The sequence below is a fragment of the Rahnella sp. PD4 genome (assembly GCF_049199325.1).
Lineage (GTDB): Bacteria > Pseudomonadota > Gammaproteobacteria > Enterobacterales > Enterobacteriaceae > Rahnella > Rahnella perminowiae.
Window position 1 is genome coordinate 1 of record NZ_JBLZQF010000004.1, and the last position, 57,671, is coordinate 57,671.

Annotated in this window: 48 protein-coding genes and 4 pseudogenes; 28 read left to right on the forward strand and 24 right to left on the reverse strand. The window is 51.7% G+C overall.

The window, feature by feature from the left end; translation table 11 throughout:
• From ACOZIO_RS11800 to tssG, 10 genes are all read left to right on the forward strand, one after another.
• Positions 1-1,676, forward strand: a 1,676-nt coding sequence (locus ACOZIO_RS11800; protein WP_421595298.1) for a DUF2345 domain-containing protein, incomplete at its 5' end; no start/stop codon positions are given.
• 18 nt (positions 1,677-1,694) lie between these two features.
• Positions 1,695-2,648: a T6SS immunity protein Tli3 family protein gene (locus tag ACOZIO_RS11805; protein WP_421595299.1), complete on the forward strand. Its 954-nt coding sequence runs from the start codon at positions 1,695-1,697 to the stop codon at positions 2,646-2,648.
• A 2-nt stretch (positions 2,649-2,650) separates the two neighbouring features.
• Positions 2,651-3,517, forward strand: coding sequence for a T6SS immunity protein Tli3 family protein (locus ACOZIO_RS11810; protein ID WP_421595300.1), 867 nt, complete (start codon positions 2,651-2,653; stop codon positions 3,515-3,517).
• Between the two features lie 2 nt (positions 3,518-3,519).
• Positions 3,520-4,386: a T6SS immunity protein Tli3 family protein gene (locus ACOZIO_RS11815; protein WP_421595301.1), complete on the forward strand. Its 867-nt coding sequence runs from the start codon at positions 3,520-3,522 to the stop codon at positions 4,384-4,386.
• A 3-nt stretch (positions 4,387-4,389) separates the two neighbouring features.
• Entirely contained in the window at positions 4,390-6,417 is a 2,028-nt protein-coding gene (locus ACOZIO_RS11820) for a T6SS effector phospholipase Tle3 domain-containing protein (RefSeq protein WP_421595302.1), read from the forward strand.
• Positions 6,414-6,671: a PAAR domain-containing protein gene (locus tag ACOZIO_RS11825; RefSeq protein ID WP_377427757.1), complete on the forward strand. Its 258-nt coding sequence runs from the start codon at positions 6,414-6,416 to the stop codon at positions 6,669-6,671. The genes ACOZIO_RS11820 and ACOZIO_RS11825 overlap by 4 nt, the downstream gene beginning before the upstream one ends.
• A complete protein-coding gene (locus ACOZIO_RS11830; protein WP_421595303.1) occupies positions 6,671-8,110 on the forward strand; it encodes a hypothetical protein in 1,440 nt (479 codons plus the stop codon). The genes ACOZIO_RS11825 and ACOZIO_RS11830 overlap by 1 nt, the downstream gene beginning before the upstream one ends.
• Before the next feature lie 2 nt (positions 8,111-8,112).
• On the forward strand, positions 8,113-11,211 hold the full coding sequence (locus tag ACOZIO_RS11835; RefSeq protein ID WP_421595304.1) for an ImcF-related family protein: 3,099 nt from the start codon (positions 8,113-8,115) through the stop codon (positions 11,209-11,211).
• A 13-nt stretch (positions 11,212-11,224) separates the two neighbouring features.
• A complete protein-coding gene (gene tssF / locus ACOZIO_RS11840) occupies positions 11,225-13,000 on the forward strand; it encodes a type VI secretion system baseplate subunit TssF (RefSeq protein ID WP_421595305.1) in 1,776 nt (591 codons plus the stop codon).
• Positions 13,000-14,034 (forward strand): type VI secretion system baseplate subunit TssG, encoded by a 1,035-nt coding sequence (gene tssG / locus ACOZIO_RS11845; protein WP_129953343.1) that lies wholly within the window; start codon positions 13,000-13,002, stop codon positions 14,032-14,034. Before tssF ends, tssG begins: the two co-directional genes overlap by 1 nt.
• A 105-nt stretch (positions 14,035-14,139) precedes the next feature.
• Here the strand turns inward: tssG and ACOZIO_RS11850 are convergent, their stop codons facing one another.
• From ACOZIO_RS11850 to ACOZIO_RS11880, 7 genes are all read right to left on the reverse strand, one after another.
• The gene (locus tag ACOZIO_RS11850; protein ID WP_129953344.1) at positions 14,140-14,391 is read right to left on the reverse strand and encodes a hypothetical protein; all 252 of its coding nucleotides are present in this window, start codon (positions 14,389-14,391) and stop codon (positions 14,140-14,142) included.
• A gap of 444 nt (positions 14,392-14,835) precedes the next feature.
• On the reverse strand, positions 14,836-15,606 hold the full coding sequence (locus tag ACOZIO_RS11855; protein ID WP_421595417.1) for an ABC transporter ATP-binding protein: 771 nt from the start codon (positions 15,604-15,606) through the stop codon (positions 14,836-14,838).
• Between the two features lie 24 nt (positions 15,607-15,630).
• Entirely contained in the window at positions 15,631-16,497 is an 867-nt protein-coding gene (locus tag ACOZIO_RS11860) for an ABC transporter ATP-binding protein (RefSeq protein ID WP_129991132.1), read from the reverse strand.
• Positions 16,469-17,374 carry an ABC transporter permease gene (locus tag ACOZIO_RS11865; RefSeq protein ID WP_129953345.1) on the reverse strand — a complete coding sequence of 302 codons (906 nt, stop codon included), beginning with the start codon at positions 17,372-17,374 and terminating at the stop codon, positions 16,469-16,471. The genes ACOZIO_RS11860 and ACOZIO_RS11865 overlap by 29 nt, the downstream gene beginning before the upstream one ends.
• Positions 17,371-18,387, reverse strand: a complete 1,017-nt coding sequence (locus ACOZIO_RS11870) for an ABC transporter permease (protein ID WP_129953729.1) — start codon at positions 18,385-18,387, stop codon at positions 17,371-17,373. The genes ACOZIO_RS11865 and ACOZIO_RS11870 overlap by 4 nt, the downstream gene beginning before the upstream one ends.
• A gap of 41 nt (positions 18,388-18,428) precedes the next feature.
• Entirely contained in the window at positions 18,429-20,024 is a 1,596-nt protein-coding gene (locus ACOZIO_RS11875) for an ABC transporter substrate-binding protein (protein ID WP_421595418.1), read from the reverse strand.
• A 98-nt stretch (positions 20,025-20,122) separates the two neighbouring features.
• Positions 20,123-21,277 (reverse strand): mandelate racemase family protein, encoded by a 1,155-nt coding sequence (locus ACOZIO_RS11880; RefSeq protein WP_037033211.1) that lies wholly within the window; start codon positions 21,275-21,277, stop codon positions 20,123-20,125.
• Positions 21,278-21,665: 388 nt separating this feature from the next.
• Between ACOZIO_RS11880 and exoX the strand changes: the two genes are divergently transcribed.
• On the forward strand, positions 21,666-22,328 hold the full coding sequence (exoX, locus tag ACOZIO_RS11885; RefSeq protein ID WP_129953347.1) for an exodeoxyribonuclease X: 663 nt from the start codon (positions 21,666-21,668) through the stop codon (positions 22,326-22,328).
• Positions 22,329-22,490: 162 nt separating this feature from the next.
• A complete protein-coding gene (locus ACOZIO_RS11890) occupies positions 22,491-23,564 on the forward strand; it encodes a hypothetical protein (RefSeq protein ID WP_129991109.1) in 1,074 nt (357 codons plus the stop codon).
• 78 nt (positions 23,565-23,642) lie between these two features.
• Here the strand turns inward: ACOZIO_RS11890 and ACOZIO_RS11895 are convergent, their stop codons facing one another.
• Positions 23,643-24,551: a LysR family transcriptional regulator gene (locus tag ACOZIO_RS11895; protein ID WP_421595306.1), complete on the reverse strand. Its 909-nt coding sequence runs from the start codon at positions 24,549-24,551 to the stop codon at positions 23,643-23,645.
• Between the two features lie 134 nt (positions 24,552-24,685).
• Here ACOZIO_RS11895 and ACOZIO_RS11900 point away from each other — a divergent pair, with 134 nt between their 5' ends.
• Together ACOZIO_RS11900 and ACOZIO_RS11905 are read left to right on the forward strand one after the other, a co-directional pair.
• Entirely contained in the window at positions 24,686-26,104 is a 1,419-nt protein-coding gene (locus ACOZIO_RS11900) for an MFS transporter (protein WP_421595307.1), read from the forward strand.
• A 30-nt stretch (positions 26,105-26,134) separates the two neighbouring features.
• Positions 26,135-26,374, forward strand: coding sequence for a DUF1272 domain-containing protein (locus ACOZIO_RS11905; RefSeq protein ID WP_129953351.1), 240 nt, complete (start codon positions 26,135-26,137; stop codon positions 26,372-26,374).
• Between the two features lie 6 nt (positions 26,375-26,380).
• Here the strand turns inward: ACOZIO_RS11905 and ACOZIO_RS11910 are convergent, their stop codons facing one another.
• On the reverse strand, positions 26,381-26,761 hold the full coding sequence (locus ACOZIO_RS11910; RefSeq protein WP_129953352.1) for a DUF4440 domain-containing protein: 381 nt from the start codon (positions 26,759-26,761) through the stop codon (positions 26,381-26,383).
• Between the two features lie 137 nt (positions 26,762-26,898).
• Between ACOZIO_RS11910 and ACOZIO_RS11915 the strand changes: the two genes are divergently transcribed.
• Entirely contained in the window at positions 26,899-27,543 is a 645-nt protein-coding gene (locus ACOZIO_RS11915) for a hypothetical protein (protein WP_129953353.1), read from the forward strand.
• Positions 27,544-27,549: 6 nt separating this feature from the next.
• Here the strand turns inward: ACOZIO_RS11915 and ACOZIO_RS11920 are convergent, their stop codons facing one another.
• The gene (locus ACOZIO_RS11920; protein ID WP_421595308.1) at positions 27,550-27,912 is read right to left on the reverse strand and encodes a DUF596 domain-containing protein; all 363 of its coding nucleotides are present in this window, start codon (positions 27,910-27,912) and stop codon (positions 27,550-27,552) included.
• A gap of 214 nt (positions 27,913-28,126) precedes the next feature.
• Here ACOZIO_RS11920 and ACOZIO_RS11925 point away from each other — a divergent pair, with 214 nt between their 5' ends.
• The gene (locus ACOZIO_RS11925) at positions 28,127-28,585 is read left to right on the forward strand and encodes an acyltransferase (RefSeq protein ID WP_266059351.1); all 459 of its coding nucleotides are present in this window, start codon (positions 28,127-28,129) and stop codon (positions 28,583-28,585) included.
• An 8-nt stretch (positions 28,586-28,593) separates the two neighbouring features.
• The gene (locus ACOZIO_RS11930) at positions 28,594-28,755 is read left to right on the forward strand and encodes an SH3 domain-containing protein (protein WP_240783454.1); all 162 of its coding nucleotides are present in this window, start codon (positions 28,594-28,596) and stop codon (positions 28,753-28,755) included.
• A gap of 79 nt (positions 28,756-28,834) precedes the next feature.
• On the opposite strand, the gene ACOZIO_RS11935 is transcribed toward ACOZIO_RS11930, so the two are convergent.
• Together ACOZIO_RS11935 and pqqU are read right to left on the reverse strand one after the other, a co-directional pair.
• Positions 28,835-31,234, reverse strand: a complete 2,400-nt coding sequence (locus tag ACOZIO_RS11935) for a glucose/quinate/shikimate family membrane-bound PQQ-dependent dehydrogenase (protein WP_421595309.1) — start codon at positions 31,232-31,234, stop codon at positions 28,835-28,837.
• Positions 31,235-31,433: 199 nt separating this feature from the next.
• On the reverse strand, positions 31,434-33,587 hold the full coding sequence (pqqU, locus tag ACOZIO_RS11940) for a TonB-dependent receptor PqqU (RefSeq protein ID WP_129991105.1): 2,154 nt from the start codon (positions 33,585-33,587) through the stop codon (positions 31,434-31,436).
• A gap of 798 nt (positions 33,588-34,385) precedes the next feature.
• Between pqqU and ACOZIO_RS11945 the strand changes: the two genes are divergently transcribed.
• On the forward strand, positions 34,386-35,144 hold the full coding sequence (locus ACOZIO_RS11945) for an alpha/beta hydrolase (protein ID WP_421595310.1): 759 nt from the start codon (positions 34,386-34,388) through the stop codon (positions 35,142-35,144).
• Between the two features lie 19 nt (positions 35,145-35,163).
• Here ACOZIO_RS11945 and ACOZIO_RS11950 read toward each other — a convergent pair whose 3' ends face one another.
• The 4 genes from ACOZIO_RS11950 to rhaS (ACOZIO_RS11965) form a co-directional block, all read right to left on the reverse strand.
• Positions 35,164-36,240, reverse strand: a complete 1,077-nt coding sequence (locus ACOZIO_RS11950) for a hypothetical protein (protein ID WP_421595311.1) — start codon at positions 36,238-36,240, stop codon at positions 35,164-35,166.
• 140 nt (positions 36,241-36,380) lie between these two features.
• On the reverse strand, positions 36,381-36,962 hold the full coding sequence (locus ACOZIO_RS11955; protein ID WP_421595312.1) for an LUD domain-containing protein: 582 nt from the start codon (positions 36,960-36,962) through the stop codon (positions 36,381-36,383).
• A gap of 68 nt (positions 36,963-37,030) precedes the next feature.
• Entirely contained in the window at positions 37,031-38,470 is a 1,440-nt protein-coding gene (gene aldA / locus ACOZIO_RS11960; protein WP_129953361.1) for an aldehyde dehydrogenase, read from the reverse strand.
• 187 nt (positions 38,471-38,657) lie between these two features.
• A complete protein-coding gene (gene rhaS / locus ACOZIO_RS11965; protein ID WP_129953362.1) occupies positions 38,658-39,476 on the reverse strand; it encodes an HTH-type transcriptional activator RhaS in 819 nt (272 codons plus the stop codon).
• Between the two features lie 391 nt (positions 39,477-39,867).
• On the opposite strand from rhaS (ACOZIO_RS11965), the gene rhaS (ACOZIO_RS11970) reads away from it, so the two are divergent.
• The 4 genes from rhaS (ACOZIO_RS11970) to ACOZIO_RS11985 all read left to right on the forward strand — a co-directional run bounded on the left by rhaS (ACOZIO_RS11970) (position 39,868) and on the right by ACOZIO_RS11985 (position 44,472).
• Positions 39,868-40,860: a rhamnose ABC transporter substrate-binding protein gene (gene rhaS, locus ACOZIO_RS11970; protein WP_129953363.1), complete on the forward strand. Its 993-nt coding sequence runs from the start codon at positions 39,868-39,870 to the stop codon at positions 40,858-40,860.
• Between the two features lie 68 nt (positions 40,861-40,928).
• Positions 40,929-42,443 (forward strand): sugar ABC transporter ATP-binding protein, encoded by a 1,515-nt coding sequence (locus ACOZIO_RS11975; RefSeq protein WP_421595313.1) that lies wholly within the window; start codon positions 40,929-40,931, stop codon positions 42,441-42,443.
• Positions 42,440-43,453, forward strand: a complete 1,014-nt coding sequence (locus ACOZIO_RS11980; RefSeq protein ID WP_129953365.1) for an ABC transporter permease — start codon at positions 42,440-42,442, stop codon at positions 43,451-43,453. Before ACOZIO_RS11975 ends, ACOZIO_RS11980 begins: the two co-directional genes overlap by 4 nt.
• A gap of 56 nt (positions 43,454-43,509) precedes the next feature.
• Positions 43,510-44,472, forward strand: a complete 963-nt coding sequence (locus ACOZIO_RS11985) for an ABC transporter permease (protein ID WP_129953731.1) — start codon at positions 43,510-43,512, stop codon at positions 44,470-44,472.
• A 192-nt stretch (positions 44,473-44,664) separates the two neighbouring features.
• Here ACOZIO_RS11985 and ACOZIO_RS11990 read toward each other — a convergent pair.
• Positions 44,665-44,772, reverse strand: a pseudogene (locus tag ACOZIO_RS11990) (Fic family protein); the annotation flags it as partial.
• A gap of 82 nt (positions 44,773-44,854) precedes the next feature.
• Between ACOZIO_RS11990 and panE the strand changes: the two are divergent.
• Together panE and ACOZIO_RS12000 are read left to right on the forward strand one after the other, a co-directional pair.
• Complete coding sequence (gene panE, locus ACOZIO_RS11995; RefSeq protein ID WP_421595314.1) at positions 44,855-45,778, forward strand: 2-dehydropantoate 2-reductase; 924 nt, start codon at positions 44,855-44,857, stop codon at positions 45,776-45,778.
• A 301-nt stretch (positions 45,779-46,079) separates the two neighbouring features.
• Positions 46,080-46,250, forward strand: a pseudogene (locus ACOZIO_RS12000) (type VI secretion system tube protein Hcp); the annotation flags it as partial.
• A 21-nt stretch (positions 46,251-46,271) separates the two neighbouring features.
• On the opposite strand, the gene ACOZIO_RS12005 reads toward ACOZIO_RS12000, so the two are convergent.
• The 5 genes and pseudogenes from ACOZIO_RS12005 to ACOZIO_RS12025 form a co-directional block, all read right to left on the reverse strand.
• Complete coding sequence (locus tag ACOZIO_RS12005; protein WP_129953367.1) at positions 46,272-46,616, reverse strand: DUF1493 family protein; 345 nt, start codon at positions 46,614-46,616, stop codon at positions 46,272-46,274.
• Positions 46,601-47,061: pseudogene (locus ACOZIO_RS12010) on the reverse strand (STM2901 family protein). Before ACOZIO_RS12010 ends, ACOZIO_RS12005 begins: the two are co-directional and overlap by 16 nt.
• Positions 47,062-47,222: 161 nt before the next feature.
• Positions 47,223-47,756, reverse strand: a complete 534-nt coding sequence (cybB, locus tag ACOZIO_RS12015; RefSeq protein ID WP_129953368.1) for a cytochrome b561 — start codon at positions 47,754-47,756, stop codon at positions 47,223-47,225.
• A 209-nt stretch (positions 47,757-47,965) separates the two neighbouring features.
• Positions 47,966-48,373: an H-NS family nucleoid-associated regulatory protein gene (locus tag ACOZIO_RS12020; protein WP_129991103.1), complete on the reverse strand. Its 408-nt coding sequence runs from the start codon at positions 48,371-48,373 to the stop codon at positions 47,966-47,968.
• 558 nt (positions 48,374-48,931) lie between these two features.
• Positions 48,932-49,306, reverse strand: a pseudogene (locus ACOZIO_RS12025) (LysR substrate-binding domain-containing protein); the annotation flags it as partial.
• Positions 49,307-49,600: 294 nt separating this feature from the next.
• Between ACOZIO_RS12025 and ACOZIO_RS12030 the strand changes: the two are divergent.
• The 3 genes from ACOZIO_RS12030 (at position 49,601) to ACOZIO_RS12040 (ending at position 51,367) form a co-directional block, all read left to right on the forward strand.
• On the forward strand, positions 49,601-49,906 hold the full coding sequence (locus ACOZIO_RS12030; RefSeq protein WP_129953370.1) for a DUF1471 domain-containing protein: 306 nt from the start codon (positions 49,601-49,603) through the stop codon (positions 49,904-49,906).
• Between the two features lie 574 nt (positions 49,907-50,480).
• Positions 50,481-50,741 carry a helix-turn-helix domain-containing protein gene (locus ACOZIO_RS12035; RefSeq protein ID WP_129953371.1) on the forward strand — a complete coding sequence of 87 codons (261 nt, stop codon included), beginning with the start codon at positions 50,481-50,483 and terminating at the stop codon, positions 50,739-50,741.
• 323 nt (positions 50,742-51,064) lie between these two features.
• Positions 51,065-51,367: a TM2 domain-containing protein gene (locus ACOZIO_RS12040; protein ID WP_129953372.1), complete on the forward strand. Its 303-nt coding sequence runs from the start codon at positions 51,065-51,067 to the stop codon at positions 51,365-51,367.
• Positions 51,368-51,507: 140 nt separating this feature from the next.
• Here the strand turns inward: ACOZIO_RS12040 and fabV are convergent, their stop codons facing one another.
• On the reverse strand, positions 51,508-52,704 hold the full coding sequence (fabV, locus tag ACOZIO_RS12045; protein WP_129953373.1) for an enoyl-ACP reductase FabV: 1,197 nt from the start codon (positions 52,702-52,704) through the stop codon (positions 51,508-51,510).
• 352 nt (positions 52,705-53,056) lie between these two features.
• Here fabV and ACOZIO_RS12050 point away from each other — a divergent pair, with 352 nt between their 5' ends.
• Positions 53,057-54,514, forward strand: a complete 1,458-nt coding sequence (locus tag ACOZIO_RS12050) for a sugar porter family MFS transporter (protein WP_129953374.1) — start codon at positions 53,057-53,059, stop codon at positions 54,512-54,514.
• A 240-nt stretch (positions 54,515-54,754) separates the two neighbouring features.
• On the opposite strand, the gene ACOZIO_RS12055 is transcribed toward ACOZIO_RS12050, so the two are convergent.
• The gene (locus ACOZIO_RS12055) at positions 54,755-56,023 is read right to left on the reverse strand and encodes a 4-aminobutyrate--2-oxoglutarate transaminase (RefSeq protein WP_129953375.1); all 1,269 of its coding nucleotides are present in this window, start codon (positions 56,021-56,023) and stop codon (positions 54,755-54,757) included.
• Positions 56,024-57,671 lie beyond the last annotated feature (1,648 nt).

Below are 57,671 nucleotides of genomic sequence, written 5' to 3' on the forward strand. Positions count from 1 at the left end.
TTGCCGAAGATTACCGCTGGGGTGAGTCCTATCCTGAGCCGGGCAAGGAATACAGCAACGAGCCCGGTCAGGGGATGTGGTACGCCAGACGCCGTCAGGAGCGTTATCTGAGCGAACAAATCACCTTCGGGGGCAAGTCCAACTGCATGACGCTGCGTCCGGGAATGGTCATTACCACGCCCGGTAAAGACTGGCCGGAAGCGCCGGACGGCCTGCTGATAGTTTCCACGAACTCTACCAACGTCGCCCGCGACACGGCGTACTTCGTCACCTTCACCGCCGTGCCGCGCAATACCCGGCATCCGTATCGCCCCGCTCTGCTGCCGTGGCCGACCGTCACCGGCACGCTGCCTGCCCGCATCTCCAGCGCACATCCGGATGAACCTTATGGCCATATCAGCGCCGACGGTTTGTACCGTGCGAAGTTTGGCTTCGACCGCACCGAATGGCAGAAAGGCTTTGAGAGCTGCTGGCTGCGTCTGGCAAAACCCTATTCCGGGGATACCTGCGGCTTCCATATGCCGCTGCTGGACTCCACCGGCGTGGCGATTGCCTTCGAGAACGGCGACGTTGACCGGCCGTACATTGCTTATGCGCTGCACGATTCACGGCATCCGGACCCTGTGGCGCTGCCGAACTACAAGCGGAACGTTATCCGCACGCCTTCTGGAAATAAGTTAAGACTTGATGATTCACGAGGCAAAGAACACATCAAGCTTTCCACACCGGCCAGCGGCAAAAGCCAGCTGAACCTGGGTGCGCTGGTCGATGATAAACGTAAAGACCGCGGTCACGGCGCCGAGCTGCGCACCGACGACTGGGTGGCCGTTCGTGGCGGCAAGGGTGTGTTTATTTCCGCCGATGTGCAGGCTTGTGCCGGAGGTCAGCAACTGGACATGCAACAGGCCAAAGCACTTCTTTCCAGTGCGATGGTAGAAATGCAGAGCCTGTCGGCCAGTGCTCAACAGGCCCAGGCATTAGCCGCAGACATCGACCGGCAACAGACGCTGTTACAGCAGAAACTCGACAAACTTCAGCGAGCCGTTTTGCTTTTAAGCGCACCAAAAGGCGTCGGTATTGTCAGCGGGGACAGTATGCAATTGTACGCGCAAGACAGCCTGACGCTGACCGCCGGTAAGCAGGTGGATATCGGCGCGACGAAGAAATTCACCGTCGCCGCCGGTGATCAAATCAGCCTCTACAGCCGACAGGGCACCAAAATGTTTGCCGCCAAAGGCGACATCGACGTTCAGGCGCAGGGCGGGAAATTCACCACCTGGTCAACGGACGATACGCATATTGCCAGTGGCAAAAAAATGACGGTGACAGCACAGGACGAGCTGGTTCTGGTCTGCGGCGGAGCCTACATCAAGCTGAAAGGCGGTAACGTTGAAGTTGGCGGGCCGGGGAAACTGCTGGTGAAAAATGGCGGCATCGTCAAGCAGGGCTCGGCCAGCATGCAGAGCGCGATGAAATCGTTCGAGCCGGAACAGTTCAATGAAGGGTTTGTCGTTACTCATCCGCTCAACGGCAAACCACTGGCTTCCCAGAAATATAAAATCACGCTGGATGACGGACAGATCATTGAAGGGCTGACTGATGAAAAAGGCATGACCTCTCTCACTCAATCACAAGCCGCGCAGGATATGGTCATTTCGTTACTGGATGGCGAATAAGGACTTCAAGGACCGAATATGAAAAAAATAACTAAATTAATCGTCAGCGCGCTCAGTCTTTCTGCGGTGATAAGTATGACAGGTTGTGCTGTTGGCCCCTGGGGAGGGCTGGCTATAGGTAACCCTTTTTCCGGAATAGCGGAAGCTCGTCAGGCTCGAGAATATAATGAAAGGCAAGAAGCTTTAAAAATTGAGGCTACTAAGAAGCAACAATTGGCTGCAACAATCTATAACCCGCCGCAGGTGATTTATCATATCGATAAAAATCGGTATCTCACGCTGGAGGATTATTCGAACTGCGATGACGGGTCTATTTATTATCACAATGATAACAAGAAGATAAAAACGAAGCTTTGGTTCCTCTCTAAGGGAACAATGAACTATAAGGGCAAGTTTATCTGGGCAGCGAAAAACGACGACATGCTGGCGATTCCGTTAGTGAGTGGTGATAACGATGCTTGTGGAGACTCTCTAAGAGGTTGTGCTTACAGTATCTTGTCAGCCAGTAATGATGGTGGGAAAAAATTTAGTGATGTTAAATTTGGTGCAATAAATAGCTCAAGCTCTAAAAATTACACAATCGTTTTGACTGATGATGCAATTTACTTCAAAAGCAACCTATATCCCTCTACTGATAAGTATGCAATTAATAGCAATGGCGAGTTTTATAACGTAAGGCAAGCCTGGATCCAGGATGAATTTTACAAAGGAATGTTGAAGTTAGGTGTACCTGAAGATGTATTAGTTAAAGAAAACCCAATGGGATATTACGATCGCAAGCTAACTAATAAATATCATTACTCTGATGCCCAAGTGGATGCGCTGGGTATAAAAGCCGGCATTCTGTTTGATAAATACAATGATTCCCCGCATACAGAAAAACTCCCCGATATAAAGAAAAATAATGAAGCCAGCAATCAATTTACCTGCAATGCCGCACTGATCCCTTCTCAGCTAACAAATCAAGGATGACCATGAAAAAGCTAACTTTACTCGCAGGTGCATTAGTATTCTCGCTGACCAGCCTGAATGGCTGTGCGGTGACACCGCCTCCGGTGCAAACATCCACGCAGCCAAAAAAGCTGGCAGTACAACCCATCCATAACCCACCACAGGTGATTTATCGTATCGATAAAAATCGCTATCTCACGCTGGAGGATTATTCGAACTGCGATGATGGTTCTATTTATTATCACAATGATAACAAGAAAATAAAAACGAAGCTCTGGTTCCTTTCCAGGGGAACAATGAACTACAAGGGCAAGTTTATCTGGGCAGCCAAAAATGACGACATGCTGGCGATTCCATTTGTTCGTGGTGATAACGATGCATGCGGGGACTCGCTAAGAGGTTGTGCTTACAGTATCTTGTCAGCCAGTAATGATGGTGGGAAAAAATTTAGTGATATTACATTTGATGCAAGTAATAGCTCCGGCTCGAAAGAATACACAATCGTTTTAACCGATGATGCCATCTACATCAAAAGTGACCGATATCCCGCAGATAAATATTCAATAAATAGCGCTGGTGAGTTCTATAACGTGAGGCAAGCCTGGATACGGGATGAATTTTACAAAGGAATGATCAAGTTAGGTGTGCCTGAAGATGTTTTAGTAAAGAAGAATCCTTTAGGTTACTCCGACCTCAGGTTAACTAATAAATATCATTACTCTGAAGCACAAAGCGCGGCATTGATTGTGAAAGCTGCTGCTCTATTCGATAAATATAATGATTCCCCAATTACAGAGAAACTACCTGACTTAAAGCAGGACAGTTCAGCTAGCAACAGATTTAGCTGCAAGACCACTCTTCATCCTTCTCAGCCAAAAAATCAAGGATGACCATGAAAAAGCTAAATTTACTCGCAGGTGCATTAGTATTCTCGCTGACCAGCCTGAATGGCTGTGCGGTGACACCGCCTCCGGTGCAAACATCCACGCAGCCAGGAAAGGTGGCAGTACAACCCATCCATAACCCGCCACAGGTGATTTATCGTATCGATAAAAATCGCTATCTCACGCTGGAGGATTATTCGAACTGCGATGATGGGTCGATTTATTATCACAATGATAACAAGAAGATAAAAACGAAGCTCTGGTTCCTTTCTAAGGGAACAATGAACTATAAGGGCAAGTTTATCTGGGCAGCGAAAAACGACGACATGCTGGCGCTACCGTTAGTGAGTGGAGATAACGATGCATGCGGGGACCCGCTCCGGGGTTGTGCTTACAGTATCTTGTCAGCCAGTAATAATGGCGGAAAAAATTTTAGTGATATTAAGTTTGGGGCAATTAATAGCTCAAGCTCTAAAAATTATACCATCGTTGTGACTGATGACGCTATCTATATCAAAAATGAAGGATATACCGCTGATAAATACATGGTCAATAGAACAGATGCATTCATACAGCCACGAGAGATTTTAATAAACGATATTTTTTACAAAAAAATGCTGACGATAGGTATCCCTCAAGATGTATTAGATAAGGAAAACCCTTTAGGAATAAGTGGTAGATTGTTATCAACAAAATATTCTTATACGGCCGAACAACTTTCTGAACTTGGTAGTAAAATAAGCATAATATATTATGACATAAGAAATAAAACACCCGAGGATGTAATTCCTAGCTTGGAGTTATCTTCTCAGATTACAACTCACTTTAGTTGTAATCTCGATTTACTTCCCCGCCAATCTGAAAATCAAGGATGATTTATGTCTGAAGCCTATCAACACGATCAACCTACTCGCTTACTGAACAGTGAAACGACACCTAATGGTATTCAACAAGCCAGAAGTACTATGAGTCCGCAAAATGTTTGTGTTCGGGGGGAGATCAGAAAAGGGATCCAACTTCCCGGCTTGGTTATCTTTGTTCACGGCGTAAACTCAGAAGGTGAATGGTACAAAACAGCCGAACAATATCTTTGTGAAGGCCTTAATCGACGTCTTGGTCTGAAAGACACTGAATTTGCTTTAACACCGATCACATACAATGAAGACAGTACATTTCCAGTAAAAATCATTACTAAAGGACGTTCACCTGTTATACGTTTTTACTGGGGATACTCAGCAAAACCAGGTAATGAAAAGGATTTTGTCATCCCGCTGAGAACAGCTTTAGGCTATAGCTATACAGATCTTACAGATGAACAAATTAAGAATAGTGACGACCGCTTTTTTTGGGGCGGTGGCCCTTTTCAAAACGGTTGTACTTCACTGTATTCGTTGTGGAGTAAATACGGTTTTAGTAAATGGGTGAATAAAATACCGATCCCTTTCAGTACGCAGTTTATCAATGAGGAAACAGACCGCCTTTTGGCAAACGCACCGCCGCGCGAATACTACGCCCATGCAGCCGAACGACTGGCTAATTTGGTGAGAAAGATCCGCGAACTCAGCCCGACGGATACCGTCACCGTTATATCTCACAGTCAGGGCACCATGATTGCCACCGCAGCGGCGGCAATGGAGGGCGCCGCACCTGATGCGCTCTTTTTGATGAATTCTCCGCTCTGTCTGGAAAGTAAGGGGATGGACTATCTCTCCTATCCATTAGCGGAATGTATTTCTGAAGCCGCGAGACGCGTCACCTTTGCTGATATTGTCGGAAAAGTGGCTGAAAATAAGGACCGGCTTAAGAACGCCAACCCGAAGAAACTCGTCTGTGGTCTTGATGGTGCGTGCGAGAACTGGCAACCGGATGGGAAAACTTCCAATCCGGATGTTCCTGAGCGGGACAATCACGGACGCACGTATATTTATTGCAGCCCACATGACCGGGTAATGGGGTCGTCACCCTTATTGAGTATTGGCTGGCAAGGGCTTCCCAATACGAAAGCCAGCAACTATACCCAGCCGCACCCTGTTTTTGCGATGGTGTCGAAAAACTCACTTTTTGTGCGCATGCTCGCCCGAAATATGGCCTGTGGCGAAGCCCCCAACCCCCAAACGTCGTTCGGTACGTTGCCGGATATGAGCAGGGACTGGAAACCGAATGGCGGTAAAAAATTCTGGGACAGCAATGATTCTGTGTTTAGCCGCCAGGCTTGGCCTGATCCGGACCCAAACCAAAAGCTGTTCATCAATGCCGAACAGGTCCCTCTGCCAATAACTGCGGAGCAGCTGGCTGATTTCGATAAAGACCGCAAACATATTGAAGACTTACCCGCTGATAAAGCAGCGCATCAGATCTATCTGGCTGATAAAAACTACGACAGTTATGGGTATAGCTGGAGCACCATCGACCCGGAGTCAAAGGCACCCAACGACAATAACTACAAATACTACATCAAACTCTATGGCTTCAATGAGCGCAAAACCTTCCCTGTTTCGCCAGGCTCAGGCTCTCCCTATGATAAACGGAATGTTGACAGGGAAAGCGTTGAACAGATGCGATCGCGCATAAGCCAGTATATTTCCCGGCCTGCGGACCACAGTGATTTACCCCAAAACCCGTTGTTTCTTCAGCAGGTGGTAGCCTACGACTTGCCGATAGGCTTCTGTAATATCGGTCAGAAGGATGAATGGATGCTGATGCTAAGGAGAATGGCTGACTGGACGTATCAGGGCAGCGATTCTTATTACAAAACAGGCACATTCACGCCACCTCCGCTGCCGCCCATTATCCGTAAAGACGTAGATGCTGATGCCCGGCACCGTTATGACGCCGCAGTGAAAAAGGCCGAGGCTGACAATATCGCGTTAGTCCAGGCACAGAAACCGCAGGGAGAGCTCGCATGAAAAATGTCGTAGTTCTTGGGGATAAAACCTCCCACGGCGGCGCTGTGATTTCTGCTTCATCGACGTTTGAGATTGAGGGCAAAAATGCGGCGTTGCTACATGACATGGTGAGCTGCGAGGAACATGGCCCGAACCGCATCATCGAATGCGAGCCGGGTTATGAGGAGCAGGGAAAAGGGATTGTGGTACATCTGTGCAAAACTGAATGTGGGTCGGTAGTCTATGCCAGCCTGGCTGCTGCGGGGTTCGAATAATGAGCTGGTCAGTTCCCAAGGCAACGTTACCGCAAAAACCCATGTCATGGTCGCCGTGGGTGTGCGTGTTTATCTTCCTGCTGGCTTTTGCACTGGCTTTGGTCTGGGTGGTGCTCGATACGCCATCAACCGGGTTGTATCCGTTGTCTTCAGGTCATTATCTGCCGCTGACCGGCTTCACGCTGGTGGGGATATTGTCGTGTCTGTCGCTTTATCTCCTGACATGGGAAACCAGTGCGCTGATGTATTACAGCTGGACATACTGGCAGGCAAACACCAATGCAGCATGGCAAAACTGGACACATCAGCATCTGCATATCGTTGATAGCGTGAACTTCACCACCAGGCTGGATTTATACCCGCAGGTCGCGGGCCTCTCCCGTCCAGAAGGCGATAACGAGGAGCCTGCCGTGTTGCTGTTTCCTGACGATGACGTGCCGCCGGGGATTTATCGCTTTGAAATCATCTGCCGCCATATCCTGACGTCGTTTGAAGACGCAATCAAAACGCTGAATCTGCCCGGGGAGGGAACGTTCAGACTCTATGTGCAGACGCAAACGGAGGTGACTGAAACACACATTCTCTACCTCGAAGAGCTCTGGCAAACGCTTTATCCCGGTTACTCGTTACAGGTAAACCCTGTCGGCCCGCAGGCGTCTCTGGAAACTGTGGGAACCTGCTTAGACGCACGCACTCCCTCTCTCGTTATTGCGATGCACTACTACGACGGTGTGGAGGAAAAGCCTCTCAGCGAAATCGCGACCGGCCTGCTGCTCTCCCCCGCCAACTTGCTTAGACCCGATGCCGTGCAAAATGCCCCGCAGCTCTTCAGAGCCATGCCGTTAAACCTGAAAAAACTGCCGGAAGATTTGCGGGAACTGCGCGATATATCGCAACAACCGGCAGAGTCTCTTCGTCTGGTGTGGTTCTCCGGGCTGACCGACATCCTGCGTCAGAAGCTTAATGCCGTTGTTCATGACCTGAAATTACCGCTGCGCCAGGAAGCCCCTATGGGTGGGCAACTGGATTTCGACAAAGGTTGTGGAGGGTATGGTTCTCTTTCGGGCTGGCTGATGTTGGGGGCCGCTGCCGACATGATTAAGCGCGGGCAGGGCAGTCAGTGGGTATTGGCCGCCGCTGAAGAGTCAGCCTGGGCGGTGGTTGTCGGGGATCAAGCGCCGGTTCAGGCTGACTATCACAGCCAGTTACCCCGCGATGTCTACCCTGCCGGATGCCTGGTCGCTTCACTGCTGTTCAATCTGGTGTTGTTCTGGTCCCTCGGCCATGCCTTCCCGGACTGGCTGTTTTCTTTCCGGGGCACAATCACGCTGATCCTGACGCTGGTCGTCACGATGATTGGCAGCGCCGTGGGCCTGCGGATCATATTGAATCGTCTGCTTGAACCGCACTTTATCCGTTCTGCGCAGCAAGGAAGCTGATTGTGAAGAAAATCATTACACGTCTGGGAATATTGTTCCTGCTGCTGGCCGTTGCAGTTGCGGTTATCAGTGTGATCCGGCAATACGGCGTGTTTTCTTCGTCCTCAAAGCACTCCGGCATTTTAATGACCGTTCTGATCATCACGCTGATTGTCGCGCTTATTGCCCTGTCATTTACCCTCGTCACCACATCGGCCAGCTGGCGGGTTCCTGTGCGCCCCAAATTCGCATCGAAGGGTACAGAATCAGAGCGGCCTGTTCAGCCGTCCATTGATGTTGGGCGATTAAAATCAGCCCTCCGGCATCGCTACGGCCTGCGCTGGAAACGCAAACTCCCCTGGCTGCTGGTGATGGGTGAAGTGACCGATATTGAAGCGGTCGCGCCGGGGCTGACAGAATCCGGCTGGATGACGGTCGGCAATACCCTGCTGCTATGGGGCGGGTCGCTGGCGGCGGGCGGCAATCCTGCAGATCTTCATGCATTGCGCCGTCTGCGCCCTCACGCCCCTGCCGATGTGCTGATTTGGGTCAGTCATGAGGCGCACTATACCCAGACGGAGCAGGCAGACGCGGTACTTCGCGGTTATAAAATCGTCCGCCACCGGCTGCGCTGGGAACTGCCGGTGTATCTGCTGGACCGGCGTGAACTGAGCTGGCCGCAGCCTGAACGTGCGGTAAAGCTGATCGGTGTATTGGAGCACAAAAGGCTGACGCCGGCGTCTTTATTGTCTTCCGTGGAGTCCCTGCTCCCGGATCTGCGCGCGCAGGGCATGGCACAAATCAGTGAAAATATGCGTCACACGTTTTTGCTGCAACTGGTCAGTGATTTACAAGCCCGCCTGTCCGGTTGGGCAGATGCATTCAAACCGCTGCTCAGTGGCTATTTTCAGCTGCCGCTGTACGGCGTGGCGTTTTCACCGGCGCTGACGCTACGGGCGTACAGCCCGCATGAGCGCACGGATTCTCCGGTCTGGCGGGAGTTGTCTGCGGGTATTCATCGCCGCGCCGGTCATCCGGTCGGCGTAACGGCGCGAACAGTGGCGCAGTGGAGTAGCGCCGCCGCGATGCTGGTTCTGGCCATCGGTACGACAGTATCCGGCATCAGCAACTACCGGCTGGTGACCGGCAGCGCGGAGCAGGTTAAGCAGGCGAACACCTCTCCCTCACCTGCCGTGCTCTCTGCGTTGCAACACACCATGCAAACCCTGCTGGCTCAGCAACAGGAAGGGACGCCGTTGTACCGCCGTTTTGGACTGGATGTTACGTACCGCTTACTGCCCGCACTCTGGCCGCAATATAACACGCTGGCTCAGCGGCTTATTGTGCAACCGGCACAGCATCAACTTAGCGCATTGCTCACGTCAGCAACCCCTGACTATGACCAGCTGAAAACCTACCTGATGCTGGCTCATCCCGATAAAACCGCAGACAGTGACGCGCAGCGTTATTTTGCGCAGCAGCTGAAGCCGTTGTTGAAGAACATCGAACCGCAGGATATCGCCTTCTTTGCCGCGCAGTTCGCCGGGCATCCTGACTGGAAAATCCAGCCTGACAACGCGGTGGTCGCGCAGGCGCGGGCGGCCTTGCTGAACGCCATGAGCGGCGCGGACGCGGAGCAAAAACTTTATGGTTCCCTGATTTACCGCACCTCCCGCAACTTCGCGGATTTGTCGCTGACGCAGCTGCTTAACGGTCAGGACTCGGGCGGAATGTTTACCCTCGACGCCGACGTACCAGGCAGCTTTACCCGCCAGGCGTATGAAGGGGCAATCGCGCCGGAGATTGCCGCGCTGGTCACCCGGCGGGAGGAACAGGTCGGCTGGGTGCTGGCCGGGCCGGGGCAGCCGGTGGAAGCCTCGCGCTCACCTGCCGCGCTTGGGGAACGGTTAACGGCACGCTATTTTGCCGAATACGGCACCACATGGCAGAAAACGCTCAACCAGATGAAGGCGCATACGACAGCTAATCAGGTGGAGCAACTGACGCTGGCCGCCGACGTCAGCCGGTCGCCACAGATAGCGCTGATGAAACAGCTGGCGTGGCAGGGGCTGGCGGGCAGCCCGAACGAGCGACGCCATGCGCTGAACCCGGCCCTGAAGCCGGTATTTGGCGGCATCGTCTCGATGACAACCGGTGCCGGTAAAGGGGCCGGCATTACGCTGTCAGGCTGGCGGTCACAAACGGCCACACTGCGCGACAAGATGCGCAACCTGTCGGCGGCCACCGGCGGCACGGCGGCACTCTCGCAGTCGGTATTTCGCGGTACGCAGATTGATAACACGGTTTCTGAGTTACCCGCCCGTCTGCGCGTTCAGCTGGGCAACGGCTGGCAGCCGATGGCGCAGGCGCTGTTTTTAGCGCCGCTCAGCCAGACCTGGAAAGAGGTGATGACCGCCGGCGTAATAGGTATGGATGCGCAGTGGCAGCAGGAGATTGTCGCGGCCTGGCATAAAGAGTTTGATAATACCTTCCCGTTCGCCGACAGCCCGAACGACGCCTCGCTGGCCGCACTGAACGATTTTATCAATCCGCAGACCGGCCTGATTGCCGGTTTTATCCGTGAACACCTGAACGGCGTGCTGGAGTACAAAGACAACCGCTGGCAGAAGGCGGATAAGCTGCCGCCGGGGCTGTCGGTCAATTCATCCTTTGTGAACAAGCTGAATCAACTCGACCGCTTAGGTCACATGCTTAACGATACGGGCTGGGGTTTTCGCTTCAGGCTGGAGGCGGGCACAGCCAGAGACGTGGTGCAGACCGAGCTGATTATCGACGGCCAGAAGCTGGTGTACTTCAATCAGATGCCGTTCTGGCAGGATATTCAGTGGCCTGGCGATACCTGGGCTCCCGGTGCATCGCTGATGTGGACCAGCGTCCGCGCCGGTGCGCGGCTCTGTTTTGATACACCTGGCACCTGGGCGTTTTACCGGTTACTGAAGATGGCCAAGATTATGCCGGTGGACGACACGCATTATCAGGTGGTCTGGACCGCTGAAGACGGCCTGCCTCTTAACTACCGACTGGCCTTTACCGCCGGCAACGACCCGGTCAGTCTGCTGAACCTCAGCGGCTTCAGGTTACCCAATACTATTTTCCGATAACACAGGCACCGACATGGAAGACGATTTCTTAAAATATTTTGACGGCGAGATGCGCTATCTGAAGGAAGCCGGGCTGGAGTTTGCGAAAGAATTCCCGGAACTGGGACGCGCACTGGGGTTAGACGGCAGTCCGGTTCCGCGCGATGACTCGGTCGAGCGGTTGTTTCAGGGCTTTTCGCTGATGATGGCCAAGCTGCGGCAGAAGATTGATGATGATATTCCCGAACTGACCGAGCCGCTGCTCTCGCACCTGCTGCCGGTGATCAACCGCACCCTGCCCTCCACCGCGATTGTCGAACTGACACCGGCAGAGCCGGAGCTGCACCTGCGTGAGGAGGTATTGCCTGCTGAAAGCGAAGTGCTTACCCGGCAGCCGGGTAATGACCGTCAGCGCTGCGTCTACCGCACGACCCGCGACCTGACAGTGCATCCGTTTGCCCTTGATAACGTCTCGTTATTCACCCTGCCAGAAGGCCAGCAGGCGCTGAAACTGCGCTTCACCCTGTCCGCCCTCACTGAAATCCGCCGCGCCGACTGGCAGAACATCAGCCTGTACCTGAACGGCGACCGTGTGCTGCAGTCGGCTTTGTATCTGGCTCTCAGCCGTCAGGTGAAACGGGTGAGTGTGAGGTTCTGGCAGGAATCGACCGGGCTGACGCCGGTGGACGTGCAGTTTATACCACGCTGGCAGACAGAAAATGATGCTTCACAGTGGCCGGAGAGCGACAGCCCGGCACTCTGCGGCGAAGTGCGCCCGTGGCTGGAGTATTTCACTTCACCCGGGCGATATTTCTTTATGCAGCTGCGCGGACTGGAAACCCTGACCTTTCCGGCGGACACCACCTCGTTTGATATCGAGGTAACGCTCAGCGAACGCTGGCCGTACGATTTGGCCGTCCCTCCGGACGCTATCCGCCTGCACTGCGTACCGGTGATCAACCTGTTCCGCCTGCTGGCCCAACCGCTGACCGTGACCACCGCGGTCAGTGATTACCGTCTGCGGCCGCACCGGCTCAGCGACGGACACACCGAAATCTATGCGGTCAATGATGTCGCACAAGTGACCGAGGACAACACAGAATTCAGCTACGTGCCTTACAGCCAGTTCCGTGAGAAAGGCGGCATGCTCCAGTATGCAAAAAACTGGCCCGACCGTTATTACCACACCCGCATGTACCGGGGAACGTCCGGGCTTTTTGAGACCATTTTAATGCTCGGAGGCCGTACGCACGAGGCGCAGAACGGCCTGAAAATGCGCCTGAACATGACCTGCACCAACGGTGCCTGGCCGCGCATGGCGTTGCAGGAAAGCGTCTTCGACGGCGAAACTGCGCTGGGCAACCTTGAGTTGAAGTGTGCCACCCGCTCGCGTCCTTCCATGCCGTATTACCCGCCAACCGCTGAACTTTATCAGTGGCAGGTGTTATCGCTGCTGCATCCGCAGGCCATCGCCGGTCTGATGGAAATCGACACGCTGCGTCACGCGCTCAGCCTGCTGGACTGGACGCATGACCCGGACAACGCGCGCCGCATTACGGGTATTACGCGCGTAGAGTATACGCCCTCTCACTATCCTGCCGAAGGCTGGCACGGCGTGGCTATCCGCGTAACGTTGGATGAACATCAGTTCTGTGGCCAGGGCGATGCCCTGCTGTTTTGCGAGATACTCGAGCAGTTCTACACCCAGTACGCCGATATCCGAAGATTCATTCAGCTGACGGTGACGCTCAGTCAGTCCGGGAAGCAATGGATATGGCCTGAACGACGACTGACACGGGTTTTATTCTGATGAAAACGGAAGATAACGAAAAACGTCTGGAAGAATTCTGGCGGGACGAAGACGGTAACGACCGGGCGCACGCCTTTAATTTCTACCGTTTTTGCCAGTTGCTGGAAAAACAGCTATCGGATAATAAACCTCTTGGCAGCACCTTCTCGCCGAAAAACGACGCGGTGCGTTTTCGTCCGCATCCGGGCATGGGTTTTCCGGTCAGCGAGCTTAAAGCAGTGGACACGAGTGCGGAACGCCCGGACGCGCCGCCGTCGGCGCGCACTACCTTCATGGGGCTGTACGGCGTGGACTCGCCGCTGCCAACCGGCTACATCGATGACATCGCCCAAAAGCGCGAAGGCCATGAGGCGCTGGAGGCCTTTTTAGATATCTTCAACCACCGGATGATGACGCAGTTTTACCGCATCTGGCGAAAGTACAGCTACCCCGCCACCTTTGAGGACGGCGGTACCGACAAAACCTCGCGCAGCCTGATGGCCCTGACCGGTATCACCGACAGTAACGACGTACCCGCCTCGCGATTGCTGGCGTTACTGCAGCCGCTGGTCAGAACCACCCGCACGGCGGAAGGGATTGTCAGTGTGATCCGCTCGCAGGCACCCAACACTCACGTAATCGTGAAGCCTCACAAGGTCACGCGGATGCCCGCCGGAAAACGGGCAAGGTTCTCTTTTTCAGAACAACAACGGCTGGGCGATCATCTGGTCCTCGGCAGTGAAACCTCCGATGCCAACTACTGCATCGGTGTGGAGATGTTTACTGAAGACCCCATTGAGGCCAAAGGCTGGCTGCCCGGCGGACAACTGCGTGAAGATGTGTTCACCCTGCTACGTGTCTATCTGGGGTGTGATTATGATGTCAGCCTGGCACTGACTATCCCGATAAAACTCGCCCCATTACCACGCCTGGGCGATCCCATGCTAATGGCGGGCTACAACGTGGTGATGGGGTTGCGGGAAGATAATCTGGATAAAATGCCGAAAGAGGTGACGATGAAGCTGGGCAGGATCAGGAATGAAAGAAGGTGTTAATGGTTTAATCGCTTTGCGAAAAGTGAATGGTTCGCTGTTTAACTGGCCGGTAAAGTTAAGCATTAAAACACCGCCGCAGGTAGCCCGTTGAAATAAAGATTTTCTCTAACGAACAATACCGAAGAGCCGGGCCCATTCTTCTACCTGCGATCGGTATATAAATTGAAAAAACTGTGGATAATTACCGGACTCATCTTCTACAAGTTGCACAAGGCACGGAAATTCTTTTGGTGCATGCCGCAAAATATCTATTTCAATCTCGTCAGGTTCGAAAATCGAGGGGAATGTATCATCAAGATGCAGATAGTCTTTAATCATCCAGTCACGGTATTCATATACATTTTTCAGCAGTTTCATGCCTTCGCCCCAACAGTTTTTTTAACTAAGATAGCAGGCATCTGGCAAACGTACGATGATGATAATTATGATTTTTTATACCAACCCATCCCTTTCTAAAGCAAAACTCAAAGACACATTTTTATTTTCTGGTACATTAAGCATTATCTTAGTACAGAAGTTCCTTTCATTGCATTGAATTCATTTTACTTTAAAAAGAATGAATACCCGATGATTAAGACCATTCTTAATAATTTTTGCCCCCTCTTTGCTAATATGAATTTCTCATTTACGCGGATAAATTACATCTTGAAACAAATTTTGCTGACGTGAGTGGCGCAACTCCTGCACCGTGAAACTGACGCACCGTTTATGGCCGGGAATTACGTTGGGCAGGATCAGGAATAAAAAGTAAAAAGGCCGCTGCACCATTGGCGTTACAGCGACCTTTATCCTCACCCCACCTTATAACATCACTTTCGCTGCCATTTCGCGGCTGTAATCACGGCTGGCATCGACCAGCGTGCGGGTGTAATCATCACGGATATCGCCGCGCAGCAGGGCGCCAGTGTCCAGCGTTTCGCGGATTTTTCCGTATTTCATCACCGCGACACGCTGGCATAGATGGGCGATAACGCCCAGATCATGCGTCACCATCAGATACGTCAACCCTTCCTCTTTTTGAAGATCGAACAGTAAATTAAGGATTTCCGCCTGTACGGAGACATCCAGCGCAGAAGTCGGTTCGTCGAGCAATAATACGCGGGGTTTAAGGATCAGCGCCCGCGCAATCGCCACCCGCTGGCGCTGACCGCCGGAAAGCTGATGCGGATAACGGCTGCGGAAAGCGCGGTTCAGACCGACTTTTTCCAGTATGGTATTGATCCGCTGCTCCCGCTGATCGATGCGGTGGATTTGCAGCGGCTCTTCCAGAATGTCGCCGATGGTGTGACGCGGATGAAGTGAACCGTACGGATCCTGAAATACCATCTGCACCAGTTTGCAGCGCTCCCGGCCAATGCGGTGTTCAAGCTGCTGACCGTCGATTTCCAATTCCCCCTTCCAGTGAGTAAACAACCCTGCCAGACATTTCAGCACCGTTGTTTTGCCCGAACCGGATTCACCCACCAGCCCGAAAATCTCACCCTCGCGCACGGCAATGTCCACATCTGTCAGCACCTGCGCGCTTTTCGTACCTTCACCAAAAGTCAGGTTCAGGTTGCGCACGTCGATCATGATTTTCTGTTGCATTGGTGCTCCTTAATCGGTCAGCCAGCTGGCCTGACGCTGCATCACCGGCAGCGGGTAACGGCGGTTATCCATATCCGGCAGCGCGTCAAGCAGGCCACGGGTGTACGGATGCTGCGCGTTATCCAGATCGGTGGCGGCAATGGATTCGACAATACGTCCGGCATACATCACCAGCACGCGGTCGCAGAAACTGCGCACCAGATTGATATCATGACTGATAAATATCAGTCCCAGCCCCCGGGTATTCACCAGGTCATCAAGCAGCGCCAGCACCTGTAAACGCACGGAGACATCAAGCGCCGAGGTCGGTTCATCGGCAATCACCATTTCAGGGTCTGTGATCAGCATCATCGCGATCATGATACGTTGTCCCTGACCGCCGGAAATCTCGTGCGGATACAAGCCGTACACGCGTTCCGGGTCGCGGATACGCACCACGTCGAGCATGTTCAGTACTTTGTTTTTGGCATCGTTATAGGAGCATTTGTGGTGCGAACGCCACGCCTCGGCAATCTGGTCACCCACGCGCAACACTGGATTCAGCGAGTATTTCGGATCCTGCATAATCATTGAAATCCGCTTGCCGCGTACCTGCCGCATCTGCGACGGGCTGGCGTGCAGTAAATCCACATCGGCAAACTGCATTTTATTGGCGGTAATACGCGCTTTAGACGGATGCAGATGCAGCAACGCACGACCAATGGTGGATTTACCCGAGCCGGATTCACCGACAATCGCCAGTTTTTCGCGCCCGAGCTGGAAGGAAACACCGCGTACCGCCTGCGTGATCTGACGGCCATTCACAAAGCTGACGTGCAGGTCCTGCACGTCGAGTAACGCCGGAGCGTCAGTCATTTCGGGGATCGAGAATGTCACGTAAGCCATCTCCTAAAAAGTTGAACGCCAGGCTGTTAATCAGGATCGCCAGACCGGGGATCGTCGCTACCCACCAGCACTCCATCATGTAAGCACGGCCACTGGAAATCATAGCGCCCCACTCCGGATCCGGCGGCTGTGCACCGAGGCCGAGGAAGCCCAGCCCCGCAGCGGTCAGGATAATCCCTGCCATATTCATAGTGATACGGATAATCACAGACGGCAGGCACAGCGGCACAATGTGACGCCACAACACCCGCACCGGGCTCGCGCCCTGCAAACGCACCGCCGAAATAAAATCGGCTTGCCGAAGAGAGAGCGTTTCGGCTCGCGCCAGACGGGCAATCGGCGGCCAGGCGGTAAGCGTAATGGCGATCACCACATGTTCCAGCCCCGGCCCGAGGGCGGCGACAAACGCCAGTGCCAGTACCAGACTCGGAAAGGAGATAAAGATGTCGGTAACGCGCATCAGTACCATGTCGGTTTTGCCACCAAAATACCCGGCGGTGACGCCCAGCAGCAAACCAAGCGGCCCGACGGTGACCGACACCAGCAGCACGATATACAGCGTGATGCGCGAGCCATACACCAGACGGCTGAAGATATCGCGACCAAACTCATCTGTGCCAAACCAGTGCACCGCCGACGGCGGGCTGAGCGCATTGTTTAAATCCTGTACCAGCGGATGAAACGATACAATCCACGGTGCGAAAACCGCCACAATCATCAGCATCAGTATTATCGCACCACCGATAGCAGTCAGCGGATTACGCGCCATCTGCCACAGGAAATGGCCTGCGCGGCCAAGCGTCCGTTTCACACGCTGGCGTTTTTCGTCGCCCGCGCTGAGCGTGACGGAATCGAGGGAAATCGTCATACTTTTGTCCTCGGATCAAAGACCTGATATAGCAGGTCGGAGAGCAAATTCAGCACCACGAAAATCATGCCCACCACCAGTACGCAACCCATCACCGCATTCATGTCGCCCAGCATCAGGCTGCTGGTGAGATACGAACCAAAACCTGGCCAGGAGAACACGGTTTCGATCAGCACTGCGCCTTCGAGCAGCGAGCCGTATGCCAGCGCAACCACGGTTAACAGCTGAACCAGGATGTTGCGAAACGCATGGTTCCACAGCACATGCCATTCGCTCAGTCCTTTCACACGGGCGGTGATAATGAATTCCTGCGAAAGCTGCGCCAGCATAAAGCTACGGGTCATGCGGCTGATGTAGGCTAACGAGTGAAAACCGAGCAGTGACGCCGGCAGAATCAGGTGATTGAGCGCGTTGCGAAATACTTCCCAGTTTCCGGCGATCAGCGCGTCGATCAGCATAAAGCCGCTGTGGCGCGTGACCTGTCCGTCAAGGCTGAAATCTACCCGTCCGGCACCGCCGACCCAGCCCAGCCAGGCGTAAAACACCAGTAAGCCCATCATGCCGACCCAGAATATCGGGGTGGAATAACCGGCCAGACTGATGATACGCACCCCATAATCCGCGAGGCTGTTACGTTTTGCCGCCGCCAGCACACCGAGCGGAATACCGACGCCCGCGCCGAGAAGGATCGCCAGCGTCGCCAGTTCCATGGTGGCCGGGAAGACCCGCAGAATGTCCTGGGTCACGGGTTTACCGGTCAGTAGCGCATTCCCTAAATCACCGTGCGCCAGCCCGGAAAGGTAAATGCCGAACTGCGTCCATAACGGTTTATCAAAACCAAGCTGATGATAAACCTGCTGATAGGTACTGTGGTCAGCGTCCGGTCCGACAATTGCCAGTACCGGATCCACTGGCATTACGCGACCAATAAAAAACGTCAGCAGCAGCAGGCCGAACAACGTGACTGCCACCTGCACCAGCCGCTTACCGATGCGTCCGGCGGGAAAGGTCATCCGCACCGTTGGTTTTGAAACAGGAGCAGGAATTTGCATGGTCATAACTTTTTACCTCCGGCTGGCGGGACATCGGTGGCATTGTCTTTATAAACGTCACGCAGGAATGTGGTCGCGGAAGGATGGGGCAGATAATTTTTGACATCCCTGCGCACCACGATGGAGTCAACCATCTGCGAGAGCGGCACCAGCGCCGGGATCAGCGCGTCGTAACGTTCCTGAATGGCGAAGTAATCCTGTTTCTGTTTCTCAGGGTCACGTTCAAGCAGCGCCTGATCGATATCCATATTCAGCTGTTTGTCATAGAAACCGGTGCGCCAGCCCTGAAAATTGGTCAGCCGCGCGGCATCATTGTTATCCGGGTTGTAGACCAGCGCACGCAGGCTGGAATGCGGATGCGGTTCCACGCCGCTGCCGCCGCGCCCGACCAGCATGTCGAACTTGCGCTCACGCATCGCGCCGTAAATCTGGTTGCCGGTCCCGGTAACGATTTTGGCGCGGATCCCCGCCTGCATCAGCGTAGACTGCACCGCAATCGCGATATTAAGGAACGGCTGATCGGCCAGCACCCGCAGCGTGGTGTCAAAACCGTCAGGATAACCGGCTTCCGCCAGCAAGGTTTTGGCGCGCGGGATATCCAGCGTATAGCCCGGATCCGGCAGTGTTGCAGGCATACCGACCTGAATCGGACGCTGATGCACAATGCCATAACCGTTCATCAGCGCCTTGCCGATACCCTGATAATCAATCAGATAGCGCACCGCTTCACGCACTTTCGGGTTAGCGAAATGCGGCTCTTTCATGCTCATCGCCACGTAATAAATAGTGCCTTTTTTCACCTGATCGACCTGCATGGCCGGGTCGTGGCTCAGCGCTTTCACATCGGATACCGCCATGTTATTGGCAATATCCAGATCGCCTTTTTCAATCATCAGGCGCAGGGTTTGGGATTCCTGAAAATGACGGAATACCACACGCGACAGTTTCGGTTCACCGCGCCAGTAGTGCGGATTACGGCTCATGTTCAGCACGTCTTTTGCCTGCCAGTTGTCGAGGCGAAATGGCCCGGAACCGGCTTCGTTAGTGGTCAGCCAGCGGTTGCCCCAGTCGCCGTTCACTTCATGCGCCTGCACGGTTTTGCTGTCCAGCGCCACCACGCTGCCGAGCGCCGCCAGTGAGTAAATCACCAGTTTCGGGTCATTGGGTTTAGGTAACTGAATTTCGACGACACCGGGAGACGGCGAACGCACCATCTCATCGACATTCTTTTTACTGAAGCCGTAGGATTTCCACACCGAGGCCTGTGCCAGATTGAGATGCAAAATGCGGCGCATCGACCACACCACATCGTTCGCGGTGACCGGATTGCCGGAGTGGAATTTCACTCCATCGCGCAGATGAAACGTGATGAGGTTGCGGGCGTCGTTGACCTCCCACGAGGTCGCCAGCGCCGGTCGTACGTTGGTGAGTTCTTGCGGATCAAGCTCAATCAACGGGTCGTAGAGATTGACCACGATGCCGACAATGTCATTGCCGGTCATCGCAGCCGGATCGAGCGTTAACAGGTTATTCATGTTCATGCCGATGATCAGTTGGTCGGGCGGCGTTTTTGCCTGCGCCGTCCAGCCAGACGTCATCAGCAGGAGCGCGAAAAGCCACGCGCCCCACGGTTTGCCAGAGTTCATGATGTACCTTCCGGGTAGAGTCAGAGGTTTATTATTTTTCTGCCCGCAGGTCAGTCGCGGCTGACGGTATGGGTTTCTATGTAATCAAAATTAATGTCCTCACCCAGGCCGGGGCGATCAGAAAGATGCACGAAGCCGTGTTCATCCATCGGGTCAACAATGCTGTTGAGATACGCCGCAGGCTCGTCATATTCCAGGAACGGGTGCAGCAGACCGCGTTCGTACCAGCGACAGTTACGGATGGCGCCGACCACCGCCAGACTGGCTGCGCCGTTGCCGTGCACTTCGCAATCCATACCGAACGCTTCCGCCAGACTGGCGACTTTCATGCACGGCGAGATGCCGCCGACGCCGTTGGCACCGGCACGTAAGATGTCGCAGGCACCGGCTTTCACCCAGTCCGCACGGCTGTGATGCTTGCCACCCAGACTTTCCGGCCCGATCACATCAATAGACAGATTTTCTGCAAGCCACGCGTAGGACGCCATGCTCTCTTCTTCCATCGGCTCTTCGAACCACGCGAAGTTGAGTTTTTCCAGCGCCTTACCGATGGTCAGCGCCTGACTGCGACTGTACCAATGGTAACCGTCGAGCATCAGTTCGATATCCGGCCCGACCGCCTCACGCACGGCGGCGCAGGCTTTGATGTCCATTTTCGGATCCGGTGCAAACGCCACCGGCGGCATCCAGGTATGCAGTTTGATGGCCTGATAACCGCGCGCCACCAGTTTTTCGGCAAACTGCCCGAATTCATCCGGCGTCGACAGCCCGCCCTTCAGTTCATCGCCACACATGGTGCTGCCGTACGCCGGGACTTTTTCGCGGAAGCCACCCAGCAGTTTGTGCACCGGCATATTCAGTTTGCGACCGATAAGATCCCACAACGCCTGCTCGACAAACGACAGCGCCCGCTCGGTCAGCTGATGTGCACTGCCGCGCTGCCAGTGCACCAGATCCTGCCAGAGACGTTCGCGGTCGAACGGGTTCTGCCCAATCAACACTTTTCTGAAAAAGGCATTCACCACGTGCGGACGCACCACTTCCGGCGGCGCGAACGAATACCCACAATCGCCTTCGTCAGTGGTGATCGTTAACATGGCCATTTTCGCCTGACTTTCTTCACCTGGATGAGAATGACCCGCACTGTCAGAAACGCGACGGGTCGGATAAGTAAAAACAGAGACTTCAACAGAACTTATTTTCACAGCGATACCTGCCATTACTGAGAGAGTTGACGCTCTTCCGAGCGCTCCGTTATTGCGCGTTCATTGAGCAGCGTGAGCGCACTCACCCTGCTTTAAAATCGCAATCCAACAATAATAAAATGGTGTTTCATTATCGAAGTTAGCCACTTTACGGGCGCATTTCCACGGCTAAAAGCCGAAAATTTCCGGGTAAGTTTGGGCATATGCACGGGAGACTGTGAGCATTTTCACGAAAGTAAGGTAAAATGTGATCTGTACAGGAAATAGTCGGATGGGGTGTAGGGGAATATCCCGGTCTTCACTTTGTGAGGAGAAAAGTGGGCACAATGAAGCCAATCCGTTAGGCTAGTGTTTTTAGAAAGTGCTTGGTGAACAGCCGGAGTGGGATATGTTGCGCGTTATTGATACCGAAACTTGTGGATTACAAGGCGGCGTCGTGGAGGTGGCCTCGGTCGATATTGAAGACGGAAAAATCGTCAACCCGATGAGTGATCTGGTGAGGCCAGACCGTCCTATAAGCCATCAGGCGATGGCAATACACAAAATTACCGAGGCCATGGTGGCCGATAAACCGTGGATTGAGGAGATCATTCCACGTTATCACGGCAGCCAATATTATGTGGCTCACAACGCCAGTTTTGACCAACGCATGTTGCCTGAAATGCAGGGCGACTGGATCTGCACCGTGAAACTGGCGCGCCGTTTATGGCCGGGAATTAAATACAGCAACATGGCGCTCTACAAATCTCTCAAGTTGCAAGTGGCAACGCCTGCGGATCTGCATCATCACCGCGCGCTGTTTGACTGCTACATCACCGCCGCGTTACTTATCCGCATCATGGATGAATCAGGCTGGACACCGGAAGAAATGGTGACCATTACCGGGCGCCCTGCTTTAGTCAGCACCATGATGTTCGGCAAATATCGCGGCAGGAAAATTGCCGAAATCGCCGAAGACGACCCGATGTATTTGCGCTGGATGCTGAACAACATCAAAGAACTCACCCCCGATTTACGCATGACACTAAAGCATTATCTGGAAGGGCAATAACCTCTGAATTTATGATATTTCCCGGCATCTGCTCACGGCCGGTTACCCTAACCTGAGGTAGCCGGTTGATAGCGGTCAAAACCGCCGCTGAACGATTGAATTTAGCAAATTCTGCCGTAAACCTTAACCCGGCACAAACTATAGAGGGAGTTAATCCGTTCAATGCAAAAATCCAAAGAATCGCTTTTAACTTTAGCTTTTCGTTTGCAAGTCATTCTTATTTATCTTTCTGTTTTGGTCATAACACCGAAAAATAATTATTTATTCAATATCATTGCAATAACAGGTGTTCTGGCTTGTTTAACTTATCTTTTTTGGGAAAAAATTACAGGGCCTAAGATCCGGGCGTTATTTACCAGAAAGTTTGTTAAAAAACAGCCACGGAAGGCCAGGTTTTTCTATACTCAAAATGAAACAATCAGTTTATTGAGCCTCAGCTCAATGTGCTTTTTTTTCATCACTTGCGTCGTAATAAAATTTTGGCATTCCGCATCCGCGACAACGATAGGGACACTCAGTGTCGTGACGTTGTTGAACATGTACTTTTCACTTTATTATCTGATATCACATCTCGACGAAAGATATAAATTAATCATAAAATTTTCCACAAACGTTTTGAAATTTTCCTGGATATTGATTTCCACCTATTGTTATTTTCTGGCCAGAAGTATAATGATGGAGACAAGTGATATACCCTATGAGCAAACAGTCAATAAAGTCAGTGTATTAGGTTACGCCGCCCTACTCTACAGCCTCATGTTTAGCGCACTTTTTGTATTCATTACTTTACCTCTCATGTCGTTGAACCTCAAAGAAAAACGGCAGCGTTTTGGAAGGTATATTGTACCTAAGCAACAAACATCCACTATATTCCTGACATGCTTTAGTATCGGTTACATATTTTTCATTGCGTATACTGTTAACACTAACATTGTCATGAAATATGTATTCCACAGGACAATGCCTCTCGATTCACGGACAACGTTCTATTGCAACAAACATTACATGATAATCCCAGGCAGGCCAGATGCTCTATTTATGACTGTGGGACCAGGTGATTACAGAATGGCCATACCCCGGAATTATGAATACGCCTTTTCACGACTCAAATGCACCGACACGCCCCCTTATTACATGCTTGTAGCAGTAAAAAGTGCCGAAGACCTCATGAAGGAAAGTCTTTTGTCTAAAGGGGAGGCTTTCCAAAATGATATTAAGGCTGCTGTAAAAAACTGATATTTCATCCGGGAATCTTCTGTTAACGGAAACCGGAGCATTCATGGCTGCATCCTGTTCATTGGCAGGGTAGATTTTTTATTCCTTTTTCATGCTCGCCCGGCATACACTCAGCACCAGTTGCCGCAGCCAGCGGTGCGCCGGATCAACATCTGAGCGGGGATGCCACATCTGGGAAATGGTGATTTCGCGGGTTTTTAACGGCAACTCGAAAGCATACAGCCCGGCAGGTTCGGAAATTAGAAATGAGGCGGGGATCAGCGCCACCAGATCGGAATTTCGCGCAATCGCCAGAGCGGCGGAGAAACCCGGCACAACAGCGGCAATTTTACGTGTCAGGCCAACCTCGGCCAGCGCGTCATCTACCGGGCCAAATGTGTTGTTACGGCGTGAAACGACAACGTGTCCGAACGACACATACGCCTGTGCGGTAATCCCCTTCCCTGCTGCCAGCGGGTGGTCTTTTCTGACCACCCCCATAAACCTGTCGCGGAATAACGTCTGTAAAAGAATTTCCGGCCCCATTTCGCCTAAAACGCCGATCTCAAGATCGACCCGTCCTTCCCGCAATGCATTTGAGTTTTTTTCCGGTTTGGACATAAATCGTAAACATACGGAAGGGGCAGCCTGCGCAGCGGCGCTGATCATCGCGGCACCAAACGACACCACAAAACCATCGTTGGAGCGGATCAGGAAAGTACGCTCAAGCCGGGATACGTTGAAATCAGCGGAAGAAGGCCGCAACAGGGCGCGCGCCTCAAAGGCCGCATTTTGCGTACGCTGGCGTATTTCTTCAGCATAAGGCGTCAGTACCATATTTCGCCCGGCGCGCACCAGCAGTGGATCGCCGGTGGTAGCCCGCAGGCGGCTCAATGTGCGGCTCATCGCCGACGCACTTAATCCCAAACGGCGGGCAGCACCGACGACACTTCCTTCAGTCAGGAGCACATCGAGGGCAATAAGTAAGTTCAGATCGGGTTCATTCATCCCGCCATACTAGCGCAGCGATAAAAATGAGAGAAGGCGTTTGGTGCAGGTATTTAATGCAGATGCTGCGTCTTCCGCACTTTATTACCTGCCGGTATAGTTGCAAAACTCAATATCAATAAGGCGAATGCGTAATGGAATTATTTTCCGATAAACCAGGCGATGAAGGATTACCGGGCCGCGAACGCGGATTCGCGATGGCCGCTGTAATGATCATGGCAACGATGGCGGTATTCGACGGCTCAATGGTCAACATCGCGCTGCCGCAAATCGCACGGGCACTGGATATTTCAGCAGGCGCAGCGGTGTGGGTGTCGAACGGTTATCTGTTGTCGGCGTCCATGACGCTGGCAATCTTCGCCGCGCTGGCCAGTCACATCGGCTTTCGCCGGCAGTTTGCCGCCGGGCTGACAGTATTTACCCTGTCCTCTCTGGGCTGTGTGCTGTCAACATCCCCCGATATGCTGATTATGATGCGGGTGCTTCAGGGCATCGGTGCGGCAGCCACACTGAGTATCGGCCCGGCGATTTTCCGTTCCGTGTTCCCCAACCGTCTGCTCGGGCGAATACTGGGGCTGAATGCCCTGATAATTGCCACCAGCACCGCCGTCGCGCCGGTTCTGGGCGGCACAATACTTTCCGCGATGAGCTGGCAATGGCTGTTCGCCATTAATATCCCACTCGGCATTATTGCCGTCGTTATTGCGCTGCGCGTGGTGCCATCAAATCCGTCCGGCACGCCACAGCCGTTTGATACGGCGGGTGCAATTTTATCGGCGGTGGCCCTGGGCGCGCTGATTATGGCCGCTGAATCCTTTGCGCGTCCGGGAAATGACGAACTTGCCACCGCCATTACCTATGGTCTGACAGCGATCATCACAGGCGTGGCCTTTGTCTGGCGGCAGCGCCGCGCGCCAAAACCGCTGCTGCCGCTCGGCATGTTTGCCTCTGCACGGTTCACGCTGGCGGCCTTCACCTCGCTGGCCTCTTTCGTCAGTCAGGGGATTACCTTTGTTGCGCTGCCGTTTCTGTTCCAGAGCGTATACGGTTACAGCGCCTTCGTTTCCGCGTTGCTTTTCACGCCGTGGCCGCTGGGGATTATTCTGGCGGCACCGCATGCAGGACGCCTCGCCGACCGCTATCCCGCAGCCATTATTTCTACTGTGGGTCTGGCAGTATTTGCGGTGGGGTTATTGTTACTTGCGCAACTCCCCGCACATCCACAGGTCTGGGATATCGGTCTGAGAAGCTTTATCTGCGGACTGGGCTTCGGCTGTTTCCAGAGCCCGAATAACCGTGAAATGCTTTCCAATGCGTCGCGGGAAAACAGCGGTTATGCCTCCGGCGTACTGGCCATTATGCGCACCTTCGGCCAGTGTCTCGGTGCCGCCTGCGTCGGCGTTATCCTGACAATTTATTCAGCCAGGAGTGTGTTGCAGGAAGCCCAGGCAGTACAGGTCAGTTTATGGGTGGCGGTGATGGCAACCGTTCTGGCAAGTGTGATCAGCATCAGCCGCTTGCGAAATGCTGCCGGTCACCCGCAGAATGGCTGAACGTAAATATACTGTTGAAGGATAAATTCTATGCTGGAACTGAGACCTAACTGTGAGTGTTGTAACACCGACCTGCTGCCTTCCGCCGACGCAAGGATTTGCTCATTCGAATGCACATTCTGTGTATCCTGTGCCGAAGACAAACTTCACGGGATATGCCCCAACTGCGGCGGAGAACTGGTTGCCCGTCCGCGCAGACCGGCGAACAAACTGGCAAATAATCCGGCCTCCACCACGCGGGTCTTTAAGCCTGAGGGCTGTGCTTCTTAGTGAACGTTATCCGCACGCCAGCGTTTCAGCTGCTGGCGTGCCCTGATGAAAAATCATCTGCCAGCCAGTTCCTCCGGCATTCGTCCAGCAAGATGCGCGTAACGTGTAACGGCGGTTTTCGTTACCTCTGTTCAGAAAGGTTTTATACGTCAGGATCACACAACTTTCATTAAGCGTCTGTAGCTGAAAACCCTCTGCTTCAAGCCTTAAATCCTGCGTTTCAGCAGTCAGCGCCGCCACTGTTTGTTGCCGGTCAACCATCACCCCCGAACGCGTGATTTCCCTGAAATCCGGATGCAAAACCTTTTCCAGCCATAATTTGTCTTTCCGCCGGACACCATGGAGACTGCATTCCAGTGCCTTAATTTCATCCAAAACAACGGTCATCGGTCTTCTCCTTACTTCAGGATATATATAAACGCGTCTGTTTCCTGAAACTGAGCTAAAGTTATCCTTCTCCTGCTACTCCCGCCGCATAAAGGGAGTTAAAGAATTCTATATCATTATTATTAAAAAGGATTTTTATGCCCCGCACCACTTCTCTGGTTTCGTTATCTGCACTGATCGCCTCGGTTTTTCTGCTCACCGGCTGTCCGCCTCCACCTGATTTAACCCAGTGGCAGCGCCCTGGCAGCACCATAGATGACGCGCGTGTTGCAATGGGACAATGTGGCGTTCCGCTGCCGGGACCGGAACCTGATTTTACCGCTAATGAAACGGTGCTGTATTACCAGTGCATGGAGGGGAAAGGCTTTACCTATAAGCATGATTTTCATATCTGTGATGTCCACAAAAGCACACCGGCGTGCATTGAAAAACAACAGGGACATCCGCTCAGCCAGAAACAACTTGATGCTTTGCCTTTTCTTGCTGATAAAGGATTTTATCCGATTAAACCGGGTTCAGGCGTCGTAGAATCCCAGCGAATCAGCTGGCGTAAAGCAGGCGCTTCGTTGCATTTTTCACATGAACTTGAAAATGATCGCCTCGCCATCAGCGTCATGTACGAATGTGGTTACCCGGAACCTCTGGGCTCCCGCCCTTTCGAGCCGACGCTAATGCAGGCTGCAAAAATCCAGCAATGCATGTTAGACAGAGATTTCGAGCCGAAAGATAAACTCATGCTGGTTTGCCGCAATTATCCGCAAGTGACAAGCTGCCGGAAATAGCGAAACCTATGTCCAGATTTCCCTGCCATCGGGCATGATCCAGACAATTCCTGCCGGTGATCGGGCTAAAAACCAGTAACCGGTATCATCGAGATCGTCAAATTCATCCTCTGAATTCCCCCGGGGCCACGCATCTTTTAACTGCTGTAATTGCCGGGCATGGGTTCCGCGAAGAAATTCACCGTTACAAGCCAGTCTGATTCCCCCTTCATTCATCAATCTTTCCAGCAACGTAAAAAACACCTCAACCCGAAAGGCATCGTTGTCAGGAATGTGCGCGCATTCGACACTGATATGTTGCCAAACGGCCCCCATTGAAAGCCCGCAGGCACTTTCTGAAACGGCATCGCAGACTGTTTTAATTTCCATTACCGGAGCCTTTATTATTCAAATAATTTGGATATTAACAGCAAAACACTCCGCTATTCATCCTGCGGCCAGTGTCCATATCTGTCATAACGCGTTTTCCTTGCTATTTTATGATGAACGATACTTCCCAATATCTAAAAACTAAAGACTCATCGGTCTATCACCCGCAATATTCATCGAAATTGTTCGGGTAACTTCAGACAGGAGAAATAAAATGCATTACGCCTCACGCAACGTGCAAATCCGTAATATAAAAGCAGGCCAGAATGTGATGATTTACGAACCCGCTAATGTGTATGACTGCACTTTGCATGACGACGTTTTTGTCGGACCCTTTGTGGAAATTCAGGCCAACACCAGCATCGGACGGGGGACAAAAATCCAGTCGCATACCTTTATTTGTGAATATGTCACTGTCGGGGAAAACTGCTTTATCGGCCACGGTGTGATGTTTGCTAATGATATGTTTAAAACCGGCAGGCCTGATGCGGAACGAAACTCATGGGCCAGAATTCACGTGGGTAACGATGTTTCCATTGGCAGCGGTGCGACCATTCTGGGCGTCACAATCTGCGATGGTACAGTGATTGGTGCAGGAAGCGTAGTGACGAAAGACATCACGGTGAAAGGCGTTTACGCGGGAAATCCGGCACGGTGGTTGCGGGCGTTGTAGCTCGTCTGGTGGGAATTTGCACTGAAAAATATACGGCATATGAATTATCGGTTGTTCCGGGGGAAATCCTCACGCTGGAGAAAAAGCTCAATGGCTGGTTCTGGGCATGTAAAAAATCCGGGGAATCAGGCTGGGTGCCTGAAGAAAACGTAAGGAACATCATCGCGTGAAGGCTAAAGTTACCCGCGCGGTCGTGACAAAAAAGGCCGCTTTCGCGGCCTTTCAAATTTCAGATCTTATGACACCTGATTACTTAGCGTCAGCATCTGGCAGTGCGTAAGCGATGATGTAATCGCCCAGTTTGGTGCCGAACGAACCGTGACCGCCTGCTGCGATAACAACGTACTGTTTGCCATTGACAGAGTAAGTCATCGGGGTCGCCTGGCCGCCTGCTGGCAGACGTGCTTCCCACAGTTTGTCACCGTTGCTCATGTTGAACGCGCGCAGGTAGTTGTCTGCAGTTGCCGCGATGAAGAACACGTTACCGGCGGTAGAAACCGGTGCGCCCAGCATTGGCATACCCATTTTGAACGGCAGCGGTAATGGTGAGCTGTCGCGCACGGTACCGATACGTTTTTTCCACACGATATCGTTGGTTTTCAGGTCAACACCGGAAATGTAACCCCATGCAGGCTGTTTACATGGGAAGCCCAGCGGAGACAGGAACGGGTTCAGCGTCACGCCAAATGGCACGCCGTACTGCGGCTGAATACCCGTCTCGGTACCGGAACCGCCTTTATCGTTCGCATCTGGCTCGATAGGGTTGCCCGGACCGCGCGGGATCAGTTTAGACACAAATGGCAGGGCGATCGGGTTAGCAATAGCCACCTGACGGTCTGTATCCACAGAAATACCGCCCCACTCGAACATACCGAGGTTGCCCGGGAATACCAGGGTGCCCTGCTCGGATGGCGGTGTGAAGGTGCCTTCATAACGCAGTTTGTGGAAGATCACACGACACATCAGCTGGTCGTAGATCGTCGCACCCCACATGTCTTTGCCAGTCAGCTTAGCTTCAGGACGGAAGGTCAGTTTCGAGAATGGCTGAGTCGGAGACACATGGTCACCTTTCGCTGCACCTTGCGGAACAGGTTTCTCAGGGGCATCGACAATCAGTTTACCGTCACGGCGGTCCAGCACGAAGATGTTACCGGTTTTGGTCGGGACATAAATCGCAGGAACTTTGTTGCCGTTCTTGTCAGTAATATCAGCCAGAGTTGGCTGCGCCGGAACATCCATATCCCACAAGTCGTGGTGAACAGTCTGATAGAACCAGGCCAGTTTACCGGTGGTCGCATTCAGCGCCAGCAGGCCGCTCGCATAACGTTCCATCTCCGGTGTGCGGTTACCGCCCCAGATATCCGGCGTTGCCACGCCAATTGGCAGGTAAACCAGATCCAGTTTGTCATCATAAGCCGCAGGTGCCCATGAGTTCGGGGAGTTTGGTGTGAAATGCTGGCCATCAGCCGGCAATTTATTCGGTTCAGCAGCACCCGGATCGAAAGCCCACAGCAGTTTACCGGTTTCAACATCAAAGCCACGGATCACGCCGGAAGGCTCGCGGTTTGAGTAGTTATCGGTCACCGCACCGGCCACGATAATCACTGATTTGGTGATGATTGGCGGTGAAGTTGGCTCATAGTGGCCTGGTGTCGCATAAGGCATGTTGCCTTGCAGGTTCAGTTCACCATTGTTACCAAATGCCGGGCAACGTGCGCCGGTTTCGGCATCCAGCGCAAACAGACGACCATCGTTGACAGGCAGAATGATACGACGGGAACAGACAGCAGGCGCGGCGCCGTTAGTCGCGTTACCTTCTGCTGCTGGCGTGGTCTCATGGTAAGACACACCGCGACAGGTGACGTGCTGGAAGGTTGGGTTTGGTTTCAGCTCAGGATCGAACTTCCACTTCTCCTTACCCGTCGCGGCATCCAGAGCAAACAGCTTCTGGTGCGGTGTACACAGGTAAAGCATGTCGCCGATTTTGATTGGCGTCACTTCGTCAGTGATTTCGCCCGGATCGTTCGGGGTCTTCAGATCACCGGTACGGAAAGTCCAGGCTACATCAAGCTTGCTGACGTTTTTATCATTGATCTGGCTCAGTGGCGAGTAACGGGTACCGCCCTGAGTACGACCATACGCCGGCCAGTCGCCATCCGGAATGCCGGAATCAGATTTTGCCGGAGCAGAATCCGCCGCTTTGAGGGTGCCGTTAATAACCTGCGGGTCGTTGAAGATGGAGTAACCCAGCACAATAACCGTGAACAGCAGAGAAACGGCCAGCGCGCCACGGGCGAAGCCATTCTTCGCCAGCATCTGGTTATATACGACAGGCAGCAGGATCCACAGCCCCAGGAAGAAGGTGACGTCCAGACGCGGCGTCAGTGCCCAGAAATCGGTGCCCACTTCCCATACAGCCCAGACAGTGGTGCCGAACAGGAAGATTGCATAGAACAATAATGCAGACGAGCGGCGGCGGTAGAGCAGCCACGCAGTAACCAGCGAAATAACACCGGCGATAATGTAATAAAGAGAACCCCCTAATTTTGCCAGCCAGATACCGCCGACAAGAAGATAAATCCCGCTTAACGCGGCGAACAAAGCGGTAATTATGACGACGATGCGTGATAACGAGGCTTTCGTTTCCATAGTTGATGACCTTACTGATTTTTTATAATCGTCGATTCAGGGACGACCTGAATCTTCAAGAACATCCGGTTCTCACCGGGTGTCATTCCTTGCAGGTGCTGCCTGCGTCAGGAATTGCAGGTAACAGGCAACACTGCGTGGTTCGTGTTGTTACTGACTGAACGTTCTTACTGTTCGTAAAGTGCTTGCGGACTGTAAATTATTCGAAACTATAAGAAAGCGTAGCGCCGCCACCGTAATTCCTGCCAGGCGCAGGTTCGTAATAACGCCCATTGCCTTCATTGACGATCACAGAACCGACATAATTTCTGTCAAACAGATTGTCGACGCGGGTAAACAGATCAAGCGTCACGTTACTCCAGTTGAAGCGGTACCCCGCATTCACGCTGGCGACGGTATAAGCCGGTGCCTGTTCACTGTTTTCGTCGTTCACTTCGATGTCGCTCATGTAGCGCACATCGGCACCCGCATGCCAACCTTCCGGCGGCGCCCACTCAAGGGAAGCGTAGCCCATGTTGCGCGCAATTCCAGGCAGACGGTTGCCTGCGGGTGTGCAATCGCCCGCACCACAGGTCTCGTTGCGGAAGGTCGCATCGAGTAGCGTCCAGGCCATTTTCACGCGCCAGTTCTCTTCAATTTGCTGATCTAACGACAATTCCAGACCACGGCGACGGGTCTTACCCGCGTTGGTGTAGCTCGAACGTCCACCGACACTTTTTGCCACAATCAGCTCATCATCGGTATCAGTCTGAAATACGGCTGCGGTCACTAAACCGTTACCCACGCGCCATTTGCTGCCCAGCTCCACGGTGTTACTGGTGGAAGGCTCCAGCCCCAGATTCAGGCCAGACTGGCCGTCACTACGGTAAGACAGTTCATTAATGGTCGGCGTTTCAAAACCACGACCGGCAGAAATATAGGTGTTCAGTGCCGGCGTTACGGCATAGTTCAGGGACGCCATCGGCAGCAGTTTATGATAACGGCGCGAACCGCTGTCATCAGGATTGCGGCCGGTAATGTAATAATCCTGCGAGTCGAAACTGACCGTGCTGTAACGCGCACCGGCATCCAGCGTCCAGCGCGATGTCAGGTTCCACGTGGTTTGCAGATAAGGATCGAGGTTCCACATGACGTTCTTTTCGTTACGACGCTCGTCACCTTTTACGCCCAGATCGCCTTCGCTGTTGAAATTTTCATAACCGAAACGACGTTCAGTCATGGTTTCATAATCCAGACCGCCGGTGACCGAGAACGGCACAGAACCTAGTTGATCGTCATGTTTCCAGCGGGTATCCACACCCGAATATTTACGTTCAAGAACAATCACCCCGCCCGCGTTCAGCGGATTTTTCTGCGATGCCGCAGGAATCGTCTGGTATTGCGTTGTGTGACGCTCGCCGTGATAGGTCATCAGGCTGAACTCGTCGTTTTCGCTCATCTGTCGCTGATAGCGTAATCCGACCTGGGTCTGATCCAGACTCTTACGGGCATTGTACTGATCGGCACGTTTAGCCTGCTTCGGGTCATCGTGCCATTCAGATTCTGTCAGGCCGCCCGGATCATTGGCATCTACGGACACGCTGTTAAACATCAGCGTCAGGGTACTGGCATCATCAATACGCACGCCCAGTTTGCCATTGCCGAGATTTTTCTGCGTACCACTGTGGTCGCGGTAACCGTCAGTGGTGAAACGGGAACCGGAAATCAGATAATTCACATCACCGGCATGCGTGCCGTCTCCGGTTGCGCCGCTGGCTTTAATGCTGTTACGAAACGATCCATAGCTGCCGAAATACGTACCCGCTTCCAGTTTGGCAGGCTGTGAACCCGTTTGGGTATCGACATTAACCACGCCGCCTGAAGAATTGCCATACAGTGCCGAAAACGGCCCGCGCAACACTTCAACGCGGTCTACGGAATTGAGATCAATATTAGACGTTTGCCCCTGTCCGTCCGGCATGGTGGCCGGAATACCATCAACGTAAATACGCACGCCGCGCACGCCATACATGGAACGGCTACCGAATCCGCGAACAGAAAGTTGCAAATCCTGTGCATAGTTCTGGCGGTTTTGAACCTGTAAACCGGGGACGCTGCCAAGGCTTTCGGAAAGATTGACCTGGGCTTTGCTGTTTCTGAAATCGTCGCCATCAATGACGCTGACCGCAGCCGGCGTATCGAGTTCGGAGAGTTTCCCGGTACTTTCACGCTTGATGACCATCAGTGTTGATGAACCGGAACTGTCACCGGCATCCTCTTTCGGTAACGCCGTCGAAGACTGGGCGTAACTGACAGATACCGGGTTAAAAAATGACAGAAACGTGATGATAAAAGCAGAGGTTTTGGCGTTCACTTTATGATTTCTTTTGTTTTACGTTAAAAGGTTGAGTCAAAAAAAGACGACGCATCTCTCAATTTTGGACATAAGAAGTAGACATAAATCGACCAATCTGATTGAGAGCCGTGAAGGGGCTCACTATAGATTTTTTCTTCCTGTTAGTACATACGCAACTTTACAAATATAACTTTTTAACAAAATACCGCACGCAGTGTACATCTGGGCCCGATTTCACATTCCATCTCCGCGCAAAATACGGGGTTTTATTCGCCTGTACCCGTTTTTATTACGACAAAAAATAAGAATCTGCTTTCATTCGAAAAATCACCCTACCCTCGCCTGTTATTTATCCGCGCCCCGGTGGTAACGATTACATAATATATAACCACTTGATAATTATCATATCTGTGAAAAACGAAAAAGACACCAGACACGTATTTATCAGAGAAGACTTTCAGTGGGCTAATTCCGCTTCGTCTTTCGAAACCCACGCGAAAACGCAGGCTACAGAATAAATATAGACCATTCTTTTAAGACGGCGACATATTCATCGCCGTTTTTTCAGACGATTCGTTTCGCATAATGAAACCCTGACCTCTTTACAAAACATATAAAATGGAAAATTCCCGCCACGCCTAAAATACCCGCAAATAATGCCGGGGAAACGTTTTCACAGCGCCTTTCGGGGCCTGCGGCTTCTGCGGCTTTATGATGTTTTTGTCATCCGCACGTCATTCCTCTGTCAGAGCACCGCGCTCAAAGTGGCCTCACACACTGAGTTTCATTTCTGATCACAGTAAAAGAGGTCATGCCATGCGTTTACGTTTAGTTTCAACATTGTTGTTTGCCGCCACAGCGGCGTTCGGTTCTCAGGCAGCCAACGCTGCGCCGGTGAAAAATATTGTGCTGGTTCACGGCGCGTTTGTCGGCGGTTCAGGCTGGCGTCCGGTGTACGACATCCTGACGCATGACGGCTATAAAGTGACACTGGTGCAGGAGCCACTGACGTCTTTCCCGGATGACGTCGCCGCCACCAAACGTATTCTGGACATGCAAAACGGTCCGGCGATCCTGGTCGGTCACAGCTACGGCGGCGCGATTATTACGGAAGCAGGAAATGATCCGCACGTGGCGGGGCTGGTTTACATCGCAGCACATGCGCTGGATAACGGGGAAACGGAAGCAATTAACGGCAAGAAATACCCGAACTCCGCGCATCCGTTTGTGAAAACGCCGGACGGTTTCCTGTACATCAATCCGGCCAATTTCCCGTCTGATTTCGCCGCAGACCTGCCGCGCAAACAGGCTGAATTTGAAGCGCAGGCCCAGATGCTGACGTCCGCCAGCGTATTCACGGCAAACATTCCTGATCCGGCATGGAAAGTGAAACCAAGCTGGTACATGGTGGCGAAGTCCGACAAGATCATTAATCCTGATTTAGAACGTATGTACGCCAAACGCGCGCACAGCCACACCGTCGAAATCGCAGGTGCCAGCCATTCGGTTTATGAATCACATCCAAAAGAAGTGGCCGCACTGATTGAGCAGGCGGCAACAGGGGCGGTGAAGTAAAGGCAGGAAACGTGCTCCTCTACGCCCTGCGGGTAAACGCGATCATCAGGGATAGGGCATAGACCACACAGCCCAGAAATGCAGCGGGGGCGAGGCTGTCAAACAGATGTCCGGGTTGGGCATCTGAATACAATACCAGTGCCACGACGGAAATTCCCATCATGGCACCCGGTACGTGGATCCAGCGGGTCAGGCGTTCCTTTTGCGCCTTGTAGGCGGCAAATTCCTGATTTGTCCGGTCAAGCGCGTCGCTGAGACGCTCACAGTCTTCTTCGTTATCACGCAAACGCTCGGCCAGACAGCTGTTTTCCTCTTCCAGTTCCGCGATTTTCTTCTTCAGTTTTGCCTTTTCGTTTTTCGCACTCTGCCCTTCATACTCTTCGAGTTTCAGGCTGGCACGAAGCTGTGTGATTTTACGGTTCGCCTCAGCCGTCAGTTCTTTCTGTTGCCCGAGCAGGGCGTAATTCCCGTCGGCACGACGGTTGGCGGCATGACGTTTATCCTCTTCCTCACGCATCTGGCGTTCCGACTCGGTTTCCAGCCGGCTTAAACGCTGTTGCAGCGTATCGCGCGCTGCCGCCATCGCAGCCATCTGACTGCCGGTATAAGCAATCAGCCGGTTTGCGGCATCCAGTTCTGCGGAGTTTGAATTGCCAGTCGCCCGCTGGCGTGAGCGCAACAAGGTCAGTTCATCGGCGTGCTGCTTTTTCTGTATATCGGCCTGGCGCAGCAGTTCGCTGATTCGCGTATTAAGACGTGATAATTCCCCTTTCATCCGCTCAACGTCTTCTGTATTGCCGCCATGTGTTTGGTTGCGTGCAACGGCCAGTTCATGCGTCAGGCTGCGGACCTGTTTTTCCAGTGAAAGGAGTTTTTCGAGCGTGACGGCGGTGTCTTTGTAAACAGTTTTTACTTTTGTTTTCTCTGACTCGGCGCGGCTGAAACTGACGCCTCTGAGTGCGCTCTCTACTTCACGGGCAATGGTCATTTTATCCATGGCCTTCATCCGGTTGCACGCGCTGGCCAGGAAAGTGGCCGCTTCGTTGCCGTTACCGGTTCCAAATGCTTGTTTGATAAGGCTCTGTATCACGCTCATGGTTAACGCACTCACTTGCCGTAAAAGTCAGGACACGCCCGTTGTGCACCTGTTTACTCATTGTATCAGATAGGATTTATTTTATTTACAGGAGTTATTTTACGCGAGGTGAGTACAGCAGGATCCGTGGATTTTCTGACTTAAATCGCGATCACCCGCAGGCTTTTGACACCTTTCGCGCCGAGCATCAGCGCACTTTCGCTGTCGGCCATCGCCGCCGGGCCGGTGACCAGGATCGCGTAGCGGGCGTTGAATGGCTGCGGCTGGCGGTGGGCAAGGTGCAGGTGTTCGATGATGTGATTAATGTCGAGCAGCACCACCAGATTTTTAGCCATCGCACTGAGGGAATTCACACAAAGTTGCGGATCACTGAGAAATACAGCGCCGGTTTCTGCGACACCAAAACAGGCGCGGACCACGCCGACATCGACATCTTTCAGCGATGCGGCCTGCATCCGGGCGTCAAGATTCCTCTCTGCGATAATCTCCGGCGTAGCGGAACAAAACAGAGAATCTGCCGGATATAACCCGCGCAGATAGGCGTTGAGGGTCATATAACCGTTTGGCGACGTCCGCAGGAAAGTGTCATCCCAAATCCCCCCCATCAGGGTCAGCGCACGGCCAAAATCTTCTGACGGAGTAGATTTTTCAGCGGGCGACGGGAACAGCGTTTGCATAAATTTATGCTGACGAATGCCGGTCAGGAAATCATTGCGGCTCACGGGGTTTCCTTGTCAGGTGAAAGCCAGCCGGAGAGAGAGGTTACCCTGCTCCGGCCACAGTGTGTTCATTAATGGAACTGCAGGTATGCAACATGTGTTTGCAGATATTCCTGCAAACCGTGTTTTCCGTCGGCGCCACCGACACCTGACTTACGCCAGCCCGCGTGGAAGCCCTGCATGGCTTCGAAGTTTTCGCGGTTGATGTACGTTTCGCCAAATTTCAGCTGCTTAAGCGCCTTCATCGCCGTATTGATGTTGCTGGTGTAAATCGATGACGTCAGCCCGTATTCACTGTCGTTTGCCATGGCAATCGCCTCATCCAGCGTTTTGAACGTGGCAACCGGCAGTACAGGGCCAAACACTTCTTCATGCATAATCGGCATATCCTGCTTTACATCCACCAGCACTGTCGGCTGATAGAAGAAACCTTTATCACCATGACGCTTTCCACCCAGCAATACTTTTGCGCCCTGTGACACGGCTTTCGCCACTTTTTCTTCCACACGCTGCAATGCTGCACCGCTGATCAATGGCCCCATATCCAGCTCTTTTTGCTCAGCGGTATTGCCGAATGTGACTTTCTTCATCGCTTCGCTGATGCGGGAAATAAATTCGTCATACACCCCTTCCTGCACGTAAACGCGTTCCGCGCAGTTACACACCTGCCCGGTATTGATGACGCGCGAACTGACGATGGCTTTCACCGCCAGATCCAAGTCTGCGTCATTCATTACGATAGCCGGGGCTTTGCCGCCCAGTTCCAGCGAGACTTTGGTGACATTCTGCGCCGCTGCGGTCATGGTGGCGATGCCTGCTGCTACGCTGCCGGTCAGGCTGACCATGCCGACTTTCGGATTCGCCGCCAGTTCCTGCCCGACTGTCGGACCGTAGCCGGTGACAATATTCAGCACACCTTTTGGCAGACCAATTTTGTGAATAATTTCCGCGAAGATCACCGCATTGTTTGGCGTGATTTCACTCGGTTTGATCACGATGGTGTTACCCGTGATCAGCGCCGGTGCTGCTTTACGGGCGATCAGGAAGAACGGGAAGTTCCACGGCAAAATACCGGTGGTCACGCCGATGGCTTTGCGGAACACAAAGATGTTTTCATTTGGCCGGTCGCTCTGAATGATTTCCCCTTCATAGCGACGGGCCCATTCCGCCATGTAGTCAAGATAATCGGCGGTGAACAGCACTTCGGTTTGCGCCAGGCCGTAGGTTTTACCGCCCTCCGCAATAATGGTTTCAGTCAGTTCGGCTTCGCGCTCACGGATACCGTCGGCGATTTTATGCAGCCACACGCCGCGTTCTACTGCAGGCAAGGCTTCCCAGCCCGGTTGCGCCGCTTCGGCCGCATCAATGGCTTTTTTAGCATCTTCAGCCGACCCTTCGGGGATCTGCGAAATCACGTGTTCTGTCGCCGGATTCACAACGTCAATCCATTTACCGCCCGTGTTTTCGACGAACTCGCCGTTGATGTACATACGTTTCTGAACTGTGCTCATGTAGCGTCTCCAAATACGGATAGAGGTGATGAACGAATTGTTAATAAAAAAGCTCTTTTTTGTGAAGTTTTAACAGCCTGTTCTATCCGGGGAGTCATTACCTTTCCGTGGTTGCCATTTAATTTTGAGAAATGGCAAAAATGTCATGGTCGGACTGACTGACATAACATTTTTGCAAATTACGGGGCTACTGGCGCACACTTCGGGGGGCATAACCAAATTCGCGTTTAAACAATGTGGAGAAATAATTGCTATCACAGAAACCGCAGTTGTGCGCAATCTCGGTTATCGGGCTGTCGCTGAAACGCAGCATGTTACGCGCATTGAGCAGACGCAGGCGGTTGAGGTAATTGAGCGGTGTGCAGCCGGTTTGCTGTTTCATCTGGCGATGCAAGGTGCGCAGCGACATTGAGAACCGCGCAGCCAGTTCAGGCCAGTCGACGTCCTCGTTGTAATGCTCATTCAACCAGTCCAGCAGATTGTTCAGATCACCGCCCTGCCCGCGATAACCCACCTCACGGCTGCCTTTGCGCAGTAACAATAACAGCTGCATAAAATATAATTCCTGCTGCGCCTGCGATTGCGGAGATTGCATAGCAGGGGATCGCGCCAGCAAATCAATCAGCATTTTAGCCTGGATTATCTGATTCGGACTGATGCGCCAGTGCGCAGGATAGACCCCGTCCACTTCCTGTGGCAGTAAATCACCGACGCCGTTGAGAAAACGAAACGCATTCGGGCTGCGATACAGCACGTTGGTCAGATGCAGGTGGTCGGTATCTTCATAGAGATGATGGTCGCAGTGGCGTACAAAACACACACTGCCCGAACTCAGGATCAGCGGCTGATCATTAAAAACGTGCGTGCCGGTGCCATGCTCAACCAGCACAATTTCATTGAAATCCTGATGATGATGTTCAGGAAAGGTTTCCTGCGGATAACGGGGTTCAATAGCGACCGGGAAATCTCCTGAGAGAAAATACTCACTACTGCGTAACACGGTCATTTCCGACTCCTTATTAACATTATCGTAATATCTTAGTCGGCGCCGGAGTGTCCATCGGGTTGAAACTGTGATCCGCCAGCCGCTTTTGAACAAAACATTCCCTTCCTTATTAAATCCTTTGCAATCCGGCACCCTGCGTAGCTTTATGCCCAATTTCAGTGCGGTTTTCTAAGACCGGTAATGTGTGTTTTTCTGACCGTTTGGCATGACCGAAACAAGATTGTTATCAAATTGTGAGGTTGTTCGCTTAAACCTTTGCATCTTTGCCATAGTTCGCGCTGAACTGGCACTCGCGGAAAGGTGAGCCTGTCAGCAACCTCCTAGAGTCGTGATCATGCGCCTGGCGCGTCGGCAATTTTTTAGTCGTTAAACTTTATGCGGAGTACAAACAATGAAATTAAAACACGTACTGAGCCTCACCCTGATGGCGGGCAGTATTCTGCTGGCAGGCGCGGCATCGGCAGAAGTGAAAATTGCACTGGTGGCAAAGTCGCTGGGCAACGGTTTTTTTGAAGCAGCAAACGTCGGCGCTCAGCAGGCTGCCAAAGAACTGGGTGATGTAAAAGTAATCTATACCGGCCCGACAACGACCACCGCCGAAGCGCAAATCGAAGTGCTAAATGGCCTGATTGCGCAGGGCGTCGACGCCATCGCCGTCTCGGCCAATGACCCCGATGCACTGGTGCCGGTGCTGAAAAAAGCCATGCAGCGCGGCATTAAAGTGGTGTCCTGGGATTCCGGTGTCGCCAAAGATGGCCGCCAGATCCATCTCAATCCCTCCAACAATGCATTGATTGGTGAAACCAACGTCAAACTGGCTGCCGACGCGCTGAAAGCGCTGAATGTGGAGAAAGGTGATGTCGCGATCCTGAGCGCAACCCCTACTTCCACCAACCAGAATCTGTGGATTGCGGAAATGAAAAAAGTGCTGCCGAAATACCCTTCGGTGAATCTGGTGACCGTCGCTTATGGTGATGATCTGTCAGATAAAAGCTACCGCGAAACCATTGGTCTGTTGAAATCCTACCCGGATCTGAAAGTGATTATTTCCCCTTCATCCGTGGGTATCGTGGCAGCGGCGCAGGCGGTCAAAGATCAGGGCAAAATCGGTAAGGTTTACGTAACAGGACTCGGGCTGCCGTCTGAAATGGCAGGCGCAGTGAAATCCGGTGCAACGAAAAGTTTTGCCATCTGGAACCCGATAGATCTGGGTTACGCCGCCACCTATCTGGCTGATGATTTGGTGAAAGGCACCGCCACTAAGACGGAAGCCAGCATGGGCCGTTTAGGTAAAGTGAAACTTGATGCAGACGGCAGCGGTGCTATGGCTGAACCCTTTGTCTACGACGCCAGTAATATCGATAAATTCTCTAAAATCTTCTGATCCTGAACGCGGCTGGCCGGATTACCGGTCAGCCGTTTTGTTGTACTTAGTCAGACTGGGGAAACAACATGAGTGATTCAGCGACACCGCTGTTGTCATTGCAGGGCATCAGCAAAGTCTTTCCGGGTGTCAGGGCGTTAAATAACGTTCACGTGGATTTGTATCCGGGTAAAGTAACCGCCCTGATTGGCGAAAACGGCGCGGGAAAATCAACGCTGGTGAAAGTCATGACCGGCATTTATCAGCCGGAGGAAGGGGAGTTGCACTATAAAGCTATTCCGATAAAACTGCCGAATCCCGAATCCGCCCACAAAGTTGGCATCACCGCTATCCATCAGGAAACCGTACTGTTTGACGAACTTTCTGTCACCGAGAATATCTTTGTCGGCCACTATCTTTATCACGGCATTTTCAAGCGTCTGAACTGGCAGGCGATGCATCAGCAGGCGCGTGATATCCTGACGCGACTTGAAGTGAATATTGACCCTCACGCTATCCTCAAAGAACTGAGTATCGCGCAACGCCACATGGTGGCGATCGCCCGCGCACTGTCGTTTGATGCCCAGGTGGTGATTCTCGACGAACCCACCGCCGCCCTTTCTCAGCACGAAATTATTGAGTTTTATCAGATTGTCGAACGCCTGAAACATGAAGGTAAAGCTATTTTGTTTATCTCACACAAGTTCGACGAGATTTTCACCCTCTCCGATTACTACACCGTTTTGCGCGATGGCAGCTATGTCGGCTCCGGCAAAATCAGTGACATCAGCGAGCAGCAGATGGTGACCATGATGGTGGGCCGTGAAGTCAGTCAGGCATACCCGAAAGTGAACTGCGAGCCTGGGGAAACCGTGCTTGAAGTGCAAAACCTGAGCCATCCGACCGAATTTGCGGGCATTAATTTCTCGCTGCGCAAAGGCGAAATCCTCGGCTTTTACGGGCTGGTGGGGGCGGGACGTACCGAGCTGATGCAGGCGCTGTTTGGTGTCACACAGCCAAACGGCGGAAAAATCCTCATCAACGGCAAAGAACAGCATTTCTCCCGCCCGTCGCAGGCCATCCGCGCCGGGATTGTGTACGTGCCGGAAGAAAGGCAGAAACAGGGAGCGATCATTGATTTGCCGATCAGCCAGAATATCAGTTTGCCGCAACTCAGCCAGCTTAATCCGCGCGGCGTCCTCAATGATAAAAAAGAGTGGGCGCTGGCCGATGATTACGCCAGACGGTTGCAGGTGAAAGCGTCCAGCTGGAAACAGGCCGTGGGCACGCTGTCCGGCGGTAATCAGCAAAAGGTGGTCATCGCGAAATGGCTGGCGACCAAACCGGATATCATCATTCTCGATGAGCCAACAAAGGGCATTGATATCGGATCGAAAGCGGCGGTACATCAGTTTATGTCTGAGCTGGTCGGGCACGGGCTGGCGGTAATTATGGTGTCTTCCGAATTACCGGAAGTCATGGGCATGGCCGATCGCATTATCGTCATGCATGAAGGGCTGATGGTCGCAGAATTCAATGCCGGCGAAGCCACCGCAGAAAGGATTGTCAGCGCGGCCAGCGGCGCGGGCGAGGAGGCAGCATGATCAGAAACCTGCTGAAATATCGCGAACTGTTGCTGGCGGTGGTGATAGTGCTGATGGTGCTCAGCGTCGGCGCGCGTTCGCCGGAGTTTGTCGGTGCCGGAAACCTGCTTGAGATGTTTAACGACACCTCGATTTTAATCATCCTCGCGCTCGGGCAGATGATGGTGTTGCTGACCAAAGGTATCGATTTATCGATGGCCGCCAATCTGGCGCTGACCGGCATGATTGTCGCACTGATTAACTTCCACCATCCGGATATCCCGGTGTGGTCACTGGTGTTACTGGCCACTGTTCTGGGACTGGTGATGGGCGCGATTAATGGTCTGCTGGTGTGGAAAGTCGGTATTCCGCCGATTGTGGTAACGCTCGGAACCATGAGCATTTATCGCGGCATTATCTTTCTGCTCTCCAACGGTGGCTGGATCAACGCTCACCAGATGAGCCCTGACTTTCTCAGTCTGCCACGCACCACCTTTATCGGCCTGCCGCTACTGGGCTGGTGTGCGATTGCCGCACTGATTCTGGTGGCATATTTTCTGCGTTACAGCCGTACCGGACGTGCGCTATACACAGCTGGCGGCAATGCCACCGCAGCGTATTACACCGGCATCAACGCGGGCAAAATGCAATTCGTCAGCTTCTGTCTCTCCGGTGCGCTGGCGGGTTTCTGCGGCTATCTGTGGATCTCACGCTTTGCCGTGGCTTACGTGGATGTCGCCAACGGTTTTGAATTACAAATTGTCGCGGCATGCGTTATTGGCGGAATCAGCACCATGGGGGGTATCGGTTCGGTGATCGGTTGCTTGCTGGGCGCACTATTCCTCGGCGTCATCAATAATGCCCTGCCGGTGATTGAAGTGTCGCCGTTCTGGCAGATGGCGATTTCCGGCGGCGTGATTGTGATTGCCGTCATCCTCAATGAACGTGCCAATAAACGTAAAGGACGGCTGATTCTGCGCCACTCGCCTGCCGTCCGGCCTGTGCGAACTGAAACCGGGGTAAGCTCATGAACAAAACCTTAACGTCACGCAACACGCCACATTCCGCCTCCGGCGAAAAAACCACCATGGCCGTCACGCCGTTTTTCCGCCGCCTGATGGGCTGGGAAGGTTTTTTACTGCTGGTGACGCTGCTGGTGTTTGTGGTGAATGCGTTCGCTTCACCCTATTTCCTCAATATATGGAACCTGTCGGACGCAACATTTAACTTCACCGAAAAAGCCATCATTGTGCTCCCCATGGCGATGCTGATTATCGCCCGCGAGATCGACCTGTCGGTCGCTTCCACCATGGCACTGAGTTCCACCATCATGGGATTCTGCGCTCAGGCTGGTTTACCCACACCGGCGCTGGTGGGTGTGGGGCTCAGCGTGGGTTTATTGTGCGGGCTGATCAACGGACTGCTGGTGACACGGCTGAATCTGTCTTCTATCGTGATTACCATCGGGACCATGAGTCTGTTCCGTGGTATTACCTATGTACTGCTGGGTGATCAGTCGCTGAATAAATATCCCGCCAGTTTTGCGTGGTTTGGTCAGGGTTATGTCTGGGGGCCGTTGTCGTTTGAATTCGCGTTGTTCCTGGTACTGGGCGCGGTATTTTATTTCCTGCTGCACAAAACTAACTTTGGCCGCCGCACTTATGCAATCGGTAATAATCCGGTTGCCGCCTGGTATTCCGGTATCAACGTCAAGCGACACAACCTGACGTTGTTCGTGCTGGTGGGCGTGATGTCCGGGCTGGCGGCAGTTCTGCTGACATCGCGCCTCGGCAGTACGCGACCGACACTGGCGCTCGGCTGGGAGCTGAGCGTGATTACCATGGCTGTACTCGGTGGTGTCAGTGTACTCGGCGGTTCCGGCAGCATGACCGGCGTGATTATTGCCGCGTTCCTGATGGGACTGCTGACATTCGGCCTCAGCCTGCTGAATGTGCCGGGGATTGTGATGTCAGTGATTGTCGGTGCGATGTTGATCGTGGTGATTTCACTGCCGGTGCTTTACCGCAAGGTTCTGGCGCGGGGGAAATAACCCGGTTATATCCTCTGTTATGGCTCCCTGGCGGCGGGCGGGGAGTCACAGTATTTTCCAGGATCCTTTCTTGGTTGGCCCCGCCCTTTCAATCCGATGGCTATCCTGAAGTTGTTTATTATTACGTTCGATAGATCTGCGACTGAGCATCATTTTTTCAGCCAGTATTGGAATGGTAATAAAGGCGTCTTTATGAATAAGCTGATTATCTCGATAAACGCCCACATCGCCGCTGCGCAATTGTCCGGGTGCATCAACCAGTCCCGCCATCAGCAACCGGTGTGCTTTTAATACATCATCCCCTCTTGCTTCCTGTTGCCCTCTTCCCGTAGTTTAAAACCCACTGGTTGATTTCTGAATGTCTTGAACGATGGGGAAAAAAATGCGGATTTTAGTCGTGGGCGCTGGCGCGACCGGCGGATATTTCGGGGCACGGCTGGCGCAGGCCGGGCAGGACGTGACATTTCTTTTACGTGAAAAACGCGCGCGCGCGGTACAACAGGACGGGCTCACGATCCACAGCCCGCACGGTGATTTCCATGTGCAGCCCAATGTAATACAGGCATCTCAGCTGACCGGCCCGTATGATCTGATTTTGCTGACAGTAAAAAGCTTCGGACTGGAAGCCGCAATGAAAGATATCGCACCGGTAGTGGGTGAAAATACGATGGTCATGCCGGTACTTAACGGGATGAAACATATGGAGACACTGAGTCTGCGTTTCGGTGAACATGCGTTAATCGGTGGTCTGTGCAAGATCAACGCGACGCTGGATGCTGAAGGACATATTCATCAGATGACACCTTTGCACCAGATTATTTATGGCGAACTCTCCGGCGAAAAAACCGAACGTATTCTGAAAGTCGATCAGGCATTCCAGAGTGCGGGTATCGACGCGGTGCTTTCTGAAACCATTATCAGCGATTTGTGGGAAAAGTGGCTGCTGCTGTCGAGCTTTGGCGCGATCACCTGCACCATGCGCGGAAACATCGGCCAGGTGGCTTCTGCACCCGGCGGAACAGAGTTCGCGCAGGCTATTGTCACCGAGGCACTGACCACCATGAAAGCCTTTGGCTACGCGGAACGCGTGGCGGCCGTGGCAAAAGTCAGGGAAGCGGTCACTGATAAAAACTCGCCACAAACCTCTTCCATGTACCGCGATATGACGCAGGGATATCCGATTGAAGCCGACCAGATTATTGGTGATTTGGTCGGGCGCGCGACGCGTGTGGGGATAAATATTCCGCTGTTACAGGCGGCGTATACACACCTTTGTGTGTATCAGAAAAACCGAGAATTAAACTAATTACCATCCGCCTGTTCGCGCATTTTTTAAATGCAGAACGGGCGTATTCAAAATCTGTGATTTCCCATTATTGCGCAGCATCACTCCTACGATTGCACCCAAAATGCGCCAAGAGCAGAAATGCTCAAGCTGCCACACATTGCCTTATCTATGGCGCAGACAATCTGTCATCCATTAAAACAAAAAAACCGCCATCATGTGGGGAGGTGATCAATTCTGGACTGTTTGAAAGCTCGGGGAAATGGGCGCGGGGCCGATCATGTATGACGTCAAATCTCAGTACGGGGAAAAGCGGAACCACCTGGAAGTGGTGAGGGTGATTTCCGTTTCTCCTATGATGCACGATACCCGCAACTGTCCCGGCACGGGCCATCTTGAGAGCGTTGATTTACGCTACGAGAAAATTACCTGGAAGCATAATGATGGGAACATTATATTTGCTGATTCGTGGAATGATCGCCAAACTGCATGATTAAAAAGGGGCGAAAACCCCTTAATCATAAAGCCATTTACCCGCCTTCGCCGATTCTGCGAACATTCTTACCGTTAAGGGCTTTCTGGTCTTTTCTATGTCCTTACGCTTAACCTTAAACCAGCGAGTGAAAAACGGAAGGTTTTCCCAAGGAAAGTAGAAGGACCAATTTACAACTGACAGATCCACTTTAAAGGTTTTTTCATAGGCTTCGAGGGCATATACGAAATCATCACCCGGAGCAAAATCTTGTAGCTCTGTATCAAACTCAAGCGGCACTTCCCTTTTCAAATCGAAATCGTAGTAACCAGGTATTTCCTCGCGGAACATTAATAAGACTTTTTCTTCCATTAAAAGTACGTCCATGCAATACGATCTTCTGGACGTGCTATTAAATTATATTTTGATCTGGTTTCGGCGGCCACCTGCTGAATTAATATGACTGCCATTGCATATCCAACAAAGGGGACATATCTATCAGTGCAGCCCATTTCGTGGTTTTTCGCATAGTCAAGGTATTGAACGACTTACCAACCGGCGTCCACGCTCTAAGGCCAAAGGGCAGTTTGGCTTGCTTTAAAAGGGCCCTCGATAGCTTTGACGCTACGCTGGTTCCCGGTATTGCAGTTACCATCTTGCCCGGAACCGGAATGTAAGGCTGCCCTGTAATAATGAGAACTGTAGCCGTAGTATCCAACCCAAGGTGGTTTGATAAGCTTTCAATAAAAATTAGACCAAATAACTCTTGGTTACTCAGATTGGCATGCCCGTGATAAAAGTACGTTCCGCTCAGCTCTTCAGTCGTATCCATTTCAATATCCTTTTGATTAGAGGGGTTTTAGAATACCGCCGCTTTCATACGCAGACAATTGTTCCCTGACACCGAATCCCCTTTCTGCCCGGCGCGTCACTTTAATCGCATCGTCTGACTTAACATCTCGTAACGGTTTTTCATGTCCGTCATTACGTGCGCTATTTTCTCCCCGGTAGCATCCGCACCAGTGTATTGTCACGCAGACGATAATGATGCCAGAGCGCCGCCAGAGCGTGTAAACCAATCAGGTAATAACCCGTATTGGCCAGCCACATATGCACTGTTTTAAGCTGCCTTTGCAATTCCATATCCGGGAAAACACTTTTTGGCATCATGATGTTAAACATTGTCCAGTCATGACCGGCGTAATATTTCGATAAAATACCCAGTACGGGTAATCCGATAAACATCAGATAAATCACCGTGTGCGTTAGCACCGCAAGATTATGTTGCCAGCGGGGTGGCGCAGGTTTAACAGGCGGCGTGCTATACATTGCACGCACAAACACCCGTACACACATCAGAAATAATACGCAAAAACCCAGACTGTAATGCGTCAGTGTTAATAGTTCGCGTACCTGAGAGCCCCTGGCGAACGCCCCCTTGATATCCATCGTAGTATAAGTAAAAACGACTAAAACCAGCACCAACCAGTGAATCACAATTTGCACAGAGGAGTATCGGCTACGCATAGAAGTTCCGGTAAACGAAGATACGTTAACCTTACTTCCCAAGACTTAAGCTTACATTAAGAACAATGCGGGATAGCAATGAAAGGGTAAAAAAACAGAACAGTGAAACGTTTAAGAGAGGAAATAAGAAAATAAAAACTGACAGTGAACCGCATTTCCTGCCCGGCTAAAAAGCAGGGCAGAAGAAACTCAGCACATCAACCGTTCGGTTAGCGCGCGATCAGGAAACTTTCCAGTGTAGCGCCAGCATCCAGTGCTGCTTTAATGGCAGAAGGTGTACGACCCTGACCAGTCCAGGTTTTTTTAGAACCGTCAGTGTCAGTGTACTCATAAAGAGCAGGACGTGGCTTGCGTTTGGCTTTGGTGGTGACTTTCGCACTCTGATGACCCAGAAGATCATCAATCGCGATGCCGTCGTTTGCCAGCATTTCGCGATATTTCAGTAATTTTTCGTCGCGCTCTTGTTGCTGTGCACTGCGCGCTTTTGCATTTTCGCGAGTTTCTTCCACAATGGCGGTCAGTTTTTCAAGGATTTCTTCCAGGGTACTCAAAGGCATTTCGCGAGCCTGAGCCCGAAGTGTACGGATATTATTCAAAACGTTTAATGCATTGTCCATGATGTGCTCACTTTAGAGGCGTTTCATTAAATTAGTCACTCTGATTCTACACAAACAAATAATGATATCAATTGCGTCAGGATAATATTACACCTTATTACACAATTCCTGTGTGAGTCGCTTCGGTTTATTGAATTTTAATGCATTATTTTATAAGAACAGATGATGGATTAATAAATCTCCCCGCACAAACCTCCCTGAGCAGCCCAAAATAAGCAGAAAAAAATTGTTAAGCTAAATTTTCCCCTCTTTATAATAGTATCGCTGCGTGAATAACATGCGGTGCTATTATGTACAAACAGGGTCATTTCTTTTCTTTTGGCGCGACCCTCAGTACCTGGCTTATTCATTGCGCTAAATAACGCCTTGTCATAAACCCTAACTCCCTGCCGAAACCGCCAAAAAGCATTTTCTGCACAAAAAATGAAATGAAGTTTATGCTGCGGCCCATTAAAATGTGATTTACATCACATAGGGATTTTATTGACTCCATGTTTAAGACAATTTTTGTTGTTTGCGCGGCGTGCGTGGTGCTGAAACTCGCGCTGGACTGGCAGATTATTTTGCAGGTTGCGGAAGGTTAACCGTCAGCTGACGGGCCAGAGCCGCAAATTCTGTCAGATTGCGGGTTAACACGCCGCGTCGCCATATCAGCCATGTGGTCAAAAAACGATAATTATCGGCCAGCGGCCAGATGCTCACCGTGCTGCTGCCCGGCATACTTTCCAGCATACTACGTGGCATCAGCGCCAGACCGCCTCCGGCTATCACACAAGCCAGCATGCCGTGATAGGACTCCATTTCGTAAATTTTCCCCGGTGCAGCGCCATCATCCGCAAACCAGCTTTCGAAATGACGGCGATAAGAGCAGTTCGACCGGAATGCATAGAGAATCTCCCCGTTAACATCCTGACCGCGTGTCACAGGACCGTGGATGAAAAGTGAAGTGCACATTCCGCAGACATGGGGGGTGACATGTGCCCCTTTTTGTACTCATTTCAAAAATACCTAACCTGTAACCAGGTGAAAATATCCTCTTTTACTTTCGCGTTAATTGTGGCAGGAGATTAATTAACAAAGAATTAGCAATTAAAGCTAAAGGTGATTACATGAAAAGGTATTTATTAGCATTGCCCGCTGAATATTTCAGGTGCGTTAACCTCTTTATTCATTAACGGTGCAACTCAAGATCCGATTTAGAAAAATGACCTGATGAGGGGTAAATCCATGAAAGGCTTAGTGAATGATGTCTTGTCTATATTCTCACCCAAAGCGGTTAAGCCTGTTTTGGTCCGCCCGGGGTTATCACATCGCGAGATTGCCTCGCTGCAGGCCGTCGGTGTGACCACGGTGTCCTGGGCTACCTCCATGGAAGAACTCAATAACGCATTTGTTAAAAAAGCGCTGGATGCCGGTGCCGTCGGCTACCACATTACCCATGTGGAATCGCACAAACCAGGTAAAGAACAGCAACACGTCATGGCTGCCACCGCAACCTTTTACCATATCAATCACAAAGTGGCTTATGGCTGATGTGTATGGAAGGGCGCTATAAAAATGCCGTGTGCATGCGGCGTTTAGACATTAATAATCCCCCACCCACCTTTCGGCGGATGGGGATTTCTGCAACCTCTTGGCATGAAACCAAATTACATCTGGGTCAATCATGTAACCCGCTGCAACGCCTGAAATTTCTCTGGAAAGCACCCGTCATTTCCGCAGTTAACCCGTTGGTTTAGCTCACTCAATTACGCTATAGTGCGTGCGCCGCGGCAAAATCCGCTGCCGGGTTTCGCAGCCTGAATACCACACCAGAAACACATATGTCATAATTATGTGTTGGGCTCCCTTGCACCTGCAAACTCAGAGATATCGTGTTTGTACATCCAATGGTGGCTCAGGCAGGGCAACCTTCGGGTTGGCCGGGTTTCTGGTTTGTGCCGGTACTGCGAACCTTGTCTGAGCTACCACCAATAAGAGTTTCGCAGCTCTGGTGGTGGTTAAATTCACAAACCAGAGAATCCAAAGATGAAACTATCACATAGCCCTACGTTTCTGCCCTTCTGCCCTGCTGTTCCTGCGCTGTCAAAAACAGGAGTAACCCGTCATGAATAATCACGACTGGCATCAGGCTGATATCATTGCCGCATTGCGTAAGAAAGGCACCACACTGGCCGCCGTTTCCCGTGCTGCCGGTCTGAGTTCCTCGACGCTGTCTAACGCACTTTCAAGACCCTGGCCGAAAGGCGAGCTCCTGATTGCCCAGGCACTGGAAATACACCCAAGCACCATCTGGCCAAGCCGGTATTTTGATCCCAAGACCCGTGAACGTATTCAGCGGACGGTGAGATCGTCGCACAGAATATAGAAATTGATATCAGGGTGCGGAATGCGCCCTTTTTAGTGGCCGTTTTAAAAATTTGCTAATCTGCCACCGCGACCTTTTACCATATCAATCACAAAGTAGCTTATGGCTAATGTGCATGGGAGGTAGTTCTGACATAAAAACGCTGCGGCCCGTGGAGTTTGCGGCGTTATTTATTGATAATAAAGCGTATTGAAGACCATTCATTGCCCGCGCGGTAAGCTGGCAGAACGCATCCCCTTCTCGCTGAGGCATCATCATTCTCTTTTTCTTAATGATAATTACGGGTAAGATTAGTCCGAATAATAACATGTAAGGAAATAGAAATGGGATCTATGGTTTTTTGTAGAGGATGCGGAAAGGAGATCCATGAGTCGGCTAAATCATGCCCTCATTGTGGAGCAACTCAAAACGTTAATCCTCAGGGAACTAAAAGCAGGGTTGCTGCAGCTTTGTTGGCTTTCTTCCTGGGTGGTTTTGGTGTTCATAAGTTTTATCTGGGTAAAATCGGGCAAGGATTCTTATACCTCATCTTCTGCTGGACGTTTATTCCTTCAATAATTGCCTTCATTGAATTCATTATTTATCTGTGTGATTCAGATGAAAACTTCGCCAAAAAATACGGTTGAGTGAATTATTTGATTATAAAAGCCGCTTTCAAAAGTGGCTTTTTAGAATCAACTAAACACTGCGTGAAGTGTTGATAAAAAAACCCACACCCACCTTTCGGCGAATGCGGGTTTCAGTCATCTCTGTATGTTAAATCACATTACATCTGGATCAGATGTTTGATTTTCACGTCCGGATTGGTATCGGCAGCGTAATCAACACCGTTCAGGCCAAAGCCGAACAGACGCATGAACTCGCTTTTATAACCCGCAAAATCAGTCAGTTCAGCGATGTTGTCGTTAGTGACTTCATTCCACAGTTTACCGACTTCTTCCTGCACTTCCGGCGCGATCTCTTTGAGGTCAGCGCGCAGACGCCCTTCGTTATCGACCAGCGGCTCAGCGCCGTACAGGCTGTCTTTGTACAGACCGTAAACCTGCTCGATACATCCTTCGTGGGTGCCCTTTTCTTTCATCACTTTGAACAGCAGTGAAAGGTACAGCGGCATCACCGGAATAGCAGAACTCGCCTGCGTCACAACGGCTTTCAGTACGGAAACGCGTGCATCACCGCCCTGTTCTGCCAGTGTGCTGCGGATATCCAGAACACGTTTGTCCAGATCCTTCTTCGCTTCACCGATAGAACCGTTCCAGTAAATGTCCTGCGTCACTTCTTCACCCAGGTAGGTGAATGCCGTGGTTTTCGCGCCTTCAGCCAGCACACCGGCAGCTTTCAGGTCGTCGATCCACATCTGCCAGTCTTCGCCCCCCATCACTGCCACGGTGCCCGCGATTTCTTCCGGGGTTGCCGGTTCCAGCGTGGTTTCGTTGATGGTTTCTTTGTCGGTATTGATGCCGCGAATAGTGACTTGTTTACCGATTGGTTTCAGGGTGGAGTTGAACACTTCACCGGTTTTAGGATGGGTGCGGCGCGGTGCAGCCAGGCTGTAAACCACCAGATCAACCTGACCCAAATCTTGTTTGATCAGCTCAATAGTCTTTTGCTTCACTTCATCGGAGAACGCATCGCCGTTGATGCTTTTTGCGTACAGGCCTTTCGCATCGGCAAATTCTTCGAATGCGGCTGAGTTGTACCAGCCTGCAGTGGCGGTTTTAGACTCATCGCCCGGACGTTCGAAGAAGATGCCCAGCGTGGAAGCGTCAGAACCGAAAGCAGCAGAGATGCGGGCAGCGAGGCCGTAACCGGTCGAAGCGCCGATCACCAGGACTTTTTTAGGACCGCCTGCGATTTTGCCTTGTGCGGTAACATAGTCGATTTGTTCTTTAACATTCGCCTTGCAACCTTCCGGATGGGCAGTAACACAGATAAAGCCACGAATGCGTGGTTTGATAATCATATAGACCTCATTGCAACTGTCTCAGTAAATTGGCCGATAGAATATAGGTTTGCGCCGTTTCAGGCAAAACCTGACGCTTTATCGCCGCGTAAACAGACTTCTCTGACCCGTGAATGGGGGTCGTTTGCTCAGAAAGCGGAAAAAATAGACAAAAAATTGCTCTGCTGAGTGTAATTCAGTTGTGACCGCGTGCCTGCGGCAGGTTACCTATTTTCTGAAAATTCAGCACCAGAAGCCTTGTTTCCCCTTCATTTCTCCCGTCTCCTTTCAAAATCCGGATTATGCGTTAGATTTATAACGTGTGATCTGAATCACACAAAAACCATAATAAAGTCATGATTAGGGAGCATCTGTGAGTAAGAAAATAAACAGTGGCGGTCAGGATGAGGCGGCGAAAGCCCCGCAACCGACTGAACCGCTGGTAAAAGTCATTGCCTTTATAGCCACCCTGGGTGGCTTACTTTTTGGCTACGATACCGGGGTTATTGCCGGTGCTTTGCTGTTCATGAAGCACGATCTGCATCTGACATCCTTAACAACCGGGATGGTCACCAGTTTTCTGATACTGGGCTCAGCCGTTGGTGCAGTGTGCGCGGGTCGCGTGGCCGACCGTTTCGGGCGTAAAAAAGTCATTCTGGTAATGGCGCTGATCTTTATGGCCGGTTCACTCGGCTGTGCCACAGCGCCCAACGTCGTGATAATGATTGTCTGCCGGTTTATTCTGGGGCTGGCAGTCGGTGGGGCGGCCGCGATTGTGCCCATCTATATCGCGGAAATCGTGCCCTCTCATCGCCGCTGGCAGTTCGTGACGTTGCAGGAACTGATGATTGTTTCCGGTCAGCTGATTGCATATACGAGTAATGCGGCCATCAATGAAGTCTGGGGTGGCGAAACCACCTGGCGCTGGATGCTGGGTGTCGCCTGCGTTCCGGCTGTCGTGTTATGGGTCGGGATGCTTTTCCTGCCTGATACACCACGCTGGTATGCCATGCACGGCCGCTATCGCGAAGCGCGTGACGTGCTGGAACGTACCCGCAAAGCCAGTAAAGTGGAGAAAGAACTAAGCGAAATCCGCAGTTCCATGAGCTCCAGAAGCGAGAAACATTCCCGCCGTCAGAAAACCATCTCTGTCTGGATGAAACGCCTGGTCTTTCTGGGAATTGGTATTGCCATGCTGCAGCAGCTTTCCGGCGTCAACACCATCATGTTCTATGCGCCAACGATGTTACAGGCCACCGGACTGAGCACCAATGCCTCCCTGCTCGCCACCATCGCTAACGGTGTGATCTCAGTACTGATGACGTTTGTCGGCATTATGTTACTGAGCCGCTTTGGTCGTCGTCCGCTGTTACTGACCGGGCAAATTGGCTGTACCTGTACGTTGCTGGCAATAGGGCTGATCACCTGGCTGATGCCGGAAACGGTGAACGGGCATCCGGATACCGTGCGCAGTTATCTGGTCTTAGGCGGCATGCTGGTTTTCCTATGCTTCCAGCAAGGTGCGCTATCGCCTGTCACCTGGCTGTTGTTATCGGAAATTTTTCCGATGCGCATCCGCGGCATGGCAAATGGCGTATCGGTATTTGCCATGCAAATGACCAATTTCTCCATCGCCTTTATGTTCCCGATTATGCTGGAATCTATCGGGCTGACGATGTCATTCTTCTGCTTTGCCGCCATCGGCGTCGCAGGCGGGATATTTGCCATTATTTTTGCGCCGGAAACGCAGGGCAAAACGTTAGAGCAGATTGAAAAACACTTTAAAAAGCACTTACAGGATGATCCAGCTCCGCAGGAAGCGGGAAGTTAAGTTTGTGATGTTAATCCCTGTCCGGCCGGCATGTTACCTGGCCGGACAGGGGCGCCAAAGGTCAGAGAAGCCTCCCCTGCCCCTATATTTGATGCACCCTATTGTATGATCGTTTCTGCAGCCTGTTCCCTGTCCGGGGTGTAGGCACTTTGTTGCTATGCTTAAAGATAATCACCTGCCGCAACGTGAAGATCATCAATACCAGATGGTAGTGGCGCAACAGGTTTTATATCAGTGTTCTCAGTCAGCCAGCACCCGGGACAAAATGGCCAGCGCCTTTTTGAACTGCATATCAGGTATGGTCAGCGGATAGAGGAAACGGATCACATTACCGTTCACACCACAGCTGAGCATCAGCAATCCTGCGTCCAGTGCTTTATGCAAATACTGTCTTGTCAGTTCAGCCGATGGCTTGCCGGTGACCGGATCGTTAAATTCAGCCGCCACCATTGACCCCTGACCACGGACATCCACCAACGCTGCGCAACCCGCTTTGGCTCTCTTCAGCACTTCGGTGAGCTCAGCGCCCAGACGGTTAGCACGCTGGCACAGTTTTTCTTCTTCAATGATATCCAGGACTGCTAGCGCAGAAGCTACAGCCAGTGGATTCCCCGCATAAGTGCCACCAAGTCCCCCCGGTTCCGGCGCGTCCATCAGTGCGGCGCGCCCCGTTACACCCGAGATGGGCAAACCACCACCAAGACTTTTCGCGATGGTGACGATGTCCGGTTTGGCATCCGGATAATATTCTGAGGCGAACATTTTGCCGGTGCGGGCAAACCCGCTTTGCACTTCATCCGCAATCATCACGATGCCATGACGGTCACAGATTTCGCGGAGACCTCTCACAAACTCTTCCGGTGCGATATTGAAACCGCCCTCACCTTGTACCGGTTCATACAAGATCGCGGCAATCTGCTGCGGCGCGATATCGCTGCGGAAAATGCGCTCAATACTTTCAAGTGCCATTTCAGTGGTAACCCCCTGAACGGCGTTTGGATATTGGGCATGGAAGACCGAAGCAGGGAACGGCCCGAAGCCCGCTTTGTAGGGTATCACTTTGCCGGTCAGTGCCAGGGTCAGCAGCGTGCGACCATGAAATGCACCGGAGAAAGTAATGATACCGGGACGGCCGGTGGCGGAACGGGCAATTTTCACCGCGTTTTCGACGGCTTCCGCGCCGGTACTGAAGAATGTTGTTTTCGCTTTGCCGCTTACCGGTGAAATTGCATTGATGCGTTCAGCCAGTTTCACAAAACTGGCGTAAGGCACAATCTGGTAGGCTGTGTGTGTGAACAGGTCAAGCTGGTTACGGATGGCTTCTACGATTTTCGGGTGACGATGCCCCGTGTTCAGTACCGCGATCCCGGCGGTGAAATCGATGTATTCACGCCCGTGCTCATCCCATAATGTGGCGTTTTCCGCCTTCGCCGCATAGAAATCACACATTACACCGACACCCCGGGGTGTCGCTTCTTGACGGCGTTTTTCCAGTTCACTGTGATTCATCTTTTGCTCCTGCCTGCAGGTTGATGATTTTTAGATTGCCGGTTACACGTTGAACAACTTGTCTGAATAGCAACCTGTTCTTGTTTTTTATCCCATCAGCGGCCCCATAATCCAGAACCCGTTCTATTTATTTTGAGGATCCACTTTTGCGCTCATTGCTTTCTGGCCTCATTATGCAGCGTCTCACTGAGTTTTCTGATGCCTGGTCCGGCACACTGAGCAAAAAGATTTATCAGGTATGACAACAGGCTATATTTTTGATGACAGTATTTCAGCCGGCAACGTTTACCCTTGTCATAGGGCTGGATTAGCCGCCCGGTCCGGTGATGCACCTCGCGGCCTGAATATTTCAGGGTGCCAGATATTGCGACACATTAATCATTGGATCTTAAAATCCTGTAATCACTGAATCACTGAATCACTGAATGGTGGGTTCTCAGAATCCTGTTATCATAGAATCTCGGAATTCCCCTCCTCCATGCATGCATCCTTTCCCTGTATAATCTTATAATCCTGAAATCATATAATCCTTGAATTCTGTAAACTATCATTCTCGCAATAGCGTAATCCTGACCAACTTCAATCTTATAAACCTGTGATACTTATAACGCATTATTGTAATCTCGGGATTCAAGAATCCTGTTAGTCTCAGGATACTATCCTGTAATCCCAGCACTGCTCGTACCGGCTGTTGCAATCCCATCACTCTGGTTAAAAATCCTGTAATCATATAATCCCAAATGAAATCCCAGGATACTATCATCCCAATATAATCCCATAATCACTGAATCATTTAACTTTCTCGCATTTATACATTCATAGCAATGCACTGAAAATTATAATAAAATCTTTGAATCCTGTAATCCTTGACTTGATAATAATCATGGGATTTTGTAATCATACTTACATATTAGGATTCCAGGATTCCGTGACTGAGAGTTGTTATCGTCATACTATCTCAGTATCGCCCATCTATATAATCCTGCAATCCTATAATCTTTGAAAAGATTACAGCATCCTGTAATCATAGAATACAACTGAACAAATGTTTCGGCACCCAGGCGTGACATCGTTTTTAATGATTTCATCTCATGATTCTTAGATTCCAGGATTCAAGTATAACGATGCACTCACATCCTATAATCACAAGATTCCAAACGTTCAGCATCCCATACATTATGATGAACAACCTGAAATCCCGTAATCTTACAATCTCGAAATCCCACAATCCCAGAAGCACAGGTATCCCAAACCGCGAAAACTGAGATGTTGAGATGTTGAGATGTTGAGATGTTGAGATGTTGAGATGTTGAGATGTTGAGATGTTGAGATGGTGAGATGGTGAGATGGTGAGATGGTGAGATGGTGAGATGGTGAGATGGTGAGATGGTGAGATGGTGAGATGGTGAGATTTTATCTCAGGAGTATCTTACGTCCAGCGTGAAGATGGAGAAGTTTAAAACATGTCACATCACAGAATCCCATACTCCTAAGATTACAAAATCCTGCAATCCAGATGTATCTCTTAATCTCCATGGTTATTAAGCAATTCACGTCAATTTTAGAAATGCGCCTTGATGGGATCATAGAATCACCTAATCACCTAATCACCTAATCACGGGATTATTTCATCCTGAAATCAATTGGT

Excerpts from the sequence above, each read along its gene's own strand:
- ACOZIO_RS11805 (WP_421595299.1), top strand. The coding sequence starts at position 1,695 with ATGAAAAAAATAACTAAATTAATCGTCAGCGCGCTCAGTCTTTCTGCG.
- ACOZIO_RS11810 (WP_421595300.1), top strand. The coding sequence starts at position 2,651 with ATGAAAAAGCTAACTTTACTCGCAGGTGCATTAGTATTCTCGCTGACC.
- ACOZIO_RS11815 (WP_421595301.1), top strand. The coding sequence starts at position 3,520 with ATGAAAAAGCTAAATTTACTCGCAGGTGCATTAGTATTCTCGCTGACC.
- ACOZIO_RS11820 (WP_421595302.1), top strand. The coding sequence starts at position 4,390 with ATGTCTGAAGCCTATCAACACGATCAACCTACTCGCTTACTGAACAGT.
- ACOZIO_RS11825 (WP_377427757.1), top strand. The coding sequence starts at position 6,414 with ATGAAAAATGTCGTAGTTCTTGGGGATAAAACCTCCCACGGCGGCGCT.
- ACOZIO_RS11830 (WP_421595303.1), top strand. The coding sequence starts at position 6,671 with ATGAGCTGGTCAGTTCCCAAGGCAACGTTACCGCAAAAACCCATGTCA.
- tssF (WP_421595305.1), top strand. The coding sequence starts at position 11,225 with ATGGAAGACGATTTCTTAAAATATTTTGACGGCGAGATGCGCTATCTG.
- tssG (WP_129953343.1), top strand. The coding sequence starts at position 13,000 with ATGAAAACGGAAGATAACGAAAAACGTCTGGAAGAATTCTGGCGGGAC.
- ACOZIO_RS11850 (WP_129953344.1), bottom strand. The coding sequence starts at position 14,391 with ATGAAACTGCTGAAAAATGTATATGAATACCGTGACTGGATGATTAAA.
- ACOZIO_RS11855 (WP_421595417.1), bottom strand. The coding sequence starts at position 15,606 with ATGATCGACGTGCGCAACCTGAACCTGACTTTTGGTGAAGGTACGAAA.
- ACOZIO_RS11865 (WP_129953345.1), bottom strand. The coding sequence starts at position 17,374 with ATGACGATTTCCCTCGATTCCGTCACGCTCAGCGCGGGCGACGAAAAA.
- ACOZIO_RS11870 (WP_129953729.1), bottom strand. The coding sequence starts at position 18,387 with ATGACCTTTCCCGCCGGACGCATCGGTAAGCGGCTGGTGCAGGTGGCA.
- ACOZIO_RS11875 (WP_421595418.1), bottom strand. The coding sequence starts at position 20,024 with ATGACGTCTGGCTGGACGGCGCAGGCAAAAACGCCGCCCGACCAACTG.
- exoX (WP_129953347.1), top strand. The coding sequence starts at position 21,666 with ATGTTGCGCGTTATTGATACCGAAACTTGTGGATTACAAGGCGGCGTC.
- ACOZIO_RS11890 (WP_129991109.1), top strand. The coding sequence starts at position 22,491 with ATGCAAAAATCCAAAGAATCGCTTTTAACTTTAGCTTTTCGTTTGCAA.
- ACOZIO_RS11895 (WP_421595306.1), bottom strand. The coding sequence starts at position 24,551 with ATGAATGAACCCGATCTGAACTTACTTATTGCCCTCGATGTGCTCCTG.
- ACOZIO_RS11900 (WP_421595307.1), top strand. The coding sequence starts at position 24,686 with ATGGAATTATTTTCCGATAAACCAGGCGATGAAGGATTACCGGGCCGC.
- ACOZIO_RS11905 (WP_129953351.1), top strand. The coding sequence starts at position 26,135 with ATGCTGGAACTGAGACCTAACTGTGAGTGTTGTAACACCGACCTGCTG.
- ACOZIO_RS11910 (WP_129953352.1), bottom strand. The coding sequence starts at position 26,761 with ATGACCGTTGTTTTGGATGAAATTAAGGCACTGGAATGCAGTCTCCAT.
- ACOZIO_RS11915 (WP_129953353.1), top strand. The coding sequence starts at position 26,899 with ATGCCCCGCACCACTTCTCTGGTTTCGTTATCTGCACTGATCGCCTCG.
- ACOZIO_RS11920 (WP_421595308.1), bottom strand. The coding sequence starts at position 27,912 with ATGGAAATTAAAACAGTCTGCGATGCCGTTTCAGAAAGTGCCTGCGGG.
- ACOZIO_RS11925 (WP_266059351.1), top strand. The coding sequence starts at position 28,127 with ATGCATTACGCCTCACGCAACGTGCAAATCCGTAATATAAAAGCAGGC.
- ACOZIO_RS11935 (WP_421595309.1), bottom strand. The coding sequence starts at position 31,234 with ATGGAAACGAAAGCCTCGTTATCACGCATCGTCGTCATAATTACCGCT.
- ACOZIO_RS11945 (WP_421595310.1), top strand. The coding sequence starts at position 34,386 with ATGCGTTTACGTTTAGTTTCAACATTGTTGTTTGCCGCCACAGCGGCG.
- ACOZIO_RS11950 (WP_421595311.1), bottom strand. The coding sequence starts at position 36,240 with ATGAGCGTGATACAGAGCCTTATCAAACAAGCATTTGGAACCGGTAAC.
- aldA (WP_129953361.1), bottom strand. The coding sequence starts at position 38,470 with ATGAGCACAGTTCAGAAACGTATGTACATCAACGGCGAGTTCGTCGAA.
- rhaS (WP_129953362.1), bottom strand. The coding sequence starts at position 39,476 with ATGACCGTGTTACGCAGTAGTGAGTATTTTCTCTCAGGAGATTTCCCG.
- rhaS (WP_129953363.1), top strand. The coding sequence starts at position 39,868 with ATGAAATTAAAACACGTACTGAGCCTCACCCTGATGGCGGGCAGTATT.
- ACOZIO_RS11975 (WP_421595313.1), top strand. The coding sequence starts at position 40,929 with ATGAGTGATTCAGCGACACCGCTGTTGTCATTGCAGGGCATCAGCAAA.
- ACOZIO_RS11980 (WP_129953365.1), top strand. The coding sequence starts at position 42,440 with ATGATCAGAAACCTGCTGAAATATCGCGAACTGTTGCTGGCGGTGGTG.
- ACOZIO_RS11985 (WP_129953731.1), top strand. The coding sequence starts at position 43,510 with ATGGCCGTCACGCCGTTTTTCCGCCGCCTGATGGGCTGGGAAGGTTTT.
- panE (WP_421595314.1), top strand. The coding sequence starts at position 44,855 with ATGCGGATTTTAGTCGTGGGCGCTGGCGCGACCGGCGGATATTTCGGG.
- ACOZIO_RS12005 (WP_129953367.1), bottom strand. The coding sequence starts at position 46,616 with ATGGACGTACTTTTAATGGAAGAAAAAGTCTTATTAATGTTCCGCGAG.
- cybB (WP_129953368.1), bottom strand. The coding sequence starts at position 47,756 with ATGCGTAGCCGATACTCCTCTGTGCAAATTGTGATTCACTGGTTGGTG.
- ACOZIO_RS12020 (WP_129991103.1), bottom strand. The coding sequence starts at position 48,373 with ATGGACAATGCATTAAACGTTTTGAATAATATCCGTACACTTCGGGCT.
- ACOZIO_RS12030 (WP_129953370.1), top strand. The coding sequence starts at position 49,601 with ATGAAAGGCTTAGTGAATGATGTCTTGTCTATATTCTCACCCAAAGCG.
- ACOZIO_RS12035 (WP_129953371.1), top strand. The coding sequence starts at position 50,481 with ATGAATAATCACGACTGGCATCAGGCTGATATCATTGCCGCATTGCGT.
- ACOZIO_RS12040 (WP_129953372.1), top strand. The coding sequence starts at position 51,065 with ATGGGATCTATGGTTTTTTGTAGAGGATGCGGAAAGGAGATCCATGAG.
- fabV (WP_129953373.1), bottom strand. The coding sequence starts at position 52,704 with ATGATTATCAAACCACGCATTCGTGGCTTTATCTGTGTTACTGCCCAT.
- ACOZIO_RS12055 (WP_129953375.1), bottom strand. The coding sequence starts at position 56,023 with ATGAATCACAGTGAACTGGAAAAACGCCGTCAAGAAGCGACACCCCGG.